The sequence below is a fragment of the Pseudomonas sp. AC463 genome, assembly GCF_979253585.1.
Window position 1 is genome coordinate 114,594 of sequence record NZ_CEEDDZ010000005.1, and the last position, 56,768, is coordinate 171,361.

Genomic DNA, 56,768 nt, shown 5'->3' on the forward strand with positions numbered 1-56,768 from the left:
GTGGCCCCGGTGGAGCAGAAAGACCCGCTGGTGGTGAGCATCGACGGCGCCGGCAAGCTGTTTATCAACAAGGATGAAATCCAGCCGGACCTGCTGGAATTCAACCTGCAGGCGGCCAAGGCCAAGGACCCCGATGTGCGGGTGCAACTGCAGGCTGACGATGGAGTGAACTACGGCGAAGTGGCGCGAGCCATGGCGTCGATCGAACGCGCGGGGATTACCAAGCTGTCGGTGATTACTGCGCGCTGAGTTTCAAACGTCTCGACAATTTTTGGCCGTCTCCTTGGCAGGGTGCGGCCTTTTTTTTGCCTGGGATTTGGGCCGCCCCGCCGAACCCGATGTGCAACGAGATCAAAATGTGGGAGGGGGCTTGCTCCCGATTGCAGTCTGTCAGCCAACACACCTTTGGCTGACCCACCGCCATCGGGAGCAAGCCCCCTCCCACAGTTTGATCTCACACGGGTATGTATTTTTAGTTATTAATAAATAGCTTCTTATTCCTTAACGAATATAACCCCCGTCCCTATACTGGTCAGCAACGTTAAACGCTGCAGGAGGGCACACCCATGCACAGCGAGTCGATTCGTTATCTGATCGTGCCGGGCTGGCAAGGATCGCCAGAAGATCATTGGCAAAGTCACTGGCAGAACAGCCTGCCCAACAGCGCGCGCGTGGAGCAGGCCGACTGGCTCACCCCGCGTCGCGAAGATTGGGTAGCCGCGCTGGCCGAGGCGATTGCCGCCGACAGCACCCCCGTTATCCTGATCGCCCATAGCCTGGGCTGCATCACCGTGGCCCATTGGGCGGCCAGCGCACCGCTGCAGTTTTTGCGGCAGGTACGTGGCGCCTTGCTGGTGGCCCCGGCCGATGTCGAGCGACCTGCCTGTGCCCCCGCCTTGCGCAACTTCGCACCGATCCCGACCGACTTGCTGCCGTTTCCCAGCCAGGTGGTCAGTTCCGACAACGACAGCGCCGTCAGCGCCCCACGGGCCCTGGAGCTGGCGCGCAACTGGGGGGCCGAGGCCGGCATTTTGTCGGGAGCCGGCCATATCAATGTGAAGTCCGGCCACCAGCGCTGGGAACAGGGCTTCGCGTACCTCTATCGCCTGCAAAGCCGCCTCGAGCACCACGCCCGGCGTACTGCCTGACACTTTTTCAACGCCCCGTCCCTGAGTGGATTTGGGGCGGGAGCCTGCCATGAGTCATGAAACCTTCGGCCAGCCCTTGCTGACCTTCCCCGACGCCGAAAAAAGCCCGCTGAGCATCCGCGCCAAGGCCCTGGTGTTTGTCGACCCGCGTTCGCGCCAGCTGCGCGAAGACCTGGAAAACCTCGCTCCGCGCGCCTTGCCCGTGTTGATTCGCGGCGAAACCGGCAGCGGTAAAGAGTTGCTCGCGCGGCATATCCACCGGGGCAGCGACCGCACCGGTTTGTTTGTGTCGGTCAATTGCGGCGCCATCAGCCCCACCTACGCCGACGCCGAGCTGTTCGGCTATGCCGCCGGCAGCCACAGTGGCGCGGCCAGCAGCCGCGCCGGGTGGTTTGGCTCGGCCAATGGCGGCACTTTGTACCTGGACGAGATTGGCGACTTGCCGCTGCCGATCCAGGTCAAGTTGCTGGCCGCCCTGGAAAACCACGAAGTCACCCGTGTTGGCGCCCATCAACCCAGCCCGGTGGACGTGCGCCTGGTGGCCGCCACCAGCATCGACCTGGCCCAGGCCGTGGCGGCGGGCAAGTTTCATGAGCGGCTCTACCATTACCTGAATGAAGGCCAACTGGATCTACCGGCACTGCGCGAGCGGGTCGGCGACATCCTGTCCCTGGCCGAGTATTTCCTGGGCATCTACAGCCAGCGCCTGGACCTGCCGGTGCCGTTGATCAGCGATGCCGCCCAACGCGTGCTGGAGCACCACAGTTGGCCGGGCAATACCCGCGAGCTGGAAAACGTTATTCACTTCGCCTTGCTGGTCAGCAGCGGCGACGAAATTTTGCCCGAGCATCTGAACCTGCCGGTGGCCGGCTCGCCGCTTGCGCAGGTGCAGCGAATCTTCGCCGCTGCCAGCCCTGCCGAGCGGGAAACCTTGCGCAGCTTCCTGTATGAGCAAAATGGAATATCAACGTGAATAAAAGATATTGTTCGGGAATAAAAAAACTAGGTATTGTCCCTTCCACGCCGCGATAGCACTTCGCTGGCACACCCTATAAAAACGGTCGTCAGAGACGCCCCGGAATTTCGATAAGGACACTGCATGAAAAAGGTTCTGTTGTTTACCGCACTGGCGGCTGCCCTGACTGCAAGCCTGGCCCAGGCCAATGAGAAACTGGTAGTGGCTGCCACACCGGTGCCGCACGCCGAGATCCTTGAACTGGTCAAGCCAGTCCTGGCCAAAGAAGGCGTGGACCTGCAAATCAAAGTCTTCACCGACTACGTACAGCCAAACGTACAGGTGGCCGAGAAGCGTCTGGACGCCAACTACTTCCAGACCCTGCCGTACCTGGAAAACTTCAACAAGGGTAAAGGCACCAACCTGGTTACCGTGGTTGGCGTGCACGTTGAACCCTTCGGCGGTTACTCGAGCAAAATCAAGAAAATCGAAGACCTGAAAGACGGCGCCACCGTGGCCATCCCGAACGAAGGCTCCAACAGCGGCCGCGCCCTGTTGCTGCTGCAGAAGAACGGTCTGATCACCCTGAAAGACCCGACCAATGCCCTGGCCACGCCAAAAGACATCGCCAGCAACCCGAAGAACCTGAAGTTCAAAGAGCTGGAATCGGCCTTGCTGCCACGCGTGCTCAAAGAAGTCGACTTGGACCTGATCAACACCAACTACGCCCTGGAAGCCGGCCTCAACCCAGCCAAGGACGCATTGATCATCGAAAACGCCGACTCGCCCTACGTGAACTTCCTGGTGGCGCGCCCGGACAACAAGGACAGCGACGCTATCCAGAAACTGTCCAAGGCCCTGACCAGCCCGGAAGTCAAAGCGTTCATCGAGAAGAAGTACAACGGCGCGGTACTGCCGGCGTTCTGATGTAACTCAAAACCCCCTTCAAGGTTTGAACGCCGACGGCTTGGATAGCGTCGGCGTTTTTTTACACCCGCAATCTGCAATGCATTTAAAAATGTGTGAGGGGGCAAGTCGAATCGTCGCACCGCCCCTCCCACATTTGATCTTCATTTCATGGTGGATATTCAGCGTTTCAGAGAGCTCTGCTGTTAATCGCCCGGCGCAATGCCACCAGCCACTTCACCAGCTCCTGCGGGTCAATGGGTTTCGCGGTGTTCATGATTCAATCCCTCGAATGACAGACCCCTCAACCATAGCTGTCACCTGCCAAACCCGCGAATCCGGCGGTTATCTTTTTGCGTGATATCAATATGCTATTTGGGTATTTAAATTTTGCTTTTTATACCTTTAAAGTTCGCGCTACCCGGCGTTACCCACACCGGATCGGACTGCGCCCGCTGCATTACCCTTGCGGCGTCATGGACTCAAGATGACCTTCGATTTCGCTTTTATCCTCAGCACCCTGCCGGCGTTTCTCAAAGCCGTGGGGGTGACGCTGCAAGTGGGCCTGATCGCCATTGCCACTTCCTTGCTGGTGGCGCTGATCAATGCCGCGCTGCTGGTGTTTCGCACGCCGTACCTGTCGCGCCTGGTGGCGTTGTATGTGGAGCTGGCGCGTAACACGCCGCTGCTGATCCAACTGTTTTTCGTGTACTTCGCGCTGCCGGCCCTGGGCTTCAATATCTCCGGGTTCTGGGCGGCGATCATCACCATGACCTTCCTCGGCGGCGCCTACCTCACCGAAGTGCTGCGGGCCGGTGTGGAAGCGGTGCCGCTGGCGCAGATCGAATCCGGCAAGTCCATCGGCCTGTCCGACTGGCAGCTGTTGCGCCATGTGATCCTGCCCCAGGCCGGGATCCTCAGCCTGCCGGCGCTGTTTGCCAATTTCATCTTCCTGCTCAAGGAGACCACTGTGGTCTCTGCCGTGGCGGTGCCGGAGATTCTCTACACCACCAAGAGCTACATCGCCCTCTACTACAAGACCTACGAAATGCTCGCCGTGCTGACGCTGATTTGCGTGCTGCTGTTTTTGCCGCTGTCGCTGCTGCTCAGCCGCCTGGAAAGGAGGCTCCAGCATGGCCAGTTCGGGTCTTGAGTTGCTGTGGGTGTCGTTGCCGCAACTGGGCAAGGGCGCTGCGCAAACCCTGTCGATTTCATTTTTGAGCATTGCCTTCAGCACCGTCGGCGGCGTGCTGTATGGCGTGCTGCGCACCTTGAATAACCGGCTGATCAATGCGGTGCTGCGGGTGTACCTGGAGCTGTTTCGCGCGATCCCGGTGCTGGTGTGGCTGTACCTGCTGTTTTTTGGCCTGCCGATTTTCTTCGGCTTGAGCATTCCGAGTTTCTGGTGCGCGGTGCTAGTGCTGTCGTTGTGGGGCGCCAGCGAGGTCGGCGAAGTGGTGCGCGGCGCCTTGCATTCGCTGCCCCGTGGCCAGCGTGAAGCGGGCCTGTCGATTGGCCTGTCGGACCCGCAGCTGTACGGCTACGTGCTGCTGCCGCAGGCCCTCAAGCGCATGACCCCGCCGACCATCAACGTCTACACGCGCATCATCAAGACCAGCTCCCTGGCGGTGCTGATCGGCGTGGTGGATGTAATCAAGGTCGGCCAGCAAATCATCGAGCGCACCTATGAGTCGGTGTTGATCTACGGCGCGCTGTTCCTGTTTTTCTTCTTTATCTGCTACCCGTTGTCGGCCGCCTCCAAGGTGCTGGAACGGCGCTGGGCCCAAGCATGAGCGCATTGATCGAGTTCCAGGGTTTCAACAAATTCTTCGGCGAGACGCAGGTGCTCAAGGGCATCGACCTGAGCGTGCAAAGCGGCGAAGTGGTGGTGATCCTCGGCCCCAGCGGCTGCGGCAAAAGCACCTTGCTGCGCTGCCTCAACGGCCTGGAAGTGGCCCACAGTGGCAGCCTGCGTTTTGCCGGCAACGAGCTGTTGGACAAAAAAACCGACTGGCGCCAGGTGCGCCAGGACATCGGCATGGTGTTCCAGAGCTATCACCTGTTCCCGCACATGAGCGTGCTCGACAACATCCTGCTCGGCCCGCTCAAAGTGCAAAAACGCGAGCCCGGTGAAGCCCGCGCCCAGGCGGAAAAATTGCTCGAGCGCGTCGGCCTGGCCGACAAGCGCGACGCCTTCCCGCGCCAGCTCTCGGGCGGCCAGCAGCAGCGCATCGCCATCGTCCGCTCGTTGTGCATGAACCCCCAGGTCATGCTGTTTGACGAAGTCACTGCCGCCCTCGACCCGGAGATGGTCAAGGAAGTGCTGGAAGTGATCCAGGGCCTGGCCCGCGATGGCATGACCCTGCTGATCGTCACCCACGAAATGGCCTTCGCCCGCGCCGTCGCCGACCGCGTGGTGTTTATGGAGGCCGGCCGCATCCTCGAACACAACACCCCCGAGGCCTTCTTTACGAACCCGCAGACCGCACGCGCGCAGCAGTTCCTGGAGAAATTCTCCTTTGTTTCAACACTGCCCAAGAAACCCAAGGAACTGGAGCTGATATGAAAAAGTTACTGCTGCCACTGCTGGCCGTCGCCTTACTGGCCGGCTGCGATAAAAAGGCCGAAGAGCCGGTAAAACCTGCGGCCGTTAGCTACCTCGACAAGATCAAGGCGCGCGACAAACTGATCGTCGGCGTATTCACCGACAAACCACCGTTCGGCTTCGTGAACGAAGCCGGGCGCTACGTGGGTTTTGATACCGACATCGGCCGCCAATTCGCCAAGGACCTGCTGGGCGATGAGAACAAAGTCGAATTCGTCGCCGTCGAGCCGGCCAGCCGAATTCCGTTCCTGCAAAGCGACAAGGTCGACCTGATCCTCGCCAACATGACCGTGACCCCGGAGCGCAAGGAAGCGGTGGACTTCACCAACCCCAACCTGAAAGTCGCGGTGCAGGCCCTGGTGCCGAACGACAGCGCGGTGAAAAGCCTGGATGACCTGGCCACCCGCACCACCATCGTCACCACCGGCACCACCGCCGATATCTGGCTGACCAAGAACCACCCGGACTGGAAACTGCTCAAGTTCGAGAAAAACTCCGAGTCGCTGCAGGCGTTGTCGGCCGGGCGTGGCGATGCGTATGCGCAGGACAACCTGGTGCTGTTCAGCTGGGCCAAGCAGAACCCGGGCTACCGCGTGCTGGAACAGAAGCTCGGCGACGAAGCGCCGATTGCCCCGGCGGTGAAGAAGGGCAACATCGAACTGCGTGACTGGGTGAATGCCGAGTTGGCGAAGTTGGGTGAGGAGAAATTCCTGCTCAAGCTGTATGACCAATATGTGCGTAAAGAGCTGAGCGATGACACCAAGCCTGAGAGTGTGATTGTTGAAGGGGGCAAGTGGCAGGGCTGATTCTTCATTGATGCTACTGGCCTCATCGGGGGCAAGCCCCCGATGAGGCCGGTACAGCCAACCTCTATTCCGGCCAATGCCAAGCCGGCGCATCCAGAATCCCCTGCCCGACTATCCGCGTCTCCCCCAACACCTTCTCCAGCACAATCGAATTACACCCCTCATCCTGCTGCAACGCCGCGATCAACCGGCTGGCATGCGACACCACCCACACCTGGCACTGCTGCGACGCCTGGATAATCAAGCGCGCCAACGCCGGCAACAAATCCGGATGCAAACTGGTCTCCGGCTCGTTCAGCACCATCATGGTCGGCGGCCGAGGCGTCAGCAGCGCCGCGATCAGCAGCAGATAACGCAAGGTCCCGTCCGACAACTCCGCCGCCGACAACGGCCGCAGCAAGCCTTCCTGATAAAACTCAATCGCAAAGCGCCCACCCTGCAACGGCTCGATATTCAGCCGCGCACCGGGGAACGCATCGCTGACCGCGCGCTGCAAGGCCTCGGGGTCGCCGATCTCACGAATGGTCTGCAACGCCGCCGCCAGATCGCGCCCGTCGTGATGCAGCACCGGCGTGCGCGTACCCAATTGCGGCTGGCGCACAGGCGCATCCACGTCGCTGCGAAAGTGATCATAAAAGCGCCAGCCACGAATGCTTTCGCGCAGCAGCAACACCTCCGGCGAGCCGCGCAGGCTGCCGACCTGATCGAACAGGCTGTGGTAATTCGGCGTGTGCTGGGCCAGTACATCCCAGGCGCGACCGTCGCGGGCGCGCACCATCGGGCCGGAGCGCTGCACCAGCAGGCTGGCCGGGCGGTAGATGTGCCCGGCCCAGATGCATTCCTTTTTCACCTCCGGGTCGAGCTTGAAAGACGAGATAGTCTTCTCCGGCAGGCCGAGGGAAATCGCGTAGCTGAAATCTTCGGCGGCAAAGCCCAGGCGCAAACGCCGCACGCCTTGGCGCACCACGGGTTCCACCGGCACCTCGCCGTTGTGCATGCGCCGGCTGATGGTTTCCGGGCCGGCCCAGAAGGTCGAGTCCAGGCCACCTTCGCGGGCGAGGGCATTGATCACCCCGCCCTGGGCGGTTTCTGCCAGCAGGCGCAGGGCGCGGTACAGGTTGGATTTGCCGCTGCCGTTGGGCCCGGTCACCAGGTTCAACCGGTCCAGCGGCACCACCAATTTATTGATCGAGCGGTAATTGGCCACCGCGAGGGTCTTGAGCATGGGCATTCAATCGGCTTGGGAACCATTGGAGTATGGGAGCCTCCATGCAGATAAGGAACCCTGAACTAAGCTCACAGTCGCATACACACTGGCAAGTCGGCATCACGCAAAAGGAGCCTGCATGGGCGGTCGTATTTCCACCTGTATTTTCGGCCTTGGCCTGGTCGCGTTGTTGAGCGGCTGCGGCGAGGAAAACGCCGAGCCCAAGCAACATTCCCGGGTGTTTGTGCAAACCGTGCAGCCGGCGGATTTCGCTGCGGCGGTGACCCTCACCGGGGATATCCAGGCCCGTGTGCAAACCGATTTGTCCTTCCGCGTGGGCGGCAAGATCATCCAGCGCATGGTCGATGTGGGTGACCGGGTCACGGCCAAGCAAGTGCTGGCCAAGCTCGACCCCAAGGATTTGCAGACCAACGTCGATTCCGCCCAGGCCCAGGTCGTGGCCGAGCAGGCGCGGGTCAAGCAGACTGCCGCCGCTTTCGTGCGCCAGGAAAAACTCCTGCCCAAGGGCTACACCAGCCGCAGCGAATACGACTCCGCCCAGGCCGCGCTGCGCAGCAGCCAAAGCGCCCTGGCTGCCGCCCAGGCGCAGTTGGCCAACGCCCGCGAACAACTCGGCTACACCGCATTGATCGCCGACGCGCCCGGCGTAATAACCGCGCGCCAGGCCGAGGTCGGCCAGGTGGTGCAGGCCACCGTGCCGATTTTCAGCCTGGCCACCGATGGCGAGCGCGATGCGGTGTTCAACGTGTATGAGTCGCTGCTGGTAGAGCCGCCGCCGGAAGCGCCGATCACCGTGAGCCTGCTGGATAACCCGAGCATCAAGGCGGTGGGCAAAGTGCGCGAAGTCACGCCCGCCGTGGCCGCCAACACCGGCACCGTGCAAGTGAAGATCGCCCTGCAAAGCCTGCCCAAAGGCATGCAGTTGGGTTCGGTGGTGAGCGCCACCGCCAATGGCCCGGCCAAGGCCAGCATCGAGTTGCCCTGGTCGGCGCTGACCAAAGACCTCAGCGAACCCGCCGTGTGGTTGATCGACGGCGACGGCAAGGCGCAGTTGCACAAGGTCAGCGTTGCGCGTTACCTCACCGGCAAAGTCATTATTGGCGACGGGCTTAAAGGCGGCGAAAAAGTCGTGGTGGCCGGAGGGCAATTGCTGCACCCCGGCATGCTGGTCGAGATCGCCCAGCAGGGAGCGCAGCCATGAAGCGCCTGACGCTCATACTCGCCGCCAGCCTGTGGCTGGCAGCCTGCTCCAAAGAAGACCCGCCGCCCGAGCCGGTACGCCCGGTGCTGTCCATGGAAGTCAAAGCCGAAGACCAGGAAAACCTTGGCCGCTTCGCCGGCACCATCCAGGCGCGCTATGAAAGCAACCTGGGTTTCCGTGTGCCCGGGCGCATCGCCCGTCGCGCCGTGGACGTGGGCGCCGAAGTGGAGAAGGGCGCCTTGCTCGCTGTACTCGACCCCACCGACCAGCAAAACCAGTTGCGCGCCGCCCAAGGCGACCTGGCCCGTGTGCAGGCGCAGTTCATCAACGCCCAAGCCAACGCTCGCCGTCAGCAGGAGCTATTCAACCGTGGCGTCGGCGCCCAGGCCCAGTTGGATATCGCCCAGACCGACCTGAAAACCACCCAGGCCTCCCTCGACCAGGCCCAGGCTTCGGTCAACCAGGCCAAGGACCAGCTCAACTACGCCGAACTGCGCACCGACCACGCCGGTATCGTCACCGCCTGGAACGCCGAGGCCGGCCAGGTGGTCAGCGCCGGTCAGCAAGTGGTGACCCTGGCGCGCCCGGACATCAAGGAAGCCGTGATCGACCTGCCCGCCGGCCTCGCCGAGCGCTTGCCGGCAGACGTGGTATTCCTCGTCGCCGGGCAACTCGACCCGAGCGTGCACACCACCGCCATCGTGCGCGAGATCGAACCCCAGGCTCAAAGCGCCACGCGCACCCGTCGTGCACGCCTGACCCTGGCCGAGACCCCGCCCGCATTTCGCCTCGGCACGGCGATCAGCGTGACCTTGAGCACCGCCATCGCGCCGCGCATCGAACTGCCCTTGAGCGCCTTGCAGGAGGCCGACGGCAAGACTCGCATCTGGATCCTCGACACCCAAAGCCAGACCGTGCAGCCGCGTGACGTTACGGTCATCAGCCGCGACGCCGGCAGCGCCGTGCTCAACGGTGGCGTCAAACCCGGCGAGCGCATCGTCACCGCCGGCGTGAACAGCCTGAAACCCGGGCAAAAAGTCAAAATCGACGAGGACAGCCCGCGATGAAAGGGAGCTTCAACTTATCCGACTGGGCCCTCAAGCATCAGTCCTTCGTGTGGTACCTGATGTTCGTCGCGCTGCTGATGGGCGTGTTCTCGTACATGAACCTGGGCCGCGAGGAGGACCCCTCGTTCACCATCAAGACCATGGTGATCCAGACCCGCTGGCCGGGTGCGACCCAGGAAGAAACGCTCAAGCAGGTCACCGACCGCATCGAGAAAAAACTCGAAGAACTCGACTCCCTCGACTACGTGAAAAGCTACACGCGGCCAGGAGAATCCACGGTGTTCGTGTTCCTCAAGGACACTACCAGCGCCAAGGCCATCCCGGAGATCTGGTACCAGGTCCGCAAGAAGATCGACGACATTCGCGGCAGCTTCCCCCAGGGCTTGCAGGGGCCGTCGTTCAACGACGAGTTCGGTGATGTGTTCGGCTCGGTCTACGCCTTTACCGGCGACGGCCTGTCGATGCGCCAGTTGCGCGACTACGTGGAGCAGGTGCGCGCCGAGATCCGTGCGGTGCCGGGGCTGGGCAAGGTCGAGATGATCGGCCAGCAGGATGAAGTGATTTACCTGAATTTCTCCACGCGCAAACTCGCGGCGCTGGGGGTGGATCAGCGCCAGGTCGTGCAGAGCCTGCAATCGCAAAACGCGGTGACGCCTGCCGGGGTGATCGAGGCCGGGCCGGAGCGGATTTCGGTGCGCACCTCGGGGCAATTCGCCTCGGAGAAGGACCTGGCAGACGTCAACCTGCGCCTCAATGACCGCTTCTATCGCCTGGCGGACATCGCCGAGATCAGCCGTGGTTACGTCGATCCGGCGCGGCCGATGTTTCGTTTCAACGGCAAGCCGGCGATTGGCCTGGCGATTGCCATGCAGAAGGGCGGCAATATCCAGTCGTTCGGCAAGGCCCTGCACACACGCATGGATGAGCTGACCGCCGACCTGCCGGTGGGCGTCGGCGTGCACAAGGTGTCCGACCAGGCCGAAGTGGTGGAAGAAGCCGTCGGCGGCTTTACCAGCGCGTTGTTCGAAGCGGTGATTATCGTGCTGGTGGTGAGCTTTATCAGCCTCGGCATGCGCGCCGGGCTGGTGGTGGCGTGTTCGATTCCGTTGGTACTGGCGCTGGTGTTCGTGTTCATGGAATACAGCGGCATCACCATGCAGCGTGTGTCGTTGGGCGCCTTGATCATCGCCCTCGGCCTGTTGGTGGATGACGCGATGATCACCGTGGAGATGATGATCACGCGCCTGGAAAAAGGCGAAACCAAGCAACAGGCGGCGACCTACGCCTACACCTCCACGGCGTTCCCAATGCTCACCGGCACCCTGGTGACCGTCGCCGGGTTTGTGCCGATTGGCCTCAACGCCAGCTCGGCGGGCGAGTACACCTTTACCCTGTTTGCGGTGATCGCCGTGGCGATGCTGGTGTCGTGGGTGGTGGCGGTGCTGTTTGCGCCGGTGATTGGCGTGCATATCCTCAGTGCCAACGTAAAACCGCACAATGCCGAGCCGGGCCGCATCGGCCGTGGCTTCAACCGCGGCATGCTCTGGGCGATGCGCAACCGCTGGTGGGCCATCGGCATCACCGTGGGGCTGTTTGTGGCGTCGGTGTTTTCCATGCAGTTTGTGCAGAACCAGTTTTTCCCGTCGTCGGACCGCCCGGAAATCCTCGTCGACCTCAACCTGCCGCAAAACGCCTCGATCAACGAGACGCGCAAGGCCGTCGACCGCCTCGAAGCGATCATCAAGGACGACCCGGACATCGCGCGTTGGAGCACCTATATTGGCCAGGGCGCGATCCGTTTCTACCTGCCGCTGGACCAGCAACTGGAAAACCCCTACTACGCGCAGTTGGTGATCGTCAGCAAAGGCCTGGAAGAACGCGGCGCCTTGATCGCACGCCTGCAAAAACGCCTGCGCGATGACTTCGTCGGCATCGGCAGCTTTGTGCAGCCGCTGGAGATGGGCCCGCCGGTAGGGCGGCCGATCCAGTATCGCGTGTCCGGCAAAGACACCGACCAGGTGCGCAAACACGCCATCGAACTGGCGACCTTGCTCGACCAGAACAGCCACCTTGGCGAGATCATCTACGACTGGAACGAGCCGGGCAAAGTGCTGCGTGTGGACATCGCCCAGGACAAGGCGCGGCAGTTGGGGCTGTCGTCCGAGGACGTGGCGCAGTTGATGAACAGCGTGGTCAGTGGCTCGTCGGTGACCCAAGTGCACGACGATATCTACCTGATCAACGTCGTCGGCCGCGCCGAGGACGCCGAGCGCGGTACCCCGGAAACCTTGCAGAATCTGCAGATCGTCACGCCCAATGGCACCTCGATTCCGCTGCTGGCCTTCGCCACCGTGCGCTACGAGCTGGAGCAGCCGCTGGTGTGGCGCCGTGACCGCAAGCCGACCATTACGATTAAGGCCTCGGTGCGCGATGAGATGCAGCCGACCGATCTGGTCAAGCAGCTCAAACCCGAGATCGACAAGTTCAGCGCCGGCCTGCCGGTGGGCTACAAGGTCGCCACCGGCGGCACCGTCGAAGAAAGCGGCAAGGCCCAGGGCCCGATTGCCAGCGTGGTGCCGCTGATGCTGTTCTTGATGGCGACCTTCCTGATGATCCAGCTGCACAGCGTGCAGAAGATGTTCCTGGTGGCCAGCGTGGCGCCGCTGGGGCTGATCGGCGTGGTGCTGGCGCTGATCCCCACGGGCACGCCCATGGGCTTTGTGGCGATCCTCGGGATCCTGGCGCTGATCGGCATCATCATCCGCAACTCGGTCATCCTGGTGACGCAGATCGACGCCTACGAACGCGACGGCTACACGCCGTGGGATGCCGTGGTGGAAGCCACCGAGCACCGGCGCCGGCCGATCCTGCTGACGGCTGCAGCGGCGAGCCTGGGCATGATCCCGATTGCGCGGGAAGTGTTCTGGGGGCCGATGGCGTACGCGATGATTGGCGGGATCATCATCGCCACGTTGCTGACACTGTTGTTCCTGCCGGCGCTGTATGTGGCCTGGTACAAAATCCGCGAACCCAAGCAGGACCAACAGTCAGAGTGAGGTCAAAAATGTGGGAGGGGGCTTGCCCCCGATGAGGGTGTATCAGTTGATAAATCTTTGACTGACACACTGCCATCGGGGGCAAGCCCCCTCCCACATTTGGAGTGTGTGGCCTCTAGATTTTGCGCCATACGCTGGCCAGCCAAGGTTGTTGAGCCTGAGGCAAGCCGGGGGGGCGGTAGTAATGCTCCAGCTCCACAAACCCTGCCGTTGTCAGCAGCGTTTGCCATGCCTCAAGGTCATGGTACGAGCCATATCGCGGCCCATTCCAGCCTTCCTGGTTTTCACCCCTTGGGTTGGAGCTGAACAACACACCGCCAGGCTTCAGAGCCCCATGCAGTTGCTTGAGCACACGTGGCAGTTCCTGCTTGGGTATATGAAAAAGCACCGCGTTGGCAAAGATCCCGTCGAAACGCTCCACTGGCAGATCCAGCTTTAAAAAGTCCTGGTGCAGCACCTCACAACCACTGTCTTCGCGCGCCATCTGCGCAAACCGCTCGGAGCCGTCCAGCCCCACGGCGATGTGGCCCATGCGGGTAAACGTTTGCAAGTCGCGGCCCGGCCCGCAGCCGAAATCCAGCACGGTAAACGGCGCCGAGCCCTGGATATGGCGCAACAGCGCATCGATATTCTGGCTTACATCGTGGTCGCGGGTGCCTTCACGGAAGTCTTCGGCCACCTTGTTGTAATGGCCCAGGGTGGTGGCGGTGATCTGTTCGAGGGCGTCTGGAGGCAGTTTCATGGCTGGAGTTTCAACGTCATGGAAGAGTGGCTGACTATACGCCAGCGATAAAAAAGCGGAACAGCCAGGGGGCTGTTCCGCTTTTAACGTATTGACGTTGAGGCGCTTTCAAACACTACAGGCGGACAACTTCAAAGTTCGCCATCCTGTAATCGTTGCCGACGCCTGACGCCAGGTTGCTGACAAACATGCAGTCAACTGCCCGAGTATTGGCCGTAAATTCCCCGCGAAGGGTTACAAAACCTGGAAACATGGTGGTAATGGTTACAGGCGGTGTGATTGGGCCTTGGTTGGTCGCCAGGGAAACAATGGGGAAGTCGTGCTGGCCGATCCACCTGCCGACTTGCGCGCTGAAAGCGTACCGTGCACCTATTTGCAGGTTGGTAAATGTTTTCTTCAGTACGGTGCCACCAGAATTATTGGTAAAGGTATTGTTGAATAAACCCAGGACGCCTTCCTGGACTATGTACCTCAGGTCCCTGGAGTCAACGTTAGGGCCCGGTACCCAGCCGTTAAAGGAGTAATCGTTGAAGGCGGTAAAGTCCCTTACAAGTGGCTGTGCGCCTACCACCCGGACCGGGTAGCTGCCCGACCGTGCCAAAAACACCCCGGCGGAGGTTTGCCGTTCGAACGACACGCGGAACGAGCTGTCCGCCAGTGACATGATCTGGGCGTTGCTGACAGGGATCGAAACGATGCGCTGGCTAGCAGTGCTGACCGCCGGCAAGCGTACGGTACGGGTTGTGCCGTCCGGGTTGGTAATCGTGAGTATTCCAACGACCAGGTCGGGTGCAGCAGGCGCCGGAGTCCTGCGCGGCAATATGGCCTGTATGGTGAAAACCGCCTGGCCTTGGGTTTCCAGATCCACTACAGGTGCCGCTATGCCGTTCGCTTGGAACTCTGGGTAATCGATCAGGTTCGGGTCCAACTCACTATTGAGAATATAGGGCCGGGAAAACTGGTATTTCGCCCCGATTCCCCCGGAAACGTTTTCCACCACATCAATGACCTTGAACGACACTTCCACCGGGCCGGATTGGCTGAAGTTGTTGGCGGCGCTGAAGGTGGGCGGCGGAACGGGTATGCGGATTGGCCCAGGCCCGGCAGCATCAGTTGGACTGACGGTGTAGTTGACGAATACCCCGCCCACGGAGACTGCAATTCTGTCGTTCTTGCGGATATTTTCATATTTGTCGATCAGGCACGTCATCCCGCTTGCGGCAACGTTTGCGTCAATCACCGAATTTTCCGGCAGCCCTTCAACACGCATGGTCAGCCCACTGAGCCAGGTATCCCCGAGTTGGCGATCGATGCCGCCAGGGAGGGAGGTCTTGATCAGGATTATCTGAGGGTCCGAGCGACTTTCCTGCTGGCTGCCGGCCCGCACGACCCGGGCGAACATCGAGTATTCGCCGTCCGGCAACGTGGTCCCGGGGATATTCAAATCGTAACTGTTAGCGATGGCACTGACGATGTTCGAGGCCGCCGGCTGACCCAGGGTCTGTGCATTCGGCGGTTGAATGTAGATGGCATAAAAGTCGTTTAAACCGCGTGCGAACCAGGACTGAATGGTTATTCTGGTTTGCGGCAATACCTGGCGTTGCCCCAGGCCCAGGACCGCCGTTTCAGGGTAGAGAGTAAGACTCTGCGCCGGGTTGTTGGCGGCACGGAACGGGACGTGGGGGAAGGCTGAAAAGGGGGCGTCAGTAAGAAGGTCGAAAGAACCAGGCACAGTGGACATAGCCATCACCTTGATGGGTTGGGGCGCGCGATAGCCGCGCGACGGGCCAACCCATCAAACGCCCCGGGCAGTCGCCGAATCTACTGTCAGAATTGACAGTGGCGACGAGTGGTGCACCACCGAGGCCGGTGCTGCACGTTCAAGCCACTCAGCGCTTATTGAGCACCCGCGCCAACCGATCGCCACCCAACTGGATCACCGCCACCAGAATCACCAGCAGCACAATTACCGTGAGCATGATCTGCGTATCAAAACGCTGGTAACCATAGCGATAGGCAATGTCGCCAAGGCCGCCTGCACCAATCGCCCCGGCCATGGCCGACGAGTTGATCATGGTCACCAGGGTGATGGTAAACCCGCCGACAATCCCCGGCAGCGCTTCCGGCAACAGCACATGCCAGATGATGTGCCAACGCCGGCAACCCATGGCTTGCGCGGCTTCGATCAAACCATGGTCGACCTCACGCAAACTGACTTCGGCGATGCGCGCAAAGAACGGCGTGGCGGCGATGGTCAGCGGCACCACCGCCGCCCACACGCCATAGGTGGTGCCGACGATCAGGCGGGTGAACGGGATCAGCGCCACCATCAGAATCAAAAACGGAATCGAGCGGAACAGGTTCACGAACGCCCCCAGTACCCGGTTCAGCGCCGGCGCCTGGTAGATGCCGCCCTTATCGCTGGTGACCAGGAACACCGCCAGCGGAATCCCCACCAGCAACGCGATCAGCGACGACACGCCGACCATCAACAAGGTGTCGATGGCGCCTTGCAGTAAACGATCAAACCACATAGCCCAGCACCTCTACCTGTTGCGCCCAATGGGCGGCGCGGTTGCGCAGTTCTTCGGCGTTATGGGGCGAGCCATTCACCGCCAGCAGCAATTGCCCCAAGGCGTGGCCCTGGATGCGTTCCACGCCGCCTTGCAGCAAGCGCACGCGCCCGCCGAGGGCGGCGAACAGCGCCGCCAGGTCGGGTTCATCGCTGGCGCCGCCGGTGAACTGCAGGCGCAGTACCAGTGCTGCGTCCGGCGAAGCCTGGGTGAGTTGCAGACGGCTTTGCAGTTCTTCCGGCAGGCCATGTTGAAGTGGCGCCAAAAGCGTCTTGCTGACCTCATGCTGCGGGTTGCCGAACACTTGCCACACCGGGCCCTGCTCGACGATACGCCCGTGCTCGAGCACCACCACGCGGTCGCAGATTTCGCGGATCACCGCCATTTCATGGGTGATCAACACGATGGTCAGGCCCAGGCGTCGGTTGATCTCGCGCAGCAGGCCGAGGATCGACTGGGTGGTCTCCGGGTCCAGCGCCGAGGTGGCTTCGTCGCACAGCAGGATCTGCGGGTCATGCACCAGCGAGCGGGCGATTCCCACGCGCTGTTTCTGCCCGCCGGAGAGCTGCGCCGGGTAAGCCTTGTGCTTGTCCTGCAAGCCCACCAGTTCCAGCAACTCGCGCACCTTCTGCTCGCGTTGCAGCTTGGGCACGCCGGCGACTTTGAGCGGCAACTCGACGTTCTGCCACACGGTCTTGGCCGACATCAGGTTGAAATGCTGGAAGATCATGCCGATGCGCCGGCGCAGTTGCACCAGGTGGTCTTCGTCGAAGTCGCCGATGTCCACCTGGTCGATCAACACGCGCCCGCTGCTGGGTTGCTCCAGGCGGTTGATGGTGCGGATCAGCGACGACTTGCCGGCGCCGCTGCGGCCAATGATGCCGAACACCTCGCCGCGCTGGATCGCCAGGTCGATGCCCTGCAGGGCGTGCACCGTGCCGTCATAGGTTTTGCCCAGGTTGATGAAACGCACATGGGCGTGGTTCAGGTCCGGATGCAGTTCTGTCTGCTCGGCGTCCCTGGGCGGTGTGCCCAGGTCGCGCAGTTGAGAGTGGGCGGCGGTCATTTTTTATCGTCCCAACCCACTTGGTAGAGCTTGCCCAGGGATTTATCCAGGGCTGCACGTACCACCGGCGAGTGCTGGTAGATGTCGACGAACTTGATCACGCGCGGGTCGGTTTTGCTCTTGGGTTGGATCACGAACTGGATCACGTATTCCGGGTGGTCGAGGCCGTCGAACAGCAGCGCCGACTCGGCATCGAAGGTCTTGGACAGGCGGATATACGCCGGGTAGCCCTGCACCAGGTCGGCGTCGTCATAGGCGCGCACCAGTTGCACGGCTTCCACTTGCAGGATCTTGATCTTCTTCGGGTTGGCGACGATGTCTTCTTCGGTGGCCTTGTAGCCCACGCCTGGCTTGAGGGTGATCAAGCCCGCCTTGGCCAGCAGTTGCAGGCCACGGCCGCTGTTGATCGGGTCGTTGGCAATCGCCACGCTGGCGCCTTGGGGCAGGTCGTTGATGCTTTTGAATTTCTTCGAGTACAGCCCGACGTTATTGATGATGCCCGGCGCGTAGGGCACCAGGTCAAAGCCGGCGGCGGCCTTGGCGTTTTCCAGGAAGGGGATGTGCTGGAAGTAGTTCACGTCGATATCGCCGGCGGCCAGGCTGACGTTGGGCGCGATCCAGTCGGTGAATTCCACCAGTTCGACTTTCAGGCCTTGCTTGCCGGCTTCTTCAACGGCGGCTTCCAGGGGAATCGCGAAGGCGGCGGTGGTGCCGATTTTCAGGGGGGCGTCGGCGGCGAATGCCACCGAGCTGAACAAGCCGAGGGCCAGGGCCAGTGCTTTGACTGGGTTATTGAGGAGTGTCTTTTTCATAGTGGATTTCCAGTCATAAGTTATGAGTACAAACAATGCAGATCCAATGTGGGAGGGGGCTTGCCCCCTCCCACATTTTTCGATCAGTGTCGGTAGGTAGAACCTGTGTGTTGTTCAGGGAGGCGGGCGGTGCCCTGGAAGACTTTTTCCCTCAGTGTTCCCTGCTCATACGCGGTCTTGTACGAGCCCCTTCGCTGCAGCTCCGGCACCACCAGATCGATGAAATCCACATAGCTCTCCGGCGTCACAATCCGCGTCAGGTTGAACCCATCCAACCCGGTTTCGCTGATCCAGGATTCCAGCTCATCGGCCACCTGCTCGGGCGAGCCGACCAGGGTGATGTAGCGCCCGCCCAAGGCGTGTTGCTCGAGCAATTTGCGCCGGGTCCAGTCGTTGTTTTGCAGGTTCTTGGTGGCTGATTGAATGGCGTTGCTCTTCACGTACTGGATCGGTTCGTCCAGCTCGTACTCGGCAAAATCAATCGCGGTGGACGCCGAGAAATGCGCGACGCCGGCTTCGGGGCTGGCGTAGCTGAGGTACTCGGCGTGCTTGGCCCAGGCCAACTCCTCGGTAGCGCCGACGATCACGTTGAGGCCCATGAACACCTTGATGTCATCCGGGTTGCGCCCGGCCTCGACGGCGCTGGCGCGCACCTTATCCACTTGCACCTTGGTCGCGGCCTTGTTCTGGCCGCTGATGAACACGCACTCGGCATGCCGCCCGGCAAACAACAAGCCACGGTCAGAGCTGCCGGCCTGGAACAGCACCGGCGTGCGCTGTGGCGACGGCTCGCACAGGTGATAACCCTCCACCTGGTAGAACTCGCCGTGGTGCTCGACCTTGTGCACCTTGCCCGGCTGCGCGTAGACCCGCGCCTGGGGATCGTTGCGCACCGCGTCGTCTTCCCAGCTGCCTTCCCAGAGTTTGTAGAGCACCTCCAGGTACTCGTCGGCCTGGTCGTATCGGCGGTCGTGCTCGACCTGCTCGGTGAGTCCCATGGCCTTGGCGGCGCTGTCGAGGTAGCCGGTGACGATGTTCCAGCCCACGCGGCCACGGCTCAGGTGGTCGAGGGTGGACATGCGCCGGGCGAACAGATACGGCGCCTCGTAGGTGAGGTTGGCGGTGAGGCCGAAGCCAAGGTTTTTGGTCACCGCTGCCATGGCCGACACCAGCAGCAACGGGTCATTCACCGGCAGCTGGATCGACTCTTTGAGCGGCACGTCGATGGAGTTCTGATAGACGTCGTACACACCCACGATATCGGCGATGAACAGACCGTCAAACAGCCCGCGTTCCAGGGTTTGCGCGAGGTCGGTCCAGTACTCGATGGTTTTATATTGGGTGGAGGTGTCCCGTGGATGCGTCCACAGGCCGTGGTTGATGTGCCCGATGCAGTTCATGTTGAAGGCATTGAGCAGGATTTTTTTCTTGGCCATTCAGATGGTCCCCCGCAGTGGCGGGTTTTCATCGTTGAGGTAGTAATTGCCCACGGCGTGATACTTCCAGCGCACCGGGTCGTGCAGGGTGTGCACGCGGGCGTTGCGCCAGTGGCGATCCAGGCCGTGCTCGGCCAGGGTGGCCTGGCTGCCGGCCAATTCGAACAAAGTGCTGCCGGCGGCCAGGGAAATTTCGGTGCTCAGGGCGCGCACTTCGGCGACGGCGATGGAGGCGGCGGCAACCGTTTCGGCATTGCTGTCGGCCTGGGCGCGGTCGAGGTATTCGCCCGAGCGGTCCAGCAGCGCCTCGGCGGCGTGCAGGCGGATGCTCAGGTGGCCGAAGCTCTTAAGCGTCAGCGGGTCCTCGCTGGCCTTGTCGCTGCCGGCGTCGATCCACGGGCGGGTCTTGGTGCGCACAAAGTGCAACGCATCTTCAAAGGCGGCGCGGGCGATGCCGGTGTCGATCGCGGCGTGAAGGATCTGCGCCAGCGGGCCGACGGTGGTCGGGCGTTCGAAGGCGCTCTGGAACGGGATCACGTCCTGTGCCGCAACCCACACGTTATCGAACACCACCGAACCGCTGCCGGTGGTGCGCTGGCCGAAGCCGCTCCAGTCGTCAATCACCTCCAGGCCTGCGCTGTCCCGGGGCACGAACGCCAGTTGCTGCACACCGTGTTCGTCCACTACCGAGGTGGGGATGCGCTGGGCGTAGATCGCACCGGTGGAGTAGAACTTGCGGCCGCTGATGCGAAAACCGTCGCCATCGCGGGTGATTTTCGTCACGCGGTCATGGGCGGTCTTGGTGCCCAGTTCCGCCAAGGCGTTGCCGAACCGCTGGCCGGCGAGCACTTCGGCGTACAGGCGTTGCTGCTGCGCCGGGCTGCCATTTACGCGCAGTACTTCCAGGGCATAGAAATGGTTTTGCGGGATCTGGCCCAACGACGCATCCGCCTGGGCGATCAGGGCGATGACCTTTGCCAGGGTGACGTTGGACACGCCGGCGCCGCCGTACTCCTTGGGCACGCTGATGCCCCACAGGCCGGAGCGCGAGAACACGTCCAGTTCGGGCAGGGGCAGGCGGCGCTCGCGGTCGCGTTGGGCGCTGTCGCGGCGAAAGTCTTCGGCCAGGTCACTGGCGACAATAAGGGCTTGTTCGTCGCTGGTGATAACCGCGACGTGAGTAGAGACAGTCATGTGTGTTCTCCAGAGGTCTGGTCGGTTAAATCCAGGAGTGGCGAGCCGGCAAGGTGCCGTTCAGTCGATAGGCGCCGATGGCGTGATACTTCCAGCGCACCGGGTCGTGCAGGGTGTGCACCCGCGCGTTGCGCCAGTGGCGGTCGAGGTTGAATTCGGCGAGGGTGGCGCGGCTGCCGGCCAGTTCGAAGAGTTTTTCGCTGACCAGCAACGACACTTCGGTGGTGAGCACCTTGGCCTCGGCCACCGCAATCGACGCGCGGGCGGCGGACTGCGCGGTGATCGGCGCGGCGCTGACCTGGTCCAGCACCTGGCCGGCCTTGCGCAGCAAAGCTTCGGCGGCGTGCAGTTCGATTTTCAGCTTGCCGATATCGGCGATCACATACAGGTCATCGCTGGCGCGTTCGACCTTGGCGTCGATCCACGGGCGCGAACGTTCACGCACGAAGGCGATGGTGTCCTCCAGCGCGCCACGGGCGATGCCGGCGTCGATGGCGGCCTGGATCAGTTGCGAGACGGCGCCCTGGATATTCGGGCTTTCGCCGATGCGCCAGTTATCGACCACCAGCTCGGCGTCGACCGGCACGCGCTCCAGCAGCACGGTGCCGCTGGCGGTGGTGCGTTGGCCAAAGCCGGACCAGTCATCGACGATGCGCAGCCCTTGGGTGCCTCGGCGCACAAACGCCATGACCTGCTTGCCGTCATCGTTCAGCGCCTTGACTGCAACCCAATGCGCAAACAGCGCGCCGGTGGAGTAGAACTTCTGGCCGCTGATCACGTAGCCGTCGCCGTCTGCGGTGAGACGCGCCTTGAGTTCCAGGGTGTTTTTGGTGCCACGTTCCGGGCCGCCATTGCCGATGCGCCAGCCGTCGAGGACGCTCTGGAACAGCTGCTTTTTCTGGCGCTCGGTGGCGGCGCCCTGCAACAGGTGCAGGATGCCGAAATGGTTCTGCGGGATCTGCCCGAGTGCGGGGTCGGCCGCGCTGATGATCGCGAATACTTGCGCCAGGGTGGTAAACGACACCTGTGGGCCGCCGTACTCGCGGGGAATGGAAATACTGCCCAGCCCACTGCGGGTGAACTGTTCGATCTGCGCCCACGGCAGCTTGCGCTGCTGGTCGCGCTTGGCGGCTTGCAGGCGCGCGGCCTGGGCCAGCTCATGGGCGGCGGCAAGCGCCTCTGCATCGTTGCGCAGCACGGCGGCCGGCAACAGCAGGGGAGCGACGTCCAGATCACTCTGGGGGGGTGTTAGAGCCAAGTTAGACATCAGCGCCGCTCCTTGGCTGCACGTAATGCCCTGGCGTTGTGCACCGGGGTAATTCTGACCATACCGACCTCGCATTCAATGAAATAGAAACAAAAAAATCAGGAATGTCCGGTGGTCCGGTGTATATACCCTAAGCGTGTTAAATATTTAAATAAACTAACTTTTGGGAATATGCATAGAAGGTCTGTCACCCAGGTTCGCAGGGTGAGCCAAGGGGGCGTGGCCGGTAGCTCTGCGCGGCCTCGGCACGACGGCAGGGTACCCAGGCGGCAATGCGTAATGTGCGGGCCGGCGCCCAACGTGAATTGTTGCCGACGCGGTCCAGGATGCAGTACGTCACCTCCAGCCGGCAGTCATCGCCGGCTTCAACGATGACTTTTGACGGCACCCACACCTGTACCGCCAGGCCGATTCCCCTGGGCTGGATTTTCGGCAGGTCCATGCGCACATCACCCCAGCGCAGCGTGATGGCATCGCCGCTGGCCATGTTCGGGTAAGGCTCGATGGTCAGCGGAATGCCGCGTCGTACCTGACCGCTGTTGACCCCATGGCGACGGATGGTCTCGGGCAGGCCAACCGGGGCGAGGTTCTGGTTTTCGTCGCTGTGCAGGTCGGCAGGCTGGCCGCCCGGGCTGTTGGTTTTGACTCGCACCCGCGTCACGGCCGAGCGTGCAGGGCCATGGCCGATCTGCATGACCTGGTAGTGAACCCGCGCCGGGCCATCGAGTACAAAACTCTCCGGGATTCGCAGGTGGGTAGGCTGGCCGATTTTGCAGGCGGTCACCCGCCGTGAGGCAGCAAAGCAGTTGTTCCAGAACAGCTCGATCAGGTCGCCCTCATCCATGCCCGGATAGGGCGCGATGTCGACTTGCAGGTGGGTGGCGGCAAGGGCATTGATGCCATTTCGAAGGGCCTGGGGTAGCGTCGGGGCGGTGAGCATGCGCGTCATAAGTAATCTCCTTGATGCAGCCAGCAGCAATCGTTCCGGGCCTTTGGCGCGGGTGCGCAAGGGGGCCGAAAGGAACGATTCAGTGAATAGCCGGGATAGGATCCAATCCTCTGGGTGCTAGATAAGAGGGTTGGCCAAGGAGCGTCAATGGCGGCAAAGGGCTAAACGGCGGGTTGGCGCGGATTCAGAAGGGTCTGACTGGGAGCGGGATTTTCAGAGGGTGGCGGCGCGGTGTTTTACCGCTACGGGCGAGGAATTACTGTAGGAACACCGATCGTGGCGAGGGAGCTTGCTCCCTCGCCACAATCAAGCAGTGTTAATGCGCGAGGAATTTGCTCAGGAACTGCTTGGTGCGTTCTTCCCTGGGGTTGGCGAACAACGCCTTGGCTTCGCCTTGCTCCACGATCACGCCCTTGTCGAAGAAGATCACCCGGTTGGCCACGTCCCGCGCAAAACTCATTTCGTGGGTGACGATGACCATGGTGCGGTTTTCTTCGGCGAGGCTGCGAATGGTCGCGAGTACTTCGCCCACCAGCTCCGGGTCGAGGGCTGAGGTGGGTTCGTCGAACAGAATCACCTCCGGCTCCATGGCCAAGGCGCGGGCGATCGCCACACGCTGTTGCTGGCCGCCCGAGAGGCGCCGTGGGTAGGCGTCTTCCTTGCCCGCCAGACCAACCCTGGCCAGCAACTTGCGACCCAGAGCCACTGCGGCATCGCGGGGCATCTTCTTGACCACGGTGGGGCCTTCGATGACGTTTTCCAGCGCGGTGCGGTGGGGGAACAGGTTGAAGTTCTGGAACACAAAACCCACGTGCTGGCGCAAGCGCCGCACCAGGCCTTGCTGCTGGTTGATCGGTTTGCTGCTGTCGATCTCGATGTCGCCGACCTTGATGCGCCCACTGGTGGGTTGCTCAAGGAAATTCAGGCAGCGCAGGAAGGTGGTCTTGCCGGAACCGCTGGGGCCGATGATGGCCACGACTTCGCCAGCCTTGACCTCAAGGTCGATGCCGTTGAGCACCACCTGACCGTTGAATTGTTTGGTCAGTTTTTCAACCACGATCATGCTTCAGGACTCCAGGTCATGCCGGTTGACCCGGTCTTCCAGACGATTTTGCAAATGCGCCAGGATGCTCGCCAAAATCCAGTAGATCAGGGCTGCGGACAGATACATGGTGAAGATTTCAAAGGTACGCGCCGACACCAGTTGCGCCTGGCGAAACAGCTCCGGCACCTGGATGGTGGCGGCCAGCGCCGTGTCCTTGACCAGCGAAATAAAGCTGTTGCCCAGCGGCGGCAACGCCGTGCGCATGGCCTGCGGCAGGATGGCCCGGCGCAGGGTCTGCGCGCGGGTCATGCCGATACTGGCCGCCGCTTCCCACTGGCCGCGCTCGATGGAGGCGATGGCGGCGCGCAGGATTTCACAGGCGTAGGCGGCCATGTTCAGCGAAAAGCCGATCATGGCCGCCGGGATCGGATCCAGCTCGATGCCCACTTGCGGCAAGCCGTAGTAGATCAAGAACAGCTGTACCAGCAAGGGCGTGCCGCGAAAGAACGACACGTAGACGCGGGCAGTCCAGCTCAACAACTTGAAGCGCGACAGGCGCATCAACGCCAGGCCGAAGCCCAGCAGCAAGCCGAAAAACATCCCGCCAAGGCTAAGAATCACCGTGTAGTACGCGCCCTTGAGCAGAAAGGGCGCGGAGTCCAGCGCGAGTTGGAAACCTGCTTCCATTATTGAGTGACGTCAGCGTTGAAGTACTTCTCGGACAGCTTCTTCAAGGTGCCGTCGGCGCGCAGTTTGTCGAGGGCCTTGTTCACGGCGTCGAGCAGTTCAGGCTCGCCTTTGCGCAGGGCAATCCCGGCTTCCTGGCGCGAGAAGGCGTCGCCGGCAGCAGCGGTGTCCGGGGCTTTCTTGGCGTATTCCAGGGCGGCCAGGCGGTCGATCAGGATGGCGTCGATGCGGCCGATGCGCAGGTCCTGGAACTTGGTTGGGTCATCGTTATAGGTCTTGATGATGGCTTTAGGTTGGTTGTCCTTGAGCCATTGTTCGTAGTTGGTGCCCAGGCCCACACCGACTTTCTTGCCGGCCAGGTCGTCGGCGGTCTTGATCGCGTCGACGTTCTTCTTCAGCACCAGCGCCTGGATACCGGACACGGTGTAGGGCTTGGAGAAATCGTATTTCTTTTTACGCTCTTCGGAGATGGTGACCTGATTGACCACCGCGTCCAGACGCTTGGATTCCAGGGCGGCGAGGATGCCGTCCCATGGCGTGGCTTGCAGCTTGACCTTCACGCCCAGCTCTTTGGCCAGCGCTTCGGACAGCTCAACCTCGAAGCCGCTGAGCTTGCCGCTTTCATCGACAAAGCTGAACGGAGGGTAGGTGCCTTCAAGGCCGATCTTGATCTCGCCGGCCTTTTTGATGTTGCCCAGTTGCTCGCCGGCAACGGCTTGGCCCAACAGAGCCAAGCCCAAAGTACCAACGAGTAGCGTGCGACGGAATACGGAAATAGTCATGAAGAGCCCCTGTGTTTTTTTATGTTGAGCGAAGCAGGTGACGCAGTAGTCGTATCCTGCCTTAAAGCGCGGTGCGCGTCTTCGCCTTCGGCGCGACTATAAAGCCGCTTTCTAAGACTTGAAAATAATATAAATCATGTTTGATATTCAATTTTAGAATATCAGGGGAGGTCAAATGTGGGAGGGGGCAAGTCGAATCGTCGCACCGCCCCTCCCACATTTAGATCCCCTGCTGATCCCTGGTGATCCCGGTTTATTCAGTTGAATACGCAGTCGTAGGCAAACAATGCCGGCGCCCCGCCGGTGTGCAGGAAGATGATCGGGCCGTCTTCAAAGCGCTGACGCCCAATGCCATCCAGCAAGCCAGCCATGGCCTTGCCCGTATAAACCGGGTCGAGCAACAGACCTTCCTGGCTCGCCAGAAGTTTAATCGCCGATAAGGTCCCGGCGTTCGGCTCGCCATAACGCGGGCCAAAATATTCGTCCCACAGGATCACCTTGAACGCTTCGGGAATCTCCACGCCGAGCAACTCGGCCGTGCGTTCGGCCAGGCCCTGCACCTTCGGGCGCTGGGCTTCATCGGTGCGCGAGACGGTCACGCCAATCACCGGCAGGTTCGGCAGCGCTTCACTCAACGCCAGGGCCAGGCCGCTGTGAGTACCGGCACTGCCGGAGGCCAGTACCACGGCGGCGAAGTCGAGGCCGCTGGCTTCGATCTGCGCGGCCAACTCCAGCCCGGCGCGCACGTAACCCAGGGCGCCGAGGGCATTCGAGCCGCCGATGGGCACCAGGTAGGGTTTCTTGCCGTTGCTGCGCAGGCGGTCGGCGAGGGCGTTGAGTTGGTCGTCGACATTGTCGAGGTTCTCCACCAGCTCCACCTTGGCGTCGAACAGCTCCAGCAGCAGGCGGTTGCCGTTGCCCAGGTAGTTCGGGTCTTGCGTGCCGGTCGGGTTTTCCAGCAGGGCCACACAGCCCAGGCCGAGTTTGGCCGCGAGGGCGGCGGTCTGGCGCACGTGGTTGGACTGGATGGCGCCGGCGGTCACGAGCGTGTCAGCGCCCTGGGCGATGGCATCGGCGGCCAGGTATTCGAGCTTGCGCAGCTTGTTGCCACCCATGGCCAGTGGCGTGGTGTCGTCGCGCTTGACGTAGATATCCCTGCCCAACCAGGCCGACAGCCGCTCGAGTTTTTCCAGGGCAGTGGCGCCGCCCAGCAGTTCCAGGCGGTTAAAACGGTCGAGCTGTTGTTTGATCATGGTTTCGCACGGTTGATTGAGTATGGGCCGACTATAGGCAGGCACTTTTCATCGGGCAACCGCCAATCGCTTATGTCGGATGGTTCTTAGCATCCCACCATTGGTTCTTAAGGGCGGCCAGGGTGGATACCGTAAAGTGATGGCCATTACGTCAGGAGTGAATACCGTGAGTGAGCGTTCCAGCCATTGGCAATTACAGACCATCGTCAGCCAGCTGCGCAGTGCCCGGGACCAGTGGCGCACGCGCAATGGCCGCCTGAGCGGCGAGCATGGCGGCCGTGAGTTGCCGTCGCGCGAGGCGGTGGCGCAGATTCTTGAGTCGCTGTGCGGCGCGCTGTTTCCCATGCGCCTGGGGCCGGTGGATCTGCGTGAAGAAAGTGAAGACTTCTACGTCGGCCACACCCTCGACGTCGCCTTGAATGCCCTGCTCGCCCAGGCGCGCCTGGAGCTGCGCTACGCCGCGCGCCAAGGCGGCCAGGATGACAGCGAAGTCGACGCCCACGCCATCCGCCTGATCCAGGATTTCGCCCTGGCCTTGCCGTCCCTGCGCAGCCTGCTGGACACCGACGTGCTGGCCGCCTACCACGGCGACCCGGCGGCGCGCAGTGTGGATGAAGTGCTGCTGTGCTATCCGGGGATTCTCGCGGTGATTCACCATCGCCTGGCACACCACCTGTACCGCGCGGGGTTGCCGCTGTTGGCGCGGATCAGTGCCGAGATCGCGCATTCGGCCACGGGTATCGATATCCACCCCGGCGCGCAGATCGGGCCGAGTTTCTTTATCGACCATGGGACCGGTGTGGTGATCGGCGAAACCGCGATCATCGGCGAGCGTGTGCGCATCTACCAGGCGGTGACCTTGGGTGCCAAGCGCTTCCCGGCGGATGAAGATGGGCAATTGCAGAAGGGCCACCCGCGCCACCCGATTGTCGAGGACGATGTGGTGATCTATGCCGGGGCGACGATTCTGGGGCGCATCACTATCGGTAAGGGTTCAACCATCGGCGGCAACGTGTGGCTGACCCGTAGCGTGCCGGCCGAGGCGAATATCACCCAGGCGAACTTGCAGCTTGAGGATGGCGCACAAAAATAAAGACCCTGCACAAAACCAATGTGGGAGGGGGCAAGCCCCCTCCCACATTTAGACTGCATTCCAAATTCAACCCGCAATCGCTGAACGATTTGCCTCCCCCACCCGTCATACCCATCCTTGAGCTAGTGTAGGAATCACCTACCACTCAGCCGTGCGATTAGTCCAAAACCGCCTATCCATGTTTAACTTGAATGTTCGTTCAAGTTAAACCCGGTGGTTCGCTGCCCGCTCACAACAGGAGGCTTACCTTTGCTGAGTCCGTTATTTACAGCCACATTCCCAACCCTCGGGGTGCATCGTTCATGAGTGCATCGTCCACCCCACCCAGCGGCCAAGTGCGCATGAATGCGCCGGTTTTCTACTTTGCCGCCACCGCAATCCTGCTGTTTGGCCTCACGGTCATCGCGATCCCGCAACAGGCCGGTGCCTGGCTGCTGGCCGCGCAAAACTGGGCGGCCAACACGGTCGGCTGGTACTACATGCTGGCGATGACCCTGTATCTGGTCTTCGTGGTGGTCACCGCGCTATCGGGCTACGGCAAGATAAAACTCGGTGCCGACCACGACGAGCCCGAATTCAGTTACCTGTCCTGGGCCGGCATGCTGTTCGCCGCCGGGATCAGCATCACGTTGTTCTTCTTCTGCGTGTCCGAGCCGCTGACGCACCTGGTGCAACCGCCCCAGGGGGCGCCGATGAATGCCGACGCCGCGCGCCAGGCCATGCAGATCCTGTTTCTGCACTGGGGCCTGCATGGCTGGGGCGTGTTCGCGTTTGTCGGCATGGCCCTGGCGTATTTCGCCTACCGGCATAACCTGCCGCTGGCGCTGCGTTCGGCGCTGTACCCGCTGATCGGCAAGCGGATCAACGGCCCCATCGGTTATGCGGTGGATGGCTTCGGTATTATCGCCACGGTGTTCGGCCTGGGCGCCGACATGGGTTTTGGCGTGCTGCACCTCAACTCCGGCCTCGACTACCTGTTCGGCATTGCCCACACCCAGTGGATCCAGGTGGGGTTGATCACGCTGATGATGGGTGCGGCGATCCTCGTCGCCGTGGCCGGCGTCGACAAGGGCGTGCGGGTGATGTCCGACATCAACATGCTGCTGGCCTGTGCGCTGCTGCTGTTCGTGCTGTTTGCCGGGCCTACCCAGCACTTGCTCAACACCCTGATCCAGAACATCGGCGACTACCTCGGCGCGCTGCCGACCAAGAGTTTCGATGTGTACGCCTACGACAAACCGAGCGACTGGTTGGGCGGCTGGACCGTGTTCTACTGGGCCTGGTGGATCGCATGGTCGCCGTTCGTGGGCCTGTTTATCGCGCGGATTTCCCGTGGCCGTACCATCCGTGAGTTCGTGTTCGGCGTGCTGCTGATCCCGCTGGGCTTCACCCTGGCGTGGATGTCGATCTTCGGCAACAGCGCCATCGACCAGGTGCTCAACCACGGGATGACGGCGCTCGGTCAGTCGGCCATTGATGATCCGTCGATGAGCCTCTACCTGCTGCTGGAAACCTACCCGTGGAGCAAGACGGTAATCGCCGTCACCGTGTTTATAAGCTTCGTGTTCTTCGTCACTTCGGCGGATTCGGGCACCGTGGTGCTGTCGACCTTGTCGTCCAAAGGCGGCAACGCCGATGAAGACGGGCCGAAATGGCTGCGGGTGTTCTGGGGCGCGATGACGGCACTGGTCACCAGCGCGTTGCTGTTTGCCGGCAGTATCGACTCGCTCAAGTCAGCGGTGGTGCTGACCTCGTTGCCGTTCTCGCTGATCTTGCTGTTGATGATGTGGGGACTGCACAAGGCGTTCTATCTGGAGTCGCAGAAGCAGATTGCGCAACTGCATTCGTTGGCGCCGGTGTCGGGTTCACGCAAGGGCACGGGCGGTTGGCGTCAGCGTTTGAGTCAGGCTGTGCACTTCCCGTCGCGGGATGAGGTGTACCGCTTCCTCGAGACCACGGTGCGCCCGGCGATTGAAGAAGTGACTGCGGTGTTTGTCGAAAAGGGCCTTAACGTGGTCACCCAGCCGGACCCGTCCAACGACAGCGTCAGCCTGGAAATCGGCCATGGCGAGGAGCATCCGTTTGTCTACCAGGTACAGATGCGCGGCTACTTCACGCCGTCGTTTGCCCGGGGTGGTATGGGTTCCAAGCAGCTCAACAACCGCCGCTACTACCGCGCGGAAGTGCACTTGAGCGAGGGCAGCCAGGACTACGACCTGGTCGGCTACACCAAGGAGCAGATCATCAACGACATCCTCGACCAGTACGAGCGGCACCTGCAATTCCTGCACCTGGTGCGCTGACCTGTAACTCCCCGCAAAGCCCCGTTCTACGGGGCTTTCTTAAATTTAATTTCATCCGTCAAAGCCCGGTTTTGACGCGCAACTGTCATCTGGCCACTGCGTAATTGTGTGAAGCGTTTGACGCTTTCATTTCAGAACAGTGACGGAGACAGGTACCAATGAAGACGTTATTAAGCCCCATGGTGGGTGTCGCCGTGGCGAGCTTTATGCTGTCCGCCCATGCCGATTTCATCGATGACAGCCACGCCGATGTGACCCTGCTCAATCGCTATCTCAACCAGCAGGGGCGGGATGTGGTGAACAGCAATGCCAAGGCCCATAGCATTCGTGATTGGGGCCAGGGTTTCGAGTTCAACTTCAAGTCCGGCTACACCGAGGGGCCGGTAGGTTTTGGCCTCGATCTGCAGGCGTTCTACGGCTTGAAACTCGACTCCGGTGGCGACCTCAACGACAAGGATCACCAGGGCCGCTACCCCGGCAGCATGTTCCCGCTGGACAACGGCAAATCCGCCGACCAGTTCGGTGTGCTCAGCCCGACCTTCAAGATGCGCTTTGCCAAGGACGAGTTGCGCGTGGGTACCCTCTACGGCAACAACCCGGTGCTGGCCAACACCGACGGGCGCCTTTACCAGCAGACCAATACCGGCGTGCAGCTGGTGTCCAAGGACCTCACCGACTTCACCTTCACCGGCGGCGACATCCTCAAGACCAAGATCCGCAACGAAACCGGCGACCAGGGCATGATCACCGCCGGCGGCAACAAAGAGAGCGACCGCTTCCTGTTCGGCGGCGCGGATTACACCGGCATTCGGAACACCACCGTCAGCTTGTGGTACTCCAACCTCGAGGATTACTACCAGCAGTTCTTCCTCGGCGCCAAGCGCCACGACGCCTTGTCAGTGGGTGCCATCGACACCGACCTGCGCATGTTCCGCAGCCTGGGCGTGGGCGGCAACGCCGATGGCGACAAAGACTTTGCGGCGGCGGGCCTATACGGCGACGGCGTGAACAAGGGGCGCATCAACCAGTCCACCGTGAGCCTGCTGGAAAGCTACAGCCTGGACGGTCATACCGTCGGCCTGGGCATCCAGAAAAACAGCGGCGACAGCGACTTCCCCTACCTCGACTCCGGCCTCAACAGCGGCGACAACCGCCAGGGCCCAGGCTCGGGCGCCGACACCCCGGCGCTGACCAACATGCAGTTGAATAAATTCCAGCACGCCGGCGAACGCACCTGGCTGGCGCAATACAAATATGACTTGGGCAAGCTCGGCCTCACCGGCCTGACGTTTTCCGCTGCCTACGCCCATGGCGATGACATCCGCACCGCCCAAGGCACCACCAGCGAATGGGAACGCAACGTCGCCGTGGCCTATCAAGTGCCCACCGGTACCCTCAAAGGCCTGGGCGTGACCTGGAAAAACGCCCACGCCAGCCCGGACATCAGCGGTGCCACCGTGCAAGATGAAAACCGCTTTTATGTCAGCTATGTCGTTCCACTCTGGTAGGCAATTGCTGTAAAACACAGGGGCAGACTTAAGCGATTCAGCTGGTTAAAAGGCCTGGGAATAACCTTATTCCCAGGCCTTATTGGCCTACGTCCAAGAGAGGATTCGATGACTTACATTGCTGCCGAAAACCGCTATGAATCTATCCCGTATCGCCGCGTAGGCCGCAGTGGATTGGTGCTGCCTGCACTGTCCCTGGGGCTGTGGCACAACTTTGGCGACAGCACCCCGATCGACACCCAACGCGCCCTGCTGCGCACCGCGTTCGACCTGGGGATCAACCACTTCGACCTGGCCAACAACTACGGCCCGCCCTACGGCAGCGCCGAGATCAACTTCGGCCGTTTGCTGCGCGAAGACTTCAAGCACTACCGTGACGAATTGATCATCTCCAGCAAAGCCGGTTGGGACATGTGGCCCGGCCCTTACGGCCAGGGCGGCGGTTCGCGCAAATACGTGCTGGCCAGCCTGGACCAGAGCCTGCAACGCCTGGGCGTCGACTACGTGGATATCTTCTACTCGCACCGTTTCGACGCCGACACCCCGCTGGAAGAAACCGCCAGCGCCCTCGCCACTGCCGTGCAACAGGGCAAGGCGTTGTACATCGGTATCTCGTCTTACTCGGGTGTGAAAACCCGCGAAATCGCAGCGTTGCTCAAAGAGTGGAAAGTGCCGCTGCTGATCCACCAACCGGCCTACAACCTGCTCAACCGCTGGGTGGAAAAAGACCTGCTGGACACCACCGAAGAGCTCGGCGCAGGGGTGATTGCGTTCACGCCGCTGGCCCAGGGTTTGCTCACCGACAAGTACCTCAATGGCGTGCCGGCCGATGCGCGAGTGAATCGCCCGGGTGGCGGTTCGTTGCAGGCCAAGCACTTGTCTGAAGCCAACATTGCTCACGTGCGTGCGTTGAATGAGATTGCCCAGCGTCGCGGCCAGAGCCTGGCGCAACTGGCCCTGGCGTGGACCCTGCGTGATCCGCGGGTGACCAGCGCGCTGATTGGCGCGAGCCGGCCGGAGCAGATTATTGAGAACGTGGGTGCGTTGAAGAATTTGAGTTTCAGCGCCGAGGAATTGGCCGAGATCGACCGGTTTGCGCAGGAAGGCGGAATCAACCTGTGGGAAAAACCATCCACCGCTGAATAACCTGACACCACAGGGTCAAAAAAATGTGGGAGGGGGCTTGCCCCCGATGGCAGTGGGTCAGCTACAGATAAGCTGACTGAACCACCGTCATCGGGGGCAAGCCCCCTCCCACATTTGATCTTTGCCAGGCGCTAGAACGGGACATCACCCAAGATGGTCGCCCTGTGCATCACCCGCCGTTGCGGCCGGTAGTCATCTACCGCGTAGTGCTGGGTCACGCGGTTATCCCAGAACGCCACGTCGTTCTCCTGCCAGCGCCAGCGAATGGTGAACTCAGGCCGGGTCGCGTGGGCAAACAGCAGCTTCAAAATCGCCTCGCTTTCAGCCGGTTCAAGTTCATTGATTTTGGTGGTGAAGCCGTCGCTCACAAACAGTGACTTGCGCCCACTGACCGGATGCGTACGCACCACCGGATGCGACAGCGGCGGGTTTTTCTTGCGGGTTTCTTCCCAGCGCGCCAGGTCTTCGGCGGTGTTGCCGAAGCGCTCCAGCGGGAAGGATTTGGTGAAGTCGTGTGTGGCGGTGAGGCCATCCAGCAGGCGTTTGAACGGCGCGGACAAGGCCTCATACGCGGCAATTCCGCTGGCCCACAATGTGTCGCCGCCAAACGCCGGCAGCAGCTTGGCGCTGAGCACCGCGCCGAGGGCCGGGGTGGGTAAAAAGGTCACGTCGGTGTGCCACACGGCGTTGTCGCGCACGTCGGTCACGGCGGTGTCGAGGATCAGCACTTCGGGCTGTTCCGGCACGTTCGGGTAGATCGGGTGAATATGCAGGTCGCCAAAATTCGCCGCGAAACGCGCCTGTTGCTGCGGCGTAACCGCCTGGCCTCGGAAGAACAGCACCGAGTGGGTCAGCAACGCCTGTTCGATGGCGTCGCGCTGTTCCAGACTCAACGGTTGAGTGATATCGACGCCACTGATCTGGGCGCCCAGGGCGGTGCTTAATGGGGTAACGGTCAGGCTGCTCATGCGCTTCTCACTCAATGTGCCTGGCCATGCCAGGGCACCAACTTACGCTGCAGGGCACGCAGGCCCATTTCCATGGCGAAGGCGATCAGGGCGATCACCAGAATCCCCAGCACTACCACGTCGGTGACCAGGAACTGCGCCGCCGACTGCACCATAAAGCCCAGGCCGCTGGTGGCGGCGATCAGCTCGGCAGCCACCAGGGTCGACCAACCCACACCCAGGCCGATGCGCACGCCGGTGAGGATGTCGGGCAGGGCGCTCGGCAGGATCACATGGCGAATCAACTGCGCGCGGGTGGCGCCCAGTGACTGCGCGGCGCGCAGCTTGGCCGGGTCGACGGTACGCACGCCGGTCGCCGTGGCGATGGCGATGGGCGCAAAGATCGCCAGGTAAATCAGCAACACCTTGGACAGCTCGCCGATGCCGCACCAGATCACGATCAACGGCAAGTAGGCCAGTGGCGGGATCGGCCGATAGAACTCGATCAGCGGGTCGAGAATGCCCCGCGCGATACGGTTGGAGCCGATGGCGATCCCCACCGGCACGGCGGTGAGTACGGCAAACCCCAGGCCCAGGCCGATGCGGCTGAGGCTCGCGCCCAGGTGCTGCCACAGGGTGGAATCCATATAACCGGTGGTCGCCAGCAGCCAGCCTTTTTGCAGCACGGCGGACGGCGGCGGCAGGAACAGCGGCTCGATCAAACCGGTGGCGGTCACCGCCCACCAGATCGCCAGCAGCGCGAACAGGGTCAACAGGCTGATCCAGCGCGTGCTCAGGCTGCGCCGCACCGGGACAACGGCGTGCGCCACCGGCTTGGCGGCCGTGGCGGGGAGTTCGTAGCTGCTCATGCGGACACCTGCCGTTGCGAGAACACTTTGCCCAGCACGTGTTCGCGGGTTTCGATAAAGCGTGGGTCGGACTTGATCGCCCGCGCCGATTCACCGGCGGCGTAGCGCTGGCCAAAGTCCAAATGCAGGCGTTCGACGATCTGGCCCGGGTTGGGCGCCAACAGGATCAGGTCGGTAGCGAGGAACACCGCTTCTTCAATGTCGTGGGTAATCAGGAACACCGGCTTGGCCGTGCGCCGCCACACCTGTAGGAGCAATTCCTGCATCTGTTCGCGGGTGAAGGCATCGAGGGCGCCGAAGGGTTCGTCCATCAGCAGCACGCGAGGGTCTGCCGCCAGGGCGCGGGCCAGGCCGACGCGTTGCTTCTGGCCGCCGGAAAGCTGCCAGATACGCCGGCTGTCGAAACCGGCCAGGTCGACCAGGGCGAGCATCTCCCGGGCGCGCACTTCGCGTTGCGCCTTGGGCACGCCGGCCAGCTCCAGGCCGAAGCCGACATTGGCCAGCACATCCTGCCAGGGCAGCAGGGCGTCGTCCTGGAACACCACGCCACGTTCGGCGCTGGGTCCTTTGACCGGCACACCGTCAAGGGTGATGCGCCCGGCGGAGGGTTCGACAAAGCCGGCGATCAGGTTCAACAGCGAAGTCTTGCCACTGCCGGACGGGCCGAGGGCGACCAGCAATTGCTGGGGCCCCAGGTCGAGTGAAATGTCAGACAGTACCGGTTGTGTGGCGCCTGGGTACTGTGCGCTGATGCGCTCCAGTTGTAGCAAGGCCATCGCGATGAACTCCCGAATCAGTTAGTGATGAACTTGGCGCTGACGTAAGGGGCGTAGTCCGGCAGCACGGCGTCGACCTTGCCTTGCTCCTTCAGGAATGCGGCGGTATCGGTCACGGCCTTGGTGGTCGGTGCGCCCAGCAGAGTCACCTGGTCAGCGGCCAGCGGGTAGACGTTGCCTTGCAGCAGCAAGGGGATGTCACTGGCCTTGGCGCCGGAGAGCTTCACCAGTTTGTCGACGTTGCCTTTGTCGGCGAGCCAGGCTTGTGGGTCTTTGCGGTAGGCGGCGTAGGCATCCAGGGTGACCTTGGCGAAAGCCGTGACGATTTCCGGGTGCTTCTCGGCAAAATCCTTACGCACGATCCACGCATCGAAGGTCGGCGCGCCAAACTTGGCCAATTCGCCGGAGGTAATCAGCACCTTGCCGTTTTCCTTGGCCACGCCCAGGGCTGGGTCCCATACGTAAGTGGCGTCGATATCGCCACGCTTCCACGCGGCGATGATGGCCGGCGGTGCGAGATTGAGGATGGTGACTTTCGACGGGTCGATGTTCCAGTGCTTCAGCGCGGCCAGCAGGCTGTAGTGGCCGGTGGATACGAAGGGCACGGCGACTTTCTTGCCGATCAGGTCCTGCGGGCTGTTGATCCCCGAACCATTGCGCGCCACCAGGGCTTCGGCACCGCCGATCTGGGTGGCGACGAGGAAGGTTTCCACCGGCACTTTGCGGGTGATCGCGGCGGTCAACGGGCTGGAACCGAGGTAGCCGATCTGCACGTCACCGGAAGCGATGGCGGCGATGATGTCGGCGCCATTGTCGAATTTGCGCCAGTCGATCTTGGCGTTGGTGGCTTTTTCGTACGCGCCATCGGCCTGGGCAACTTTCGCCGGGTCCACGGTGGTCTGGTAAGCAATAGTCACATCCGCCGCCTGGGCAAACAGGCTGGCACCGGCCAGGGACAATGCGGCCAGAAGGCGCAGAGGGGTAAGCAGTTTCAAGGGGAAGCTCCTCAATCAGGCGGCCGAGGGTCGGCGTGTGAGGAGACTAAATGATCTAAGAATCCGAAAATAAATAACATTTTCGAATTAGCTTATGAGGAGAAAGGTTGAAGCCAATCTTCAGTCTGATGCAGGCAAATGTGGGAGGGGGCTTGCCCCCGATTGCAGTGGATCAGTTAGCTTATCTGTAGCTGACCCACAGCTATCGGGGGCAAGCCCCCTCCCACACTGGACAGAGTAGGTCCTTAGTTACTGATGGCAAGAATGCTTGCCTGGTACGACCCGACAAACACATCAAAATCGCCCACTTCGTTCTGCTCCAGCTCCGCCTGCTGCGCCAGCGACTTACGCGCCAGCTCTTCAAAGCGTGCCTGCTCTTGCGTCGGCAGCGGCTCTTTGCGGAAATGCTCGGCATGCACCTCGCTCTGATGCAGCGAGAACTGCGCAAAACTCTCTTTGCGCTCGGCCATCGCCGCCAGCACCTGGGCCGAAGGGGTCAGGGACGAGTCCTTGATCTTGGCCAGTTGGGCGTCGAGCGCCTGGCTGTGTTCGTTGATGCCGTGGCTTTCATCGAGCAAGGCCGCCAGCGGTGCAATTTTTTCCAGCAGCTCCGTGGCCCATTCCTTCATGTCCACCGGCTCGCCGCCACGCTGCAATTGCAGGCCCGGACGGCGGCCTTCCTTGACCACGCTGAGGAAGTTCGACGTAGCGTTACCGCACTCGTTGTTGGCGAACAGCGGGCTGTCGTTCAGCGCGCAGTACAGCAGGAAGGCGTCGAGGAAACGCGACTCCGGCAGGTCGATACCCATCGGCAGGAACGGGTTGATGTCCAGGCAGCGCACTTCGATGTACTGGATGCCACGGGCCACCAGCGCCTGGATAGGCCGCTCGCCGGTGTAGGTCACGCGCTTGGGGCGGATGTTGGAGTAGTACTCGTTTTCGATCTGCAGGATGTTGGTGTTGAGCTGCACCCACTCACCGTCCTTGTGCGTGCCGACTTCTACGTATGGCGCGTAGGGCGTTGCCACCGCTTCACGCAGGCTGTCGGTGTAGCTCGGCAGGTCGTTGTAGCACGGCGTGAGGCCGGCCTGGGCGTTGCTCTGGTAACCCAGGTCGCTCATGCGCAGGCTGGTGGCGTAGGGCAGGTACAGGGTGTCGGCGTCCAGTACTTCCAGCTGGTGCGAACGGCCGCGCAGGAAACCCGCGTCCAGCGCCGGCGAGGCACCGAACAGGTACATCAGCAACCAGCTGTAGCGGCGGAAATTTCGGATCAGCGCGATATAGGCCGTGGACTGGTAGTCGCGGTCGGTGCCAACAAAGCCCTCAGTCTCCTTGAGCAACGGCCACAGCGCTTCCGGCAGGGAAAAGTTGTAGTGGATGCCGGCAATGCACTGCATGGTCTTGCCGTAACGCAGGGCCAGGCCCTTGCGATAAACGTACTTGAGCTGTCCAATATTGGACGTGCCGTAGTAGGCAATCGGAATATCTTCCTCGGCCGGCAACGGGCACGGCATCGATGGGCTCCACAGGTACTCGCTGCCGAGCTTGCTGTAGGCAAAGCGATGGATTTTGTCCAGGCTGCTCAGGGTATCGGCCGGGTTGGGCAGGGCTGGGGTGATGAACTCCAGCAACGATTCCGAGTAGTCGGTGGTGATCAATTCGTTGGTCAACGCGGCGCCCAGGGCTTCAGGGTGCGGCGTTTGCGCCAGGCGACCCTCACCGGTGACGCGTAAGCATTCACGCTCGATGCCGTGCAAGCAGTGCTCGAGCAGGGAGAGGTGTTCGCGCTTGCCGAGCAGGGCCAGGCGGCGGTTGAGAAGTTCGCTCAAGTTGGATTCCTTCACGCGTCAGTCGCCCCAATATGGGGGTGGGCAAGACGGTCTACAAGGGTGAAGTTGAAACTGGCGTTATCGCCTGGTTTTGAGTCGATTTGGCTCACACTGAAAAAGCCTACTTCACTCCATGAATTGGGCTATAGCGCAGCAAGAAAATTCCGACGCTGTTATCGCAGCGCCGAAATTAACTCAAATCGAGGGTGGGGAGCTATAGGACAGCGAAGGTGCCCTGTGCTTTTGCGACAAGTCGCTCGCCCTGGTACACGTCGGCTTCGACGACCAGGGTGCGCCGACCGGCGTGAATCACCCGGCTGGTGCACAGCACGTCACCGTCTTCCACGGCGCGGATGTAGTTGATCTTGCACTCGATGGTCGCGCTCTGCTGGTCAAACCCATGGGAGCTGGAGCAGGCCAGCCCCATGGTAATGTCCACCAGGCTGAAAATCGCCCCGCCATGGAGCTTGCCCGCGCGGTTGCGCAGGTGCGGCTCCAGGGTCAGGGCCACCTCGGCAACGCCCTCATCCAGGCGTTGCAGGCGGCAGCCGATCAGTTCGCTGAATGCGCTCTGGGTCAAGCCGGCTGGGATCTCCATCAGCGTTTCTTCAACTGCTTGGCGTTGGCGAACAGCGAGGCCATGGCGTTGTTGCCTGGCGCTGCGGTGGCGGTTTCCTTGCGCGGCTGGCTGTTTTCAGAACGGTTCTGCGACTGGCGCGGCGCCGAGCCCGGGCGTGCGCCACGGGCACCGTCGATTTTCTCGCCGGGGGTATCGCTCATGCGCATCGACAGGCCAACGCGTTTGCGCGGGATATCGACTTCCATGACCTTGACCTTGACCACATCACCGGCTTTCACCGCTTCACGCGGATCCTTGATGAACTTCTCCGAAAGCGCAGAGATATGCACCAAACCGTCCTGATGCACGCCAATGTCCACAAAAGCGCCGAAGTTGGTCACGTTGGTGACCACGCCTTCAAGGATCATCCCCAGCTCCAGATCCTTGAGATCTTCGACGCCGTCCTGGAACTCGGCGGTCTTGAACTCGGGACGCGGGTCACGGCCAGGTTTTTCCAGCTCTTGCAGGATGTCGGTGATGGTCGGCACGCCGAAGGTTTCGTCGGTGTACTTTTTCGGGTCCAGGCGCTTGAGGAACGCGGCGTCGCCGATCAGTGAGCGGATGTCGCGGTCGGTCTCGGCGGCAATGCGCTGCACCAGCGGGTAGGCTTCCGGGTGAACGGCGGACGAATCCAGCGGGTTGTCGCCATTCATCACACGTAGGAAGCCGGCGGCTTGTTCGAAGGTTTTTTCGCCCAAACGTGCGACTTTTTTCAGTGCTGCACGTGTTTTGAACGCGCCGTTTTCGTCACGGTGAGTGACGATATTCTGCGCCAGGGTGGTGTTCAGGCCGGAGATACGCGCCAGCAGCGCAACGGAGGCGGTGTTCACATCCACGCCGACCTTGTTCACGCAGTCTTCCACCACCGCGTCCAGGCCGCGCGCGAGTTTCAGCTGCGACACGTCGTGCTGGTACTGGCCGACGCCGATGGATTTAGGATCGATCTTCACCAGCTCGGCCAGCGGGTCCTGCAGGCGACGGGCGATGGACACCGCGCCACGGATCGACACGTCGAGGTCCGGGAATTCCTTGGAAGCCAGTTCCGACGCCGAGTACACCGAAGCGCCGGCCTCGGAGACCATGACCTTGGTCATCTTCATGGCTGGGTATTTTTTAATCAGCTCGGCGGCCAGCTTGTCGGTTTCACGGCTGGCGGTGCCGTTGCCGATGGCAATCAGGTCCACGGCGTGCTTGGCGCACAGCGCGGCCAGGATCGCCAGGGTCTGATCCCACTTGTTGTGCGGCACGTGCGGGTACACCGTGGCGTGGTCGAGCAGCTTGCCGGTGGAGTCGACCACGGCAACCTTGCAGCCGGTACGCAGGCCCGGGTCGAGGCCCAGGGTGGCGCGCGGGCCGGCCGGGGCGGCCAGCAGCAGGTCGTGCAGGTTGTGGGCGAACACGTTGATCGCCTCGGTTTCGGCGCCGTCGCGCAGTTCGCCGAGCAGGTCGGTTTCCAGGTGGGTGTAGAGCTTGACCTTCCAGGTCCAGCGCACGACCTCACCGAGCCACTTGTCCGCAGGACGATTCTGATTCTGGATGCCGAATTGTTGACCGATCATGCCTTCGCACGGGTGCATGGTGCCCGGCAGCTCGTCGCCGACTTTGAGTGCGGAGCTGAGAATACCTTCGTTGCGCCCGCGGAAAATCGCGAGTGCACGGTGGGACGGCATGCTTTTCAGCGGCTCGTCGTGCTCGAAGTAATCGCGGAACTTGGCGCCTTCTTCCTCCTTGCCGGCGATAACGCGGGCGCTGAGGATGGCTTCCTGCTTGAGGTAGGTGCGCAGTTTTTCCAGCAGGCCGGCGTTTTCGGCGAAGCGTTCCATGAGGATGTACTTGGCGCCTTCGAGGGCAGCCTTGACGTCGGCGACGCCTTTTTCGGCGTCGATGAAGCGCGCGGCTTCGGCGTCCGGGGTCAGCGACGGGTCGTTGAACAGGCCGTCGGCCAGCTCGCCCAGGCCCGCTTCCAGGGCGATCTGGCCCTTGGTGCGGCGCTTTTGCTTGTAGGGCAGGTAAAGGTCTTCGAGGCGGGTCTTGGTGTCGGCGAGCTTGATGTCGCGCTCGAGTTGCGGGGTCAACTTGCCCTGTTCCTCGATGCTGGCGAGGATGCTGATGCGCCGTTCGTCGAGTTCTCGCAGGTAGCGCAGGCGCTCTTCCAGGTGACGCAATTGGGTGTCGTCGAGGCTGCCGGTCACTTCTTTACGGTAACGGGCGATGAAAGGCACCGTGGAGCCTTCATCCAGTAGCGCGACGGCCGCTTCGACCTGTTGTGGGCGTACACCGAGTTCCTCGGCGATGCGGCTGTTGATGCTGTCCATAAAACCACCTGAAATTCTGAAAATCAGCTCGCAGGCCCGGAAAACAAGGCCCGGCAAGGCTGGTTGAGCGGCCCGACTGGCGCCGCTGCCTGGGTCAAGAGGCAGCCTATTGACCCTCGAAATCGAAAAAATCACGACAAGCGGGTAAAAAAAGCCCGGCAGTAAACGGTAACGATCTGGCGTTGCCCTGCACGAAGGCGCCGCATTATAACCAGCGTTCTGCACTTGAGGGGTACTGCGCCAGCTGTTGTAGGACGCGGCCTCGCTGGTAGTACAGGAAAAATCTGCTAACAATGCACACGGTGCGTATAACGGCAGCTACGCCATAATGCGCGCCGAGATAAGAGGAGCATCCAATGAGCAGCACTGCACAAACTGCTGAAGGCGAAAAAATTCTCATCGTTGATGACGATCCGGGGCTGAGCAGCCTGCTGGAGCGGTTTTTCAACTCCAAGGGCTATCGTGCCCGCGCGGTGCCAAACACCGAGCAAATGGACCGCCTGCTGGGGCGTGAAGTATTCAACCTGGTCGTACTCGACCTGATGTTGCCCGGCGAAGACGGCCTGTCGGCCTGCAAACGCCTGCGCGGCGCGAACAACCAGATTCCGATCATCATGCTCACCGCCAAGGGCGATGAGCTGAGCCGCATCAAGGGCCTCGAGCTGGGCGCTGATGACTACCTGGCCAAGCCGTTCAACCCTGACGAGTTGATGGCCCGGGTCAAAGCCGTATTACGCCGCCAGGCACCGCCCGTCCCGGGCGCGCCGGGCAGCGAAGATGAAAGCGTGACCTTTGGCGACTACGAACTGTCGCTGGCCACCCGTGAACTCAAGCGCGGCGACGAAGTACACATGCTCACCACCGGTGAGTTCGCTGTGCTCAAGGCGCTGGTGATGAACGCTCGCCAGCCGCTGACCCGCGACAAGCTGATGAACCTGGCACGTGGCCGGGAATGGGACGCCCTGGAGCGATCCATCGACGTGCAGATTTCCCGTCTGCGCCGGATGATCGAGCCGGATCCGTCCAAGCCTCGTTATATCCAGACGGTGTGGGGCGTGGGTTATGTGTTTGTGCCGGATGGCACCGCAACCAAGTGACCGATGATTTGCAGGGCGGGTATCCTGGCGTTTGACCCCATGAGGGTCGACGGGATGCCCGGCGTCTGCAATTCTGCGAGCGCCGCTCGTTCCTGCAAGGTGTTTAGCTGTCATCTATGAAAACCCCGCTGTGGTTCCCGCAAAGTTTCTTCTCCCGCACCCTTTGGCTGGTGCTGATCGTCGTTCTGTTCTCCAAGGCACTCACGCTGGTTTATCTGTTGATGAACGAAGACGTGCTGGTGGATCGGCAGTACAGCCACGGTGTTGCCCTGACACTGCGTGCCTATTGGGCCGTAGACCCGGAAAACCGCGAAAAGGTAGCCAAGGCGTCGACCTTGATTCGGGTTGACGGTGCCGGCGTGCCGGAAGGGGAGCAGCATTGGCCCTACAGCGAGATCTACCAGCGCCAGATGCAGGCCGAACTGGGGGATGACACCGAGGTGCGGTTGCGCATGCATGTCTCGCCTGCGCTGTGGGTGAGGGCGCCAAGCCTGGGCGATGCCTGGATCAAGGTGCCGCTGTACCCGCATCCACTGCGGGGGCAGAAGATCTGGAACGTACTGGGCTGGTTCCTGGCAATCGGGCTGCTTTCAACGGCGTCGGCGTGGATTTTCGTGCGCCAGCTCAACCAGCCGCTCAAGCGCCTGGTGTTTGCCGCGCGCCAGCTGGGGCAGGGGCGCAGTGTGCGCCTGCCGGTCAGCGATACGCCCAGTGAGATGACCGAGGTCTACGGCGCGTTCAACCAGATGGCGGAGGACGTCGAACAGGCCGGGCGTGAGCGCGAGCTGATGCTGGCGGGCGTGTCCCACGACCTGCGCACACCGTTGACGCGACTGCGCCTGTCCCTGGAGCTGATGGGCAACCACACCGACCTCACCGATGACATGGTGCGCGATATCGAGGACATGGACGCGATTCTCGACCAGTTCCTCGCGTTTATCCGCGATGGCCGTGATGAGGTGGTGGAAGAAGTCGATCTGACCGACCTGGTGCGTGAAGTGGTGGCACCCTACAACCAGAACGGTGAGCAGGTGCGCATGCGCCTGGAGCCGATCCAACCGTTCGCGTTGCGCAGGGTGTCGATGAAGCGCCTGTTGAACAACCTGATCGGCAACGCCTTGCACCACGCGGGTTCCGATGTGGAAGTGGCGGCGTACGTGTCCGGCGACAGTGCTGCGCCTTATGTGGTGCTGAGCGTGATGGACCGAGGGGCGGGCATCGACCCGGATGAGCTGGAAGGTATCTTCAACCCCTTCACCCGTGGCGACCGTGCCCGGGGTGGCAAGGGCACCGGCTTGGGCCTGGCGATTGTGCGGCGGATTGCGTCGATGCACGGCGGTAACGTCGAGCTGCGCAATCGTGAGGAGGGCGGGCTGGAAGCGCGGGTGCGTTTGCCGCTCGGCTTGATGTTGCCAAGAGACGCGGTCTAGAACGCAACGCAGATCAAAATGTGGGAGGGGGCTTGCCCCCTCCCACATTTAGTTATGTAGTGTCAGTGGGAGCGGTTGTTAACCCTTGCCCTTGGTCCGAGTCATATTCGGCCCACCATTCTTCTCCAGATGCTGAATGATGATCCCTGCCACATCCTTGCCCGTGGTGGTCTCGATCCCTTCCAGCCCCGGCGATGAGTTCACTTCCATCACCAGCGGCCCATGGTTGGAGCGCAGGATATCCACCCCCGCCACGGCCAACCCCATCACCTTGGCTGCCCGCAGCGCGGTCATGCGTTCTTCCGGGGTGATCTTGATCAGGCTCGCGCTGCCGCCGCGGTGCAGGTTGGAGCGGAACTCGCCCGGCTTGGCCTGGCGCTTCATCGCTGCAATCACCTTGTCGCCGACCACGAAGCAACGGATATCCGCACCGCCGGCTTCCTTGATGTATTCCTGCACCATGATGTTCTGCTTGAGGCCCATGAACGCCTCGATCACTGACTCGGCGGCCGTCGCGGTTTCACACAGAACAACACCGATGCCCTGGGTGCCTTCCAGTACCTTGATCACCAGCGGCGCGCCGTTGACCATCTCGATCAGGTCCGGGATGTCATCCGGGGAGTGGGCAAAACCGGTGACCGGCAGGCCGATGCCCCGGCGCGACAGCAGTTGCAGCGAACGCAGTTTGTCCCGCGAGCGCGCAATCGCCACCGATTCGTTGAGGGGGAACACGCCCATCATTTCAAACTGGCGCAACACCGCGCAGCCGTAGAACGTCACCGAGGCGCCGATACGCGGGATCACCGCATCGAAGCCTTCCAACGGCTTGCCCCGGTAGTGGATCTGCGGCTTGTGGCTGGCAATGTTCATGTAGGCACGCAACGTGTCGATCACCACCATTTCATGGCCACGTTCGGTGCCGGCCTCGACCAGGCGGCGGGTGGAATACAGACGCGGGTTACGCGACAGCACAGCAATCTTCATGCAGCACCTGGGACAGAAATAGTAGAGACCGGGAACACCGGCTTGTCTTGAACGTACTTGACGCCGGGGTTGACCACCAGATGGCCGTCAATCAGCGCCTTGGAACCCAGCAACAGCCGGTAACGCATGGCTTTGCGGCAGGCCAGGGTGAATTCCACCCGCCATACCCGATCACCCAACGCGAGGGTGGTGCTGATCACATAGCGCACCTGCGCATGGCCGTTGGAGCTCTTGATGGTTTTCATCGTCACCAGAGGCGCTTCGCAGCGGCGGTGACGCAATTGCACCACGCTGCCCAGGTGTGCGGTAAAGCGCACCCACTGCTCACCGTCGCGTTCAAACGGCTCGATATCGGTGGCATGCAGGCTGGAGGTGCTGGCACCGGTGTCGATCTTCGCGCGCAGGCCTGCCACTCCCAAGTCGGGAAGTGCCACCCACTCACGCAGACCCACAACGGTCAAATGGTCAAATGTCTTCAATATGGGTAACCGGTCAATTTGCCCAGGCGCGGGGAGAAACCTCGGCCAGGGCTTTGAATGCAGGCTTGGCGAACCAGTAGCCCTGCATCAGAAATATTCCACAGTCGGACAGGAAATCGCGCTCGCCGGCACTTTCGATGCCTTCGGCGATGACAGTAACCCCCAACTGCTCACAGATTGTGACAATCCCCTGGACGATTACCTGCCGGACACGATCCTGGTCGACATCGCGGATGAGTGCCATGTCGAGTTTGATCAAGTCAGGTTGGAAATCGGCCAGCAGATTCAGCCCCGAATAGCCCGCGCCGAAATCGTCGATGGCGGTCTTGAAGCCGAATTCGCGGTATTCACGCAGAATATTCGTCAAATGGCGATAGTTATCTACGTGCTCGCTTTCCAGCGTCTCGAAAATCAGTTGGTTGAGCGGAAAATTGTGCGCCCGAGCCGCTTCCAGCGTACTGCGAATGCACAACTCCGGACGATACACGGCGTTGGGCATGAAGTTGATGGACAGGTGGCTTTGCATGCCCAATGCGGCGGCCTGGGCAATTGCCTGAGTACGGCAGCGCTGGTCAAAGCGGTAGCGATTGCGGTCATTGACCTGCTCCAGCACTGACATGGCCCCTTCGCCGTTGATGCCGCGCACCAGGGCTTCGTTGGCAAAAACCGAATGGTCTCTAAGGTCTACGATAGGTTGGTAGGCAAAAGCAAAATCGAACCCCAGCGGCTCGCTTTGCTGGCACCCCACGCACCGCTGGTTGGGCGAGGTGAGTGAAAGGGGAAAGTCGGTCACAGTAAATCCTCGCGAAAACGGGGTGCTACCTGGCGTATCTTAGGTGAGCCTTGGGGTTTATGCGTCGAAGGGTTTCAACGTTAAAGTTGCGACATTTTTCAGAGCGAGGAATTCAAGTGGCTCAAAAGCAGGAAGAGGAAGAAAAGGTCCGGTTGGACAAGTGGCTGTGGGCGGCGCGTTTCTTTAAAACCCGTGCCCTGGCCAAGGCTGCCATCGAGAGCGGCAAGGTGCACCATCGCGGTGAGCGCTGCAAGCCAGGCAAGGAACCGCGCGTCGGAGACGAGTTTCAGATTCGCGCAGGGTTTGATGAAAAAACCGTTGTGGTCCAGGCGCTTTCCATCGTGCGCCGGGGTGCGCCGGAAGCGCAGGCGTTGTACGCCGAAACCGAAGCCAGCATTGCCAAACGCGAGAATGCGGCGGCCATGCGCAAGGCGGGTGCCATCGGCATGACCACCGACGGCAAACCGAGCAAGAAGCAGCGCCGCGACCTGTTCAAGTTTCGCGGCAGTGGCAACGATGATTGACGGCGTAAATCGTGCAGCACGAATGCGCTCAAAATGTGGAAGGGGTTAAGCCCCTCCCACATTTGGCCTGCGGTGTTAATAAGATGTGCGCATGACGCTCAATCGTCCGATCAGCGGCAGCTTGCCAAGTAATCCGAAGATTGGCGTCGTTGCTCGTAACAACGCGCCCGACACCTTTGCCGCAAACGGCGTGTAATAGCCCCAACCCAACGCCAACAGGGCCAGCAGCACGCCGCCGATATAATCGTCTTGCCCCCAGTGCGCGCCCGCCACCAGCCGCGGCATCATGAACAACAGCGCCAAGCCCCAGATCACCAGCACCTGGCCGATGCGTTTGGCAAACACCGTCATGAACATACCCCAGATAAGCAACACCGACGCATGATCCCCCGGGAAACTCTGGCTCGAGCGGTCCTTCAACTCCCAGGTTTTTTCCAGCCCCGGGAAGTAGTCGCTCATCTGGATCGCCCCGGCGATCACCATCGACGGGCTACTGTGCTGCCAGCCCATCTGTGCCGCGAGTTTGGAAAACAGCATGCGGATAAACAGCAACAGCAGCAGAATCGCGACAAACCCCAACACGGCCTGGCGTACCTGCACGGCCTTGAACACCCAATCGCCACGAATCAACAGCGCCAGCAGAATCACCCCGACCACCGCATCAAACGGCCGCAAACTGGCCACGGCCCACACGTGCAGCCATGTCGAGTTGCTCGCCAACGGGTCATTGAGCAAATGAAACAGCCACTCGTCGAAAATCACACACAGCATCTGGCCCGTGGGCCACAGCCAAAAACACAACAGCCCGACAGCAACTAGATTGCACAGAGCCCATCGCCGGAGGTCCCACTTGGCTTGGAACAAACCCGGATTGTTCATAAACTGTCCCTCTTCGCTCAATTAAGCTCTCCGCTTCCAGGAGAAAGCCGCACCAAGATGGTGCTAAAGCGTTTAATTTTATAAACCTTGTAATCAATTTGTCATCAATTCAGATACCCAGACCTATGACTGATCTACCGGATACCGACTTCACCCAACGCTTCATCTTCGACGAGAACGACGCCCGCGGCGAACTGGTCTCGCTGGAGCGCAGCTATGCCGAAGTCCTCGCCAAGCACCCCTATCCGGAGCCGGTCGCGCAACTGCTCGGTGAGTTGATGGCGGCAGCGGCGCTGCTGGTAGGCACCATGAAGTTCGACGGTTTGCTGATCCTGCAGGCTCGCTCCGAAGGCCCGGTGCCGATGCTGATGATCGAGTGTTCCAGCGAGCGCGAAATCCGTGGCCTGGCCCGTTACGACGCCGACCTGATCGCGCCGGACGCCACCCTGTCCGACCTGATGGCCAACGGCGTGCTGGCGATCACCGTCGATCCGACGGAAGGCCAGCGCTACCAGGGCATCGTCGACCTCGACGGCGAAACCTTGTCGGACTGCTTCACCAACTATTTCGTGATGTCCCAGCAAGTCGGCACCAAGTTCTGGCTCAACGCCGACGGCAAGCGCGCCCGTGGCCTGTTGCTGCAGCAATTGCCCGCCGACCGTATCAAGGACGACGACGAGCGCACCGACAGCTGGCGCAAGCTGACCGCCCTGGCCGGCACCCTGACCGCCGAAGAGCTGCTGGGCCTGAACAACGAAACCATCCTGCATCGCCTGTATCACGAAGAGGCAGTGCGCCTGTTCGACGAGCAGTCCCTGCGCTTCAACTGCAGCTGCTCGCGCGAGCGCTCGGCCAATGCCCTGGTGAGCCTGGGCCTGGAAGATGCGCAGAATCTTGTAGTGGAGCACGGCGGGCATATCGAGATTGACTGCCAGTTCTGCAACCAGCGCTACCTGTTCGATGCCGCCGATGTCAGCCAATTGTTCGCCGGCGCGGGCATCGACACCCCCTCGGACACCCGCCACTAAAACGTTTAAGCACAGGTAAATCACCTGACGAATGCCGGATTAGCGCTGTTCTGACGGGAGGGCCCTACTCTTTTTGGGCTTTTCTGGCATAATCCGGCCCACTTTTTTCGCGGTAGTAGTGCGCAACTTTCTACTACAAAACGTTTGGAGCACTCGGCCATAGGCCGACGGGGAACCTCATGACGCAAGCCAATAACGCCGTATACACCGATCTGAGTGTTGACGATCTGGTCAAAGAAGCCCTGCAGCGCGGTGAAGGCGTGCTTGCCGATACTGGCGCGCTGGTTGTAGAAACCGGTCACCGTACCGGCCGTTCTCCAGTGGACCGTTTCATCGTTGAAGAGCCTTCCACCCAGGACGCAATCGCCTGGGGCCCGATCAACCGCAAGTTCCCGGCCGACAAGTTCGACGCCCTGTGGGCTCGCGTCGAGGCATTCAACAACGCGCAAGAGCACTTCGTTTCCCACGTTCACGTAGGGGCTGCAGAAGACCACTACCTGGCCGTGAAAATGACCACCCAGACTGCCTGGCAGAATCTGTTCGGTCGTTGCCTGTTCATCAACCCGGCCCAGTACAACCCGGCCGGTCGTGATGAATGGCAAGTGCTTAACGTGGCCAACTTCGAGTGCGTGCCTGAGCGTGACGGCACCAACTCCGACGGCTGCGTGATCCTCAACTTCGCGCAGAAAAAAGTCCTGATCGCCGGCATGCGTTACGCCGGTGAAATGAAAAAAGCCATGTTCTCGGTACAGAACTTCCTGCTGCCGGCCTCCGACGTACTGCCGATGCACTGCGCCGCCAACATCGGCGAAGCCGGCGATGTGACCCTGTTCTTCGGCCTGTCCGGCACCGGTAAAACCACCCTGTCGGCCGACGAAAGCCGTTACCTGATCGGTGACGACGAACACGGCTGGGGCGAAGGCGTGGTGTTCAACATCGAAGGCGGTTGCTATGCCAAGTGCATCGACCTCTCCGAGAAGAACGAGCCGGTCATCTGGAAAGCCATCAAGCACGGCACCGTGCTGGAAAACGTGGTGATCGACGATGCCAAGCACGCCGACTACACCAACGTCAGCCTGACCCAGAACAGCCGCGCTGCCTACCCGCTGGAGCACGTTGCCAAGCGTTCCGAGAAGAACCTGGGCGGCGAGCCAAACGCGGTCATCTTCCTGACCTGCGACCTGACCGGCGTACTGCCGCCGGTGTCGATCCTCAGCGAAGAACAAGCGGCGTACCACTTCCTGTCCGGCTACACCGCACTGGTGGGCTCGACCGAAATGGGTTCCGGCGGCGGCATCAAGTCGACCTTCTCCACCTGCTTCGGCGCGCCATTCTTCCCACGCCCAGCCGGTGAATACGCAGAATTGCTGATCAAGCGCGTACGCGGCTTCGGCTCCAAGGTCTACCTGGTCAACACCGGCTGGACCGGCGGCGGCTACGGCGTCGGCAAGCGCTTCAACATCCCGACCACTCGCGGCGTCATCGCAGCGATCCAGAGCGGCGCGTTGATCGGTGCAGAAACCGAACACCTCGACACCATCAACCTCGACGTGCCACTGGCCGTACCGGGCGTTGAAACCGGCCTGTTGAACCCACGTAACACCTGGGCTGACAAGGCTGCTTACGACGAAGCGGCGAAAGCGCTGGCTGGGTTGTTCATCGAGAACTTCAAGAAGTTTGAAGTGAGCGATGCGATCAAGGCTGCGGGTCCTAAGTTGTAAGAGTCGTTTGCTGTTAAAAAGCCGCCCTTAGGGGCGGCTTTTTTGTGCGTGCTGGGTCAGTGTGCGATGTGCAAAACCACCGCCCCAACCAACACCAGCACAACTCCCAGCACCTGTACCGCCGACAACCGCTCCTTGAAAAACACAAACCCCAGAATCGCCGCAATCCCGCCCGACAACGTACTGATCACCGTCACCACCGAAACCGACCCGGCCATCGCCCCCCACGAAAACGCCGAGAACCCACCGAGGTTCATCAGGCTCGCGCCGGTCAGCGTTGCGCAGTTTTTCAGCGGCGGAATCTTCAGCCCGTCCTTGATCTTCAGCACCATCACCACCAGCACGCACAGGCCCACCAGGTAACCGAGCCAGAGCATGGTGATCGGCCCCAGTGCGGGCAATGTGTAGCGGCCCTGCAGCCAGAAGCTGGTGCCGTAGAGCAGCGCCGCGAGCATGGCGTAGGCGATGGCGCGGTTTGAGCTGTTGTGGGGGGCGCCGGTGTCTTTGTGGATGCTGGAGAGGATCACGCCGGCGACGCACAGGGCGATGCAGCCGAGTTGGATCGCGCTGATGTGTTCGCCGCTGGCCCATGACAGCAGGGTGGTCACGACGCCGTAGGAGGTCACCAGTGGCGCGACGATGGCGGCTTTGCCCAGAGCGAAGGCCTTGGACAGCGCCAGGGCGCCGGAGACGGTGAACAGTGCGGCGGCGATGCCCATCAGCCAGACGCTCAACGGGGCATTGAGGGATTTGAGCAGGAAGGCCGGGAAGATGACCAGCAGCAAGGTCATGATCAGGAAGCCCAGGGCCTGCCCGAAGTACACCGCGCGTTTAACGCCTACGGCGCGGGCATTGAGGCCCACGAGAAAATCCGTGCCGCCCCAGAGCAGGGCGGCCAGCAGGCCCATTATTACGTCCATGTAAGGTCCTTGTTCGGGTTGGCGCAAAGCTGATTGCAGAACTAATTAATGTGGGAGGGGGCTTGCTCCCGATGGCTGTGGATCAGCAAATACTTCAGTGACTGACACACTGCTATCGGGGGCAAGCCCCCTCCCACATTTGAAGCTCTGCGTTGTTCAGATCAGCTCAGGTTTTCCAGCGTCTGCGTGTCCCAGCTGTTGGTTTTGATGGCCAGGTAAAGCATCCCAATGGTCAACGGTACCTTTTCGCCGCGGCCCTTGGCCCGGCGCTTGAGGAACACATCAAAAATCGGCGGGTTGAAGTAACGATAAGTGTCGTAGTCGCCGAGGTCGAGGGAAAACTCCTCCTCCAGCACTTCCATGAGTTGCTTGGCCTCACCGCCGTCGCAACCCAGGTCGAAGTTGATGGAGGTTTGCAGGCGAATGGTCTTGTGTTTCGGCAGGCCGATTTCTTCGTGCAGCAGCTGCAAGAGGCGCTGCATGGCGGGGTCTTCGGGGAAGTTGGGGGCGAGGTTCATGGTGGGGGCACGCAGGAGTGGGTGAAGGGGCTGGTTGGGTTGCCGGCGGTATTTGTTTCGGGTGATGAAGAGTGCCAAGCCTATCAAGAATATGAAGACAGGCAGGAAGGGCATTCTGAGGATTATTGCTACGTAGGGTAGTAGGAAGGTCAGAGTTACGCCGGTTGCCAGAAGGGCGAGGGCGAAGCGCTTTCTGAGCGTGGGGGTTGTGATCTGGACGTGCAGCACCCAACAGGTAAAGAGAAAAAAAGCTGATTGAAGACATAGGGCCATATGACTAAGACTCGTCTGAGTAGATATGCATTGAGAGTGTTGACCGCTGCGGCCCTATACCTCCTCTTACATTGGCATCCAGGCCAATGATTATGTCCCCTGCGTGATATCTGCGAAGCTCGCCGGAAATCGTATCGTCAACCAAGCCTGCGCTGACCGCTGAAATGACAATTTCTGGGGCGGCAACGGCTCCGGAAATTATTTGTTTGATGAGCACGTTTTGGTCATTTAGCCGATCGGCTTGAGCCCGTTTCAATGGCTTAGAAATGGCGACCGCCATATCGCACGGTAAATCTTTAGCCAGCATTTTTTGGTACAAGCGGCTTATTTGATCGCGAACGTCGTGCGCCGCCTTTTCGGCTTCCAGCAGACATAGGTTGGCTAATGTATGTCGATTTTCAGGCACGACAGTGAAGCGAAGCACGTTGAGACTGACGCCGTGGTGTCCAAAGTGGTGAGTCCTTTCGATGTTCACAGGTTTTTGCCGATGAAGTTGAGGAGGCGTTAGTTTCGGTCAGGCGAAGGGGCTTTATATAGAGGGTCGAACGAGTGTTTGAAGCAGTTTAGGAAAGGGGCTACGCGCGTTTTGGTGCCTTCTTACAGATGCTTCCGGCATTTGCTATTTGACAGTGATTTTCTGACCCGCACCCAGCCGGTTTGAGAGTCTGGGCTTGCCCGAGATTGTGGTGATTCAGGTTGAGAAATATAGCCTGATACTCCGCAATCGCAGGCAAGCCAGCTCCCACAGTTTTAGCTCAGTGGCTGGCTGGTTGGTATTTGCTTATCGACCGTCGTTTGCAACTGGACGTGCTGCGCAGCTTCCAGCAAATCGCAGCCATCCTGAACGAGCAGGTACAGGCCATTGATGATGTGGCAAATGTCTTTGAGGTCGGCGTGTTCGTAGGTCAGGCCGGAGAAGGTTTCGAGCAAGTCGGTGGCAGCGCGGATGTGTTGGTGTGCGATGGACTGGATGTCATAAAACCACGTCACATTCTCCACAAAAAATCCGCCAGCATCCTGAATTCAGCGTATGTTTCACCGCAAAATCTTGTCGGACGATTCCGTCCACTACTTAAAGGGAGTTAAGCATGGGTTTGCTGCGTGTCGCTTCGGCGATGTCTTTGTGTGCGGTGGCTTTTGCGGTCCAGGCCGAGCAGTTGCCGATTGAAGTGCTGAGTGCGGTGGTCAAGGACCAGAAAATCGCCGACGCCGAGGTGTTGCTGCAACGCAACGGCGCACAGAACGTGGTGGGGCGCACCAATGCCCAAGGCCAGGTCACCCTCACCAGCGAAGCCGCGGATGACGCCAGCAACCTGCTGATCATCAAGAAGCCTGGCTATTCCAACCTGGTGGTGAAGTGCCCGTGCAAGGGTATGACTTACGCCATCAGCCCGGTGATGGAAAACCTCGATGGCCTGCGCGTGGTGCTGACCTGGGGCAAGACCCCGGAAGACCTCGATTCCCATATGATTTTCCCAGGCAACAACATCTACTTCGAAAACCAGAAAGGCGACGACGCTGAACTGGACGTGGATGACGTCGACAGCTACGGCCCGGAAACCATCACCCTGCAGAAAAAACACTACGGCGAAAGCTACGTGTATGCCGTGCATGACTTCACCAACCTTGCCAACCCGGGTTCGCGCCAGCTGTCCAACAGCGAGGCCAAGGTGTTCGTGTACATGGGCCAGTCGCTGGTGCGCACCTACTACGTGCCGAAAAACCGCAGCGGCAACCTCTGGACCGTGTTCCGCATGACCGGCAGCGGCGACTTCCAGGACATCAACACCTTCAGCGGTGTGAATGTGGAGGCCAAGGATGTGCTCAACGAAGTCAAACCGTTGCTGGATGACAGCGTTGCGGTGTCGGCGGTGGCGGTCAGCTCTTCCGCACAGACCGATGCGAAGCGTCTGAACGTGCAAGGTGAAGCGGCCTACCAGGCTGGTAACCTGGACCAGGCGATCGAGTTGTTCCGTCAGGCTATCGATCTGGACAACAGCTTCGGCAAGGCCTACGGCAACCTCGGCCTGGCTTATCAGAAGGCCGGCAACACCGCCGAGTCGATCTGGGCCAACCGCAAGGCTATCGCCCTCGCTACTGGCGCGAATGCTGCCACCGTTCGCGCTGGCGCCTACTACAACATCGCGCGGATCTACGAAGCGGCTGGGCAGTTCCCGGATGCATTGCGTCATTACCAGTTGGCCAAGGAACAGAAGGCCAACCCGGTGTATGACACGGCGATTGAGCGGGTGCGGAACCGTTGATTCAGCTGTAACGCAGGGCTAAAAATGTGGGAGGGGGCTTGCCCCCGATAGCGGTGGGTCAGACAGCTTATTTGTAGCTGACCCACTGCAATCGGGGGCAAGCCCCCTCCCACATTTGTTTTGCGTGTGAATTTGGCCCAAGGCCATTGCTGCACCCTGTGTATCATCCTGTCTCTTTTTTCCATGCGACCTTTCTCGATTCGCTGAGTTTTGCGGGCTATGTTTTTAAGCCACGTTCAGCGGTCAATGGAGTGACAGCCTATGCACGACACCCTCCAGCAGGTCTTTGGTTATCCACAGTTTCGTTTAGGTCAGGAAGAGACGGTCAGCGCCGTCCTGGCTGGCCGTTCCGCAGCCGCAATTTTCCCGACGGGTTCGGGCAAGTCCTTGTGTTACCAGCTATCGGCCGTATTGCTGCCGCACCTGACGCTGGTGGTGTCGCCGTTGTTGGCGTTGATGCAGGACCAGCTGGGTTTCCTGCAGCGCCACGGTATATCAGCGGGCAGTATCGATTCGGCGCAAAGCCGTGAAGACGCCAATGATGTGATGGCCCGAGCGCGTTCGGGCGAGCTGAAAATCCTGATGATTTCCGTGGAGCGCCTGAAGAACGAGCGCTTTCGCAACTTCCTGCAAAGTGTGCAGATCTCGCTGCTGGTGGTGGATGAAGCGCACTGTATTTCCGAGTGGGGCCACAACTTCCGGCCGGACTATTTGAAGCTGCCGGACTACCAGCGTCAGTTCAATATCCCACAGGCACTGCTGCTGACGGCTACAGCCACGCCCAAGGTGATTGCCGACATGCAGGCCAAGTTCGCCATTGCGCCCGGGGATGTGATCACTACAGGCTTCTACAGGCCCAACCTCAACCTGCTGGTGGAGCCGGTCAGCGGCCAGGACAAGCGCCGTCGGCTGGTGGCCTGGATGAACGAGCGGGCCAACCAGCCGAGCATCGTCTACGTCACCCTGCAAAAAACCGCCGAGCAGATTGCCGAGCACCTGAACCGCAATGGCATCCAGGCCGAGGCGTACCACGCCGGGTTGCCCCACGATAAACGCGAGGGTATCCAGCAGCGCTTCATGGGTGGGCGCTCCAATTGCATCGTGGCCACCATCGCGTTCGGCATGGGCATCGACAAAAGTGACATCCGCAATGTGGTGCACTTCGACCTGCCCAAATCCATTGAGAACTACAGCCAGGAAATCGGCCGTGCGGGGCGCGACGGGCAGCCGTCCGACTGCCTGGTGCTGGCCAACCGCGACAGCCTCAATGTGCTGGAAAACTTCGTGTATGGCGATACGCCCGAGCAGGACGGCATCTACCGTGTGCTGGAGGAGTTGCAGGCGTCGCACAGTGAGGGGCAGTGGGAGTTTTTGCTGAGGTCCTTGTCGGATCACAGCAATATCCGCGAGCTGCCGCTGAAGACGCTGCTGGTGCAGTTGGAGCTCAAGGGCGTGATTGCGCCGCGCTATGCGTTTTATGCGGAATATCGTTTCAAGTACCTGGTTGAACCCGAGGCCTTGCTGGCGCGGTTTTCCGGCGAGCGGCAACAGTTTGTCGCGGCGATTGTCCAGGTGTGCAAGCGCGCTAAAACCTGGGCGACGGTGGATTTCGACGCGCTTTACCAACAGCACAACGCCGAACGCAGCCGGGTGGTGAAAGCGCTGGATTACTTCCAGGAACAGGGCTTGATCGAACTGGAAAGCAAGCAGATGACCGAAGTTTACAGCCTGCTCAATACCGACTTCGATCCGCAGACGCTGAGCGCCGAGTTATACACAGGCTTCAAGCAACACGAAGTGGGCGAGGTGGCGCGCATTCACGCCATGCTTGATCTGTTCGCCACCGAGCGGTGTCTGGGGCAGCGCCTGGCGCAGTATTTCGGTGATGAAAAAGCCCCGCAGCGTTGCGGGCATTGCTCGGTATGCCACGGCCATGTCGCGTATTTGCCGCCGCCGCCCAGTTTGCCGCCGCTTGTGGATAAAAACTTCATGGGGCTGTGCGGTGATTTTATCCACAGGCATCATGAGCACACCGGCGACCTGCCCGGTGCCGAGCGGCTGACGCGGTTCCTCGGCGGTATCAGTGTGCCGTTGTTTACCAAGTTGAAGGCGCGGGGCATTCCCGGTTTTGCTGCGCTGGAAGATTACCCTTACGCAGAGGTGCGTGAGTGGGCCCAAGCCCATCTGAATGACCTGTAACCCTACTTTCGCGAGACGAGCCCATGCCTGACTCAATGCCGCAACGCGCCGATTACCGTCACTTCCAGCCGATCATCACGCGTTGGCACGACAACGATGTGTATGGCCATGTGAACAACGTGACCTACTACAGCTTCTTCGACACGGCGGTGAATACCTACCTGATCGAGCAGGGCGGGTTGGATATTCATGACGGCGAAGTGGTGGGGTTTGTGGTGAGTTCGGCGTGCGATTATTTTGCGTCGATTGCCTTTCCCGAGCGCATAGACATTGGCCTGCGCGTGGGCAAGTTGGGTAATAGCTCGGTGCAATATGAGTTGGCGGTGTTCAAGGCGGGCGAAGAGGACGCCTGCGCGGCCGGGCGCTTTGTGCATGTGTTTGTGGATCGGGCGTCGAACCAGCCGGTGATGATCCCGGGGATATTGCGCGAGGCGTTGCAGCGGTTGGTGGTCGCAAACACTACAGACTAAATGTGGGAGGG

At 61.1% G+C, this 56,768-nt stretch carries 52 protein-coding genes (1 of these 52 only partly in view); 23 read left to right on the top strand and 29 right to left on the bottom strand.

What is annotated here, in order from left to right; translation table 11 throughout:
* The 8 genes from AC0IYH_RS07810 to AC0IYH_RS07845 form a co-directional block, all read left to right on the top strand.
* Positions 1-249: the 3' portion of an ExbD/TolR family protein gene (locus tag AC0IYH_RS07810; RefSeq protein WP_010565408.1), read on the top strand. It extends 153 nt beyond the left edge of the window; the window shows 249 of its 402 coding nt (coding positions 154-402); its start codon lies beyond the left edge, outside the window; the stop codon is at positions 247-249.
* Positions 250-566: 317 nt separating this feature from the next.
* Positions 567-1,148, top strand: coding sequence for an alpha/beta hydrolase (locus AC0IYH_RS07815; protein WP_101265384.1), 582 nt, complete (start codon positions 567-569; stop codon positions 1,146-1,148).
* Positions 1,149-1,197: 49 nt separating this feature from the next.
* Complete coding sequence (locus AC0IYH_RS07820; protein ID WP_471833721.1) at positions 1,198-2,121, top strand: sigma 54-interacting transcriptional regulator; 924 nt, start codon at positions 1,198-1,200, stop codon at positions 2,119-2,121.
* 126 nt (positions 2,122-2,247) lie between these two features.
* On the top strand, positions 2,248-3,030 hold the full coding sequence (locus AC0IYH_RS07825) for a MetQ/NlpA family ABC transporter substrate-binding protein (RefSeq protein ID WP_471833723.1): 783 nt from the start codon (positions 2,248-2,250) through the stop codon (positions 3,028-3,030).
* Between the two features lie 466 nt (positions 3,031-3,496).
* Positions 3,497-4,162, top strand: a complete 666-nt coding sequence (locus AC0IYH_RS07830) for an amino acid ABC transporter permease (protein WP_003187615.1) — start codon at positions 3,497-3,499, stop codon at positions 4,160-4,162.
* Positions 4,143-4,802, top strand: a complete 660-nt coding sequence (locus tag AC0IYH_RS07835) for an amino acid ABC transporter permease (RefSeq protein WP_101265390.1) — start codon at positions 4,143-4,145, stop codon at positions 4,800-4,802. Before AC0IYH_RS07830 ends, AC0IYH_RS07835 begins: the two co-directional genes overlap by 20 nt.
* Complete coding sequence (locus AC0IYH_RS07840) at positions 4,799-5,575, top strand: amino acid ABC transporter ATP-binding protein (protein ID WP_116627602.1); 777 nt, start codon at positions 4,799-4,801, stop codon at positions 5,573-5,575. Before AC0IYH_RS07835 ends, AC0IYH_RS07840 begins: the two co-directional genes overlap by 4 nt.
* Positions 5,572-6,420, top strand: a complete 849-nt coding sequence (locus AC0IYH_RS07845; RefSeq protein WP_116627601.1) for a transporter substrate-binding domain-containing protein — start codon at positions 5,572-5,574, stop codon at positions 6,418-6,420. Before AC0IYH_RS07840 ends, AC0IYH_RS07845 begins: the two co-directional genes overlap by 4 nt.
* 64 nt (positions 6,421-6,484) lie before the next feature.
* Here the strand turns inward: AC0IYH_RS07845 and AC0IYH_RS07850 are convergent, their stop codons facing one another.
* A complete protein-coding gene (locus AC0IYH_RS07850; protein ID WP_471833726.1) occupies positions 6,485-7,645 on the bottom strand; it encodes an AAA family ATPase in 1,161 nt (386 codons plus the stop codon).
* Positions 7,646-7,766: 121 nt separating this feature from the next.
* On the opposite strand from AC0IYH_RS07850, the gene AC0IYH_RS07855 reads away from it, so the two are divergent.
* Genes AC0IYH_RS07855 through AC0IYH_RS07865 form a run of 3 tightly spaced genes read left to right on the top strand, consistent with a single transcriptional unit; the run spans position 7,767 to position 12,972 of the window.
* Positions 7,767-8,849 carry an efflux RND transporter periplasmic adaptor subunit gene (locus tag AC0IYH_RS07855; RefSeq protein WP_116627599.1) on the top strand — a complete coding sequence of 361 codons (1,083 nt, stop codon included), beginning with the start codon at positions 7,767-7,769 and terminating at the stop codon, positions 8,847-8,849.
* Positions 8,846-9,916: an efflux RND transporter periplasmic adaptor subunit gene (locus tag AC0IYH_RS07860; RefSeq protein WP_471833728.1), complete on the top strand. Its 1,071-nt coding sequence runs from the start codon at positions 8,846-8,848 to the stop codon at positions 9,914-9,916. Before AC0IYH_RS07855 ends, AC0IYH_RS07860 begins: the two co-directional genes overlap by 4 nt.
* The gene (locus AC0IYH_RS07865; protein ID WP_116627597.1) at positions 9,913-12,972 is read left to right on the top strand and encodes an efflux RND transporter permease subunit; all 3,060 of its coding nucleotides are present in this window, start codon (positions 9,913-9,915) and stop codon (positions 12,970-12,972) included. Before AC0IYH_RS07860 ends, AC0IYH_RS07865 begins: the two co-directional genes overlap by 4 nt.
* Before the next feature lie 115 nt (positions 12,973-13,087).
* Here the strand turns inward: AC0IYH_RS07865 and AC0IYH_RS07870 are convergent, their stop codons facing one another.
* From AC0IYH_RS07870 to AC0IYH_RS07930, 13 genes are all read right to left on the bottom strand, one after another.
* The gene (locus tag AC0IYH_RS07870) at positions 13,088-13,714 is read right to left on the bottom strand and encodes a class I SAM-dependent methyltransferase (RefSeq protein ID WP_471833731.1); all 627 of its coding nucleotides are present in this window, start codon (positions 13,712-13,714) and stop codon (positions 13,088-13,090) included.
* A 115-nt stretch (positions 13,715-13,829) separates the two neighbouring features.
* Positions 13,830-15,455, bottom strand: coding sequence for a hypothetical protein (locus tag AC0IYH_RS07875; protein WP_471833733.1), 1,626 nt, complete (start codon positions 15,453-15,455; stop codon positions 13,830-13,832).
* 148 nt (positions 15,456-15,603) lie between these two features.
* Positions 15,604-16,248, bottom strand: coding sequence for a methionine ABC transporter permease (locus tag AC0IYH_RS07880; RefSeq protein WP_071482532.1), 645 nt, complete (start codon positions 16,246-16,248; stop codon positions 15,604-15,606).
* Positions 16,238-17,353, bottom strand: coding sequence for a methionine ABC transporter ATP-binding protein (locus tag AC0IYH_RS07885; protein ID WP_471833735.1), 1,116 nt, complete (start codon positions 17,351-17,353; stop codon positions 16,238-16,240). Before AC0IYH_RS07885 ends, AC0IYH_RS07880 begins: the two co-directional genes overlap by 11 nt.
* Positions 17,350-18,165: a MetQ/NlpA family ABC transporter substrate-binding protein gene (locus AC0IYH_RS07890; protein WP_116627591.1), complete on the bottom strand. Its 816-nt coding sequence runs from the start codon at positions 18,163-18,165 to the stop codon at positions 17,350-17,352. The genes AC0IYH_RS07885 and AC0IYH_RS07890 overlap by 4 nt, the downstream gene beginning before the upstream one ends.
* An 83-nt stretch (positions 18,166-18,248) precedes the next feature.
* A complete protein-coding gene (locus tag AC0IYH_RS07895) occupies positions 18,249-19,601 on the bottom strand; it encodes an LLM class flavin-dependent oxidoreductase (RefSeq protein ID WP_471833737.1) in 1,353 nt (450 codons plus the stop codon).
* A complete protein-coding gene (locus AC0IYH_RS07900; protein ID WP_471833739.1) occupies positions 19,602-20,795 on the bottom strand; it encodes an SfnB family sulfur acquisition oxidoreductase in 1,194 nt (397 codons plus the stop codon).
* 25 nt (positions 20,796-20,820) lie between these two features.
* Positions 20,821-22,062, bottom strand: a complete 1,242-nt coding sequence (locus AC0IYH_RS07905) for an SfnB family sulfur acquisition oxidoreductase (protein WP_116627588.1) — start codon at positions 22,060-22,062, stop codon at positions 20,821-20,823.
* 187 nt (positions 22,063-22,249) lie between these two features.
* Positions 22,250-23,011, bottom strand: coding sequence for a hypothetical protein (locus tag AC0IYH_RS07910; protein ID WP_116627587.1), 762 nt, complete (start codon positions 23,009-23,011; stop codon positions 22,250-22,252).
* Between the two features lie 316 nt (positions 23,012-23,327).
* Positions 23,328-24,074 (bottom strand): L-cystine ABC transporter ATP-binding protein TcyN, encoded by a 747-nt coding sequence (tcyN, locus tag AC0IYH_RS07915; RefSeq protein ID WP_116627586.1) that lies wholly within the window; start codon positions 24,072-24,074, stop codon positions 23,328-23,330.
* Positions 24,075-24,077: 3 nt separating this feature from the next.
* Positions 24,078-24,743 (bottom strand): cystine ABC transporter permease, encoded by a 666-nt coding sequence (gene tcyL, locus AC0IYH_RS07920; RefSeq protein WP_003187646.1) that lies wholly within the window; start codon positions 24,741-24,743, stop codon positions 24,078-24,080.
* Complete coding sequence (gene tcyJ / locus AC0IYH_RS07925; protein ID WP_471833742.1) at positions 24,743-25,525, bottom strand: cystine ABC transporter substrate-binding protein; 783 nt, start codon at positions 25,523-25,525, stop codon at positions 24,743-24,745. Before tcyJ ends, tcyL begins: the two co-directional genes overlap by 1 nt.
* A gap of 257 nt (positions 25,526-25,782) precedes the next feature.
* The gene (locus AC0IYH_RS07930; RefSeq protein ID WP_471833744.1) at positions 25,783-26,778 is read right to left on the bottom strand and encodes a D-cysteine desulfhydrase; all 996 of its coding nucleotides are present in this window, start codon (positions 26,776-26,778) and stop codon (positions 25,783-25,785) included.
* Between the two features lie 166 nt (positions 26,779-26,944).
* Here AC0IYH_RS07930 and epsC point away from each other — a divergent pair, with 166 nt between their 5' ends.
* From epsC to mgrA, 4 genes are all read left to right on the top strand, one after another.
* Complete coding sequence (gene epsC / locus AC0IYH_RS07935; protein WP_122774945.1) at positions 26,945-27,871, top strand: serine O-acetyltransferase EpsC; 927 nt, start codon at positions 26,945-26,947, stop codon at positions 27,869-27,871.
* A 341-nt stretch (positions 27,872-28,212) separates the two neighbouring features.
* Positions 28,213-30,174, top strand: a complete 1,962-nt coding sequence (gene betT, locus AC0IYH_RS07940) for a choline transporter BetT (RefSeq protein WP_163821543.1) — start codon at positions 28,213-28,215, stop codon at positions 30,172-30,174.
* A gap of 179 nt (positions 30,175-30,353) precedes the next feature.
* The gene (locus tag AC0IYH_RS07945) at positions 30,354-31,682 is read left to right on the top strand and encodes an OprD family outer membrane porin (protein ID WP_471833886.1); all 1,329 of its coding nucleotides are present in this window, start codon (positions 30,354-30,356) and stop codon (positions 31,680-31,682) included.
* A gap of 108 nt (positions 31,683-31,790) precedes the next feature.
* Positions 31,791-32,828, top strand: a complete 1,038-nt coding sequence (mgrA, locus tag AC0IYH_RS07950) for an L-glyceraldehyde 3-phosphate reductase (RefSeq protein WP_010214105.1) — start codon at positions 31,791-31,793, stop codon at positions 32,826-32,828.
* Between the two features lie 131 nt (positions 32,829-32,959).
* On the opposite strand, the gene tauD is transcribed toward mgrA, so the two are convergent.
* The 7 genes from tauD to AC0IYH_RS07985 all read right to left on the bottom strand — a co-directional run bounded on the left by tauD (position 32,960) and on the right by AC0IYH_RS07985 (position 41,178).
* Positions 32,960-33,796 (bottom strand): taurine dioxygenase, encoded by an 837-nt coding sequence (gene tauD / locus AC0IYH_RS07955; protein ID WP_471833746.1) that lies wholly within the window; start codon positions 33,794-33,796, stop codon positions 32,960-32,962.
* A gap of 11 nt (positions 33,797-33,807) precedes the next feature.
* Positions 33,808-34,644, bottom strand: a complete 837-nt coding sequence (tauC, locus tag AC0IYH_RS07960; RefSeq protein ID WP_471833748.1) for a taurine ABC transporter permease TauC — start codon at positions 34,642-34,644, stop codon at positions 33,808-33,810.
* The gene (tauB, locus tag AC0IYH_RS07965; RefSeq protein ID WP_471833750.1) at positions 34,641-35,420 is read right to left on the bottom strand and encodes a taurine ABC transporter ATP-binding subunit; all 780 of its coding nucleotides are present in this window, start codon (positions 35,418-35,420) and stop codon (positions 34,641-34,643) included. The genes tauC and tauB overlap by 4 nt, the downstream gene beginning before the upstream one ends.
* A gap of 17 nt (positions 35,421-35,437) precedes the next feature.
* Positions 35,438-36,415: a taurine ABC transporter substrate-binding protein gene (gene tauA / locus AC0IYH_RS07970; RefSeq protein ID WP_122774939.1), complete on the bottom strand. Its 978-nt coding sequence runs from the start codon at positions 36,413-36,415 to the stop codon at positions 35,438-35,440.
* A gap of 245 nt (positions 36,416-36,660) precedes the next feature.
* Positions 36,661-38,244 carry a glutamate--cysteine ligase gene (gene gshA, locus AC0IYH_RS07975; protein ID WP_471833752.1) on the bottom strand — a complete coding sequence of 528 codons (1,584 nt, stop codon included), beginning with the start codon at positions 38,242-38,244 and terminating at the stop codon, positions 36,661-36,663.
* Positions 38,245-38,458: 214 nt separating this feature from the next.
* Positions 38,459-38,842, bottom strand: a complete 384-nt coding sequence (locus tag AC0IYH_RS07980) for a PaaI family thioesterase (RefSeq protein WP_116627575.1) — start codon at positions 38,840-38,842, stop codon at positions 38,459-38,461.
* On the bottom strand, positions 38,842-41,178 hold the full coding sequence (locus AC0IYH_RS07985; RefSeq protein WP_116627574.1) for a Tex family protein: 2,337 nt from the start codon (positions 41,176-41,178) through the stop codon (positions 38,842-38,844). The genes AC0IYH_RS07980 and AC0IYH_RS07985 overlap by 1 nt, the downstream gene beginning before the upstream one ends.
* Positions 41,179-41,534: 356 nt before the next feature.
* On the opposite strand from AC0IYH_RS07985, the gene ompR reads away from it, so the two are divergent.
* Positions 41,535-42,275 carry an osmolarity response regulator transcription factor OmpR gene (gene ompR, locus AC0IYH_RS07990; protein ID WP_116627573.1) on the top strand — a complete coding sequence of 247 codons (741 nt, stop codon included), beginning with the start codon at positions 41,535-41,537 and terminating at the stop codon, positions 42,273-42,275.
* Between the two features lie 116 nt (positions 42,276-42,391).
* Positions 42,392-43,705 (top strand): ATP-binding protein, encoded by a 1,314-nt coding sequence (locus tag AC0IYH_RS07995; protein ID WP_101265457.1) that lies wholly within the window; start codon positions 42,392-42,394, stop codon positions 43,703-43,705.
* Positions 43,706-43,783: 78 nt separating this feature from the next.
* On the opposite strand, the gene rimK is transcribed toward AC0IYH_RS07995, so the two are convergent.
* Genes rimK through rimA form a run of 3 tightly spaced genes read right to left on the bottom strand, consistent with a single transcriptional unit; the run spans position 43,784 to position 45,961 of the window.
* Positions 43,784-44,689 (bottom strand): 30S ribosomal protein S6--L-glutamate ligase, encoded by a 906-nt coding sequence (gene rimK / locus AC0IYH_RS08000; protein ID WP_003171022.1) that lies wholly within the window; start codon positions 44,687-44,689, stop codon positions 43,784-43,786.
* Positions 44,686-45,168 carry a retropepsin-like aspartic endopeptidase RimB gene (gene rimB / locus AC0IYH_RS08005; protein ID WP_116627571.1) on the bottom strand — a complete coding sequence of 161 codons (483 nt, stop codon included), beginning with the start codon at positions 45,166-45,168 and terminating at the stop codon, positions 44,686-44,688. The genes rimK and rimB overlap by 4 nt, the downstream gene beginning before the upstream one ends.
* Before the next feature lie 13 nt (positions 45,169-45,181).
* Positions 45,182-45,961, bottom strand: a complete 780-nt coding sequence (gene rimA, locus AC0IYH_RS08010; protein WP_116627570.1) for a S6 modification regulatory phosphodiesterase RimA — start codon at positions 45,959-45,961, stop codon at positions 45,182-45,184.
* Between the two features lie 116 nt (positions 45,962-46,077).
* Here rimA and AC0IYH_RS08015 point away from each other — a divergent pair, with 116 nt between their 5' ends.
* Positions 46,078-46,485, top strand: a complete 408-nt coding sequence (locus AC0IYH_RS08015) for an RNA-binding S4 domain-containing protein (protein WP_471833755.1) — start codon at positions 46,078-46,080, stop codon at positions 46,483-46,485.
* Between the two features lie 75 nt (positions 46,486-46,560).
* On the opposite strand, the gene AC0IYH_RS08020 is transcribed toward AC0IYH_RS08015, so the two are convergent.
* On the bottom strand, positions 46,561-47,364 hold the full coding sequence (locus tag AC0IYH_RS08020) for a phosphatase PAP2 family protein (protein WP_471833757.1): 804 nt from the start codon (positions 47,362-47,364) through the stop codon (positions 46,561-46,563).
* Between the two features lie 125 nt (positions 47,365-47,489).
* On the opposite strand from AC0IYH_RS08020, the gene hslO reads away from it, so the two are divergent.
* Positions 47,490-48,392, top strand: a complete 903-nt coding sequence (gene hslO / locus AC0IYH_RS08025) for an Hsp33 family molecular chaperone HslO (protein ID WP_116627567.1) — start codon at positions 47,490-47,492, stop codon at positions 48,390-48,392.
* Between the two features lie 179 nt (positions 48,393-48,571).
* The gene (locus AC0IYH_RS08030; protein ID WP_116627566.1) at positions 48,572-50,113 is read left to right on the top strand and encodes a phosphoenolpyruvate carboxykinase; all 1,542 of its coding nucleotides are present in this window, start codon (positions 48,572-48,574) and stop codon (positions 50,111-50,113) included.
* Positions 50,114-50,169: 56 nt separating this feature from the next.
* Here the strand turns inward: AC0IYH_RS08030 and AC0IYH_RS08035 are convergent, their stop codons facing one another.
* The 4 genes from AC0IYH_RS08035 to AC0IYH_RS08050 all read right to left on the bottom strand — a co-directional run bounded on the left by AC0IYH_RS08035 (position 50,170) and on the right by AC0IYH_RS08050 (position 52,814).
* The gene (locus AC0IYH_RS08035; protein ID WP_471833759.1) at positions 50,170-51,033 is read right to left on the bottom strand and encodes an EamA family transporter; all 864 of its coding nucleotides are present in this window, start codon (positions 51,031-51,033) and stop codon (positions 50,170-50,172) included.
* A 161-nt stretch (positions 51,034-51,194) separates the two neighbouring features.
* Positions 51,195-51,551, bottom strand: coding sequence for a DUF1493 family protein (locus AC0IYH_RS08040; RefSeq protein ID WP_116627564.1), 357 nt, complete (start codon positions 51,549-51,551; stop codon positions 51,195-51,197).
* A 277-nt stretch (positions 51,552-51,828) separates the two neighbouring features.
* Positions 51,829-52,248 (bottom strand): hypothetical protein, encoded by a 420-nt coding sequence (locus AC0IYH_RS08045; protein ID WP_471833760.1) that lies wholly within the window; start codon positions 52,246-52,248, stop codon positions 51,829-51,831.
* Between the two features lie 326 nt (positions 52,249-52,574).
* A complete protein-coding gene (locus AC0IYH_RS08050) occupies positions 52,575-52,814 on the bottom strand; it encodes a hypothetical protein (protein WP_471833762.1) in 240 nt (79 codons plus the stop codon).
* A gap of 98 nt (positions 52,815-52,912) precedes the next feature.
* Between AC0IYH_RS08050 and AC0IYH_RS08055 the strand changes: the two genes are divergently transcribed.
* From AC0IYH_RS08055 to AC0IYH_RS08065, 3 genes are all read left to right on the top strand, one after another.
* A complete protein-coding gene (locus AC0IYH_RS08055) occupies positions 52,913-54,088 on the top strand; it encodes a tetratricopeptide repeat protein (protein ID WP_471833764.1) in 1,176 nt (391 codons plus the stop codon).
* Between the two features lie 261 nt (positions 54,089-54,349).
* On the top strand, positions 54,350-56,287 hold the full coding sequence (locus AC0IYH_RS08060; protein WP_122774930.1) for a RecQ family ATP-dependent DNA helicase: 1,938 nt from the start codon (positions 54,350-54,352) through the stop codon (positions 56,285-56,287).
* 23 nt (positions 56,288-56,310) lie between these two features.
* Positions 56,311-56,757: an acyl-CoA thioesterase gene (locus AC0IYH_RS08065; RefSeq protein WP_471833766.1), complete on the top strand. Its 447-nt coding sequence runs from the start codon at positions 56,311-56,313 to the stop codon at positions 56,755-56,757.
* The last annotated feature ends 11 nt before the right edge of the window (positions 56,758-56,768 follow it).

Excerpts from the sequence above, each read along its gene's own strand:
- AC0IYH_RS07995 (WP_101265457.1), top strand. The coding sequence starts at position 42,392 with ATGAAAACCCCGCTGTGGTTCCCGCAAAGTTTCTTCTCCCGCACCCTT.
- AC0IYH_RS08030 (WP_116627566.1), top strand. The coding sequence starts at position 48,572 with ATGACGCAAGCCAATAACGCCGTATACACCGATCTGAGTGTTGACGAT.
- rimK (WP_003171022.1), bottom strand. The coding sequence starts at position 44,689 with ATGAAGATTGCTGTGCTGTCGCGTAACCCGCGTCTGTATTCCACCCGC.
- AC0IYH_RS07885 (WP_471833735.1), bottom strand. The coding sequence starts at position 17,353 with ATGACCGCCGCCCACTCTCAACTGCGCGACCTGGGCACACCGCCCAGG.
- AC0IYH_RS07980 (WP_116627575.1), bottom strand. The coding sequence starts at position 38,842 with ATGGAGATCCCAGCCGGCTTGACCCAGAGCGCATTCAGCGAACTGATC.
- AC0IYH_RS07870 (WP_471833731.1), bottom strand. The coding sequence starts at position 13,714 with ATGAAACTGCCTCCAGACGCCCTCGAACAGATCACCGCCACCACCCTG.
- AC0IYH_RS08065 (WP_471833766.1), top strand. The coding sequence starts at position 56,311 with ATGCCTGACTCAATGCCGCAACGCGCCGATTACCGTCACTTCCAGCCG.
- tauB (WP_471833750.1), bottom strand. The coding sequence starts at position 35,420 with ATGGCCTTGCTACAACTGGAGCGCATCAGCGCACAGTACCCAGGCGCC.
- AC0IYH_RS08055 (WP_471833764.1), top strand. The coding sequence starts at position 52,913 with ATGGGTTTGCTGCGTGTCGCTTCGGCGATGTCTTTGTGTGCGGTGGCT.
- betT (WP_163821543.1), top strand. The coding sequence starts at position 28,213 with ATGAATGCGCCGGTTTTCTACTTTGCCGCCACCGCAATCCTGCTGTTT.
- AC0IYH_RS07845 (WP_116627601.1), top strand. The coding sequence starts at position 5,572 with ATGAAAAAGTTACTGCTGCCACTGCTGGCCGTCGCCTTACTGGCCGGC.
- AC0IYH_RS07840 (WP_116627602.1), top strand. The coding sequence starts at position 4,799 with ATGAGCGCATTGATCGAGTTCCAGGGTTTCAACAAATTCTTCGGCGAG.
- AC0IYH_RS07910 (WP_116627587.1), bottom strand. The coding sequence starts at position 23,011 with ATGACGCGCATGCTCACCGCCCCGACGCTACCCCAGGCCCTTCGAAAT.
- AC0IYH_RS07850 (WP_471833726.1), bottom strand. The coding sequence starts at position 7,645 with ATGCTCAAGACCCTCGCGGTGGCCAATTACCGCTCGATCAATAAATTG.
- AC0IYH_RS07830 (WP_003187615.1), top strand. The coding sequence starts at position 3,497 with ATGACCTTCGATTTCGCTTTTATCCTCAGCACCCTGCCGGCGTTTCTC.
- AC0IYH_RS08040 (WP_116627564.1), bottom strand. The coding sequence starts at position 51,551 with ATGAACCTCGCCCCCAACTTCCCCGAAGACCCCGCCATGCAGCGCCTC.
- tcyJ (WP_471833742.1), bottom strand. The coding sequence starts at position 25,525 with ATGACTATTTCCGTATTCCGTCGCACGCTACTCGTTGGTACTTTGGGC.
- tauD (WP_471833746.1), bottom strand. The coding sequence starts at position 33,796 with ATGAGCAGCCTGACCGTTACCCCATTAAGCACCGCCCTGGGCGCCCAG.
- tcyN (WP_116627586.1), bottom strand. The coding sequence starts at position 24,074 with ATGATCGTGGTTGAAAAACTGACCAAACAATTCAACGGTCAGGTGGTG.
- AC0IYH_RS07865 (WP_116627597.1), top strand. The coding sequence starts at position 9,913 with ATGAAAGGGAGCTTCAACTTATCCGACTGGGCCCTCAAGCATCAGTCC.
- AC0IYH_RS07880 (WP_071482532.1), bottom strand. The coding sequence starts at position 16,248 with ATGTGGTTTGATCGTTTACTGCAAGGCGCCATCGACACCTTGTTGATG.
- AC0IYH_RS07890 (WP_116627591.1), bottom strand. The coding sequence starts at position 18,165 with ATGAAAAAGACACTCCTCAATAACCCAGTCAAAGCACTGGCCCTGGCC.
- hslO (WP_116627567.1), top strand. The coding sequence starts at position 47,490 with ATGACTGATCTACCGGATACCGACTTCACCCAACGCTTCATCTTCGAC.
- AC0IYH_RS07900 (WP_471833739.1), bottom strand. The coding sequence starts at position 20,795 with ATGACTGTCTCTACTCACGTCGCGGTTATCACCAGCGACGAACAAGCC.
- AC0IYH_RS07875 (WP_471833733.1), bottom strand. The coding sequence starts at position 15,455 with ATGTCCACTGTGCCTGGTTCTTTCGACCTTCTTACTGACGCCCCCTTT.
- AC0IYH_RS07815 (WP_101265384.1), top strand. The coding sequence starts at position 567 with ATGCACAGCGAGTCGATTCGTTATCTGATCGTGCCGGGCTGGCAAGGA.
- mgrA (WP_010214105.1), top strand. The coding sequence starts at position 31,791 with ATGACTTACATTGCTGCCGAAAACCGCTATGAATCTATCCCGTATCGC.
- AC0IYH_RS07930 (WP_471833744.1), bottom strand. The coding sequence starts at position 26,778 with ATGATCAAACAACAGCTCGACCGTTTTAACCGCCTGGAACTGCTGGGC.
- AC0IYH_RS07945 (WP_471833886.1), top strand. The coding sequence starts at position 30,354 with ATGGTGGGTGTCGCCGTGGCGAGCTTTATGCTGTCCGCCCATGCCGAT.
- AC0IYH_RS08060 (WP_122774930.1), top strand. The coding sequence starts at position 54,350 with ATGCACGACACCCTCCAGCAGGTCTTTGGTTATCCACAGTTTCGTTTA.
- AC0IYH_RS07825 (WP_471833723.1), top strand. The coding sequence starts at position 2,248 with ATGAAAAAGGTTCTGTTGTTTACCGCACTGGCGGCTGCCCTGACTGCA.
- AC0IYH_RS07835 (WP_101265390.1), top strand. The coding sequence starts at position 4,143 with ATGGCCAGTTCGGGTCTTGAGTTGCTGTGGGTGTCGTTGCCGCAACTG.
- AC0IYH_RS07820 (WP_471833721.1), top strand. The coding sequence starts at position 1,198 with ATGAGTCATGAAACCTTCGGCCAGCCCTTGCTGACCTTCCCCGACGCC.
- AC0IYH_RS07905 (WP_116627588.1), bottom strand. The coding sequence starts at position 22,062 with ATGTCTAACTTGGCTCTAACACCCCCCCAGAGTGATCTGGACGTCGCT.
- tcyL (WP_003187646.1), bottom strand. The coding sequence starts at position 24,743 with ATGGAAGCAGGTTTCCAACTCGCGCTGGACTCCGCGCCCTTTCTGCTC.
- ompR (WP_116627573.1), top strand. The coding sequence starts at position 41,535 with ATGAGCAGCACTGCACAAACTGCTGAAGGCGAAAAAATTCTCATCGTT.
- AC0IYH_RS07895 (WP_471833737.1), bottom strand. The coding sequence starts at position 19,601 with ATGGCCAAGAAAAAAATCCTGCTCAATGCCTTCAACATGAACTGCATC.
- tauC (WP_471833748.1), bottom strand. The coding sequence starts at position 34,644 with ATGAGCAGCTACGAACTCCCCGCCACGGCCGCCAAGCCGGTGGCGCAC.
- AC0IYH_RS07855 (WP_116627599.1), top strand. The coding sequence starts at position 7,767 with ATGGGCGGTCGTATTTCCACCTGTATTTTCGGCCTTGGCCTGGTCGCG.
- AC0IYH_RS07860 (WP_471833728.1), top strand. The coding sequence starts at position 8,846 with ATGAAGCGCCTGACGCTCATACTCGCCGCCAGCCTGTGGCTGGCAGCC.
- AC0IYH_RS07985 (WP_116627574.1), bottom strand. The coding sequence starts at position 41,178 with ATGGACAGCATCAACAGCCGCATCGCCGAGGAACTCGGTGTACGCCCA.
- AC0IYH_RS08020 (WP_471833757.1), bottom strand. The coding sequence starts at position 47,364 with ATGAACAATCCGGGTTTGTTCCAAGCCAAGTGGGACCTCCGGCGATGG.
- AC0IYH_RS08035 (WP_471833759.1), bottom strand. The coding sequence starts at position 51,033 with ATGGACGTAATAATGGGCCTGCTGGCCGCCCTGCTCTGGGGCGGCACG.